Consider the following 57,671-nt stretch of genomic DNA (forward strand, 5'->3'; position numbering starts at 1 on the left):
CGTAGGTCCCGTCCTGAGCGTTGTCGTTGAAGAGATCGGCCCCGTTGTTGAGGTAGATCACGTCCCGACCGTTGTCGCCCCAGACGGTGTCATTGCCGCCGCCGCCCTTGATGGTGTCGTCAGCGCCGCCGCCATGGAGTTCGTCGTGGCCATTCCCCCCGACGATGGAATCCGCACCGTCGCCGCCGTCGACCGTGTCGCGGCCCCCGGCGCCGTTGATCGTGTCATCGCCAGCGCCGCCGTCGATCGAGTCCTTGCCCGCCAGACCCAGCAGCGTGTCGTTGCCGCTTTCGCCGAGGAGCGTGTCGTTCTGGCTCGAGGCCTGCAGGAGGTTGTCGGAGCCGTTGCCGATCATCGTGACTTCGACATTGGCCCAGGACAGGATGTTCTCGATCCCCGACCAGGTGCCCTGGAAGGCGCCGCCACCGATGGAATAGCCCTGGTCCACATCGAGGGTCCGCGGGTTCGTGAGCGTGGAGGTGACCCCGTAGGTCAGGATATCGACGGTGTCGGTGCCTGCGCCGCCGGCGATCGTGCTGTCGCCGACGTAGTTGATCTGGATGAGGTCGTCGCCGTCGCCCCCGTCGAACGAGTCGCCGTCGCCCTGACCGACCAGCGTGTCGTTGCCCGCATTGCCGATCAGCGTGTCGTCGCCCCCGTTGCCGTTGATGGAATCGTTCCCGGCGCCACCATCGATGACGTTGCTGCCCGTGGTGCCGGTGAGCGTGTCGTTTCCGTCCCCGGTGATCAGGTCCTCGAAGTTCACGAAGCTCTCGCCGGTCCAGTCGGTGAGGCCTGTCGCCAGGTTCACGACGTAGCTGAAGTCGTACGTGCTCGTGTCCAGCAGGTCGGTGCCGGCGCCGCCGTCCAGCGTCTCGGCCGCGTTGAGGCCCGCGACGATCGTATCATCGCCGTCGTTGCCGTAGAACTCCCCGCCGGAGTTGTCGGCGATGATCGTGTTGGCGCCCGAGCCGTCCTGATAGATCTCGATGCTGACCAACGTGGCGGAGGCGCCGTTCAGGCCGGTGCCCGTGATGGTTTCCGTCAGGAAATCGAAGGTCGTGCCGCTGTAGGTCGCCGCGGAATGATCCAGCGTATCCGTGCCGGTGCCCCCGTCCACGCTGTCGTAGTATTCACCGTCCAGCGCGTAGATCGTATCGTTCCCGGCGCCGCCGGAGACACTGTCGGTGTGGAAGCCGCCATAGAGCTGGTCATTGCCGGCCCCGCCGATCAGGGTGTCCGCATTGCCGCCGCCAAAGATCGTGTCACTGCCGGATCCACCGTCGAGCACGTTGCTTGCGCTCGATCCGACGATGCTGTCGTCGCCGTTGCCCGCATTGACGTTCTCGATGCCGGAGACGGTCGAGAGGTAGCCGCCGAGGATGGTGTCGATTTCGCCCGCGGCGAGGTCGATATCGTAGTCGTTGTTATAGGAGCTCATCTCCAGCGTATCGGTGCCCCCACCCCCGTTGAAGACTTCGCCGGCGTTGAAACCGCCGTTGCCCGGGTAGATGGTGTCGTTGCCCGCGCCGCCACTGACGGAATCAACGCCATAGCCTCCGATCAGACTGTCGTCGCCGTCGCCGCCATCGATCGTGTCGTTGCCGCTCTGACCATCGATCGTGTCGTTGCCGCCGCCGCCTTCGAGAATGTTGGCGGAGCTGTTGCCGATGATCTCTTCATCGCCGTCGCCGCCGATCGCATTCTCGATGACGGTGCCGGGGGCGATGGCGAGGTTGCCGATGAGGCCCGCGACATTCGAGAAGGCGGGCGCGATATCGCTGCCGTAGGTCACCTCGAGGCTGATCTTGGTGTTGTTGGCATAGCCGGAGAGATCCAGCGTGTCGTTGCCGCCGCCGTCGACGATGGTCACGGCGGTGCTGCCCAGCAGGGTGTCCAGCGAGGCATAGGCCGTGTTGGCATAGCCTTCGACCGGGCCGCTGGTGGTCGGGGTCCAGTCGTACCAGGTGGAGTTGAAGCCCCAGGTGGTGTCACCCGTGGTGGTGCCATCGTCGATGCCGTAGCCCATCCCGTCATAGAGCCGGTCGAGTGCCAGCCAGTCCACGGACATCGGGCTGATCAGGTCCACGCTCCCCAGGAAGGCGCCGCTCGGGGTGGATTCCCCCGGTGCGGTGTAGTTCGCCTGTGCCCAGTAGGACATCATGGTGAACTGGATGGTGTCGTTTTCCCAGTAGGCGTCGTTGTAGGTCGGCGTGCCGCTGCCGGCGTTGTAGAGACCGGAGTGGCCGAGGCCCAGCGTGTGGCCGATCTCGTGCAGGGCCGTCTGGAAGTAGTAATCGCCGATGTTGCCGACGCCGCTCCAGTTCTCGGCGATGTTGACATAGGCGTTGTAGATCTCGCCGCCGCTGCCGAGGCTGAAGTTGGCAAAGGCGCGGCCCGAGGTCTCGTTGCCGAAGGCAAGGTCGACCGTCGCGGAGGAACTGACGGTGGTCTCGACGAAGTTGATGCCGAGGATGTCCTCGTAGATGTTCAGCGCGTGGCGGATCGCGTTCATCTTCGTGGTGGCGTCGGCGCCGTCATCGGTCAGGCCGTCGGCATCGTACCAGTTGCCGGCCACGTTGTAGTAGATGGTGCCGCCCTGGGCCTGGGTGCCGCTGCTGGTCAGGTTCCAGTGCGGGGTCACGGTATCGGCGCCGCCGCCCCAGAACTCGTCCCAGAAGTCGTTGGCGGTGCTGCTGGTGTTGTATTCGTTCAGGTAGGTCGCGATGGTGTTCATCGAGGTCGCGGCCGCGGGGGCCGAGAGGCTGGCGGAGGAGAGGCTGGCCTCGGTGTCGGGAGCGATGTTCGAGGTGCCCGATCCCTCGCCGGAGGCCGTCGTGGTGGTGCCTGCGTCTGCGGTGTCCCCTGCGGCTGCGGTCACGCCGGAGATGGGGCCCGAGATGGGACCGGAGGAGGGTGCGGCATGGGAGGCGCTGCCGCCGAGGGCGGGCATCGCGCTGCTGCTGGAGGCGGTGTTCAGGGACAGCTGAACCGGGGCGGCCTCGCGGGCGTCCTCGCCCGCATCCACCGCGGTGAAGAGATCCGTGGTCTGCGCGGTGCCGGTCTCGTCACCCTCGGCATCCGCGGTGATCAGCCCGCCCGCGTCGGAGCCTTCGGAGGCGTCATCGGAGGCGGTCTCTTCCAGGTCGGGAAGCGTGTCCTCGGCAGAGGTCTCCTCGGCGGTGGTCTCCGCCTCGGCCTCGGTGCCGGGCTCCACGAGCGCGTTCAGGACGGCGCCGGTGCCGGGGGTTACCTTGTCGGTGTTGAGCGTGAAGCTGCCGACCTGCGCCCCCATGTCGAGGCTGTCTGCGCTCCGCCGTCTCGTATCGCTGACATCGAATGCATTGGGGGCAATATTGCTCGCGTTGCTCATTTCAAAGTCCTCTCCGCACGTGCAGCCGTGGCTGCGAAAAAGATTTACAAGAACAATCCAGCCGTCTCCGTCCTTACAAAAAAATCCCCAAGGGGTTCTTAGGGACATTCCTTTCAGAGGGGGGATGGGGCGCGCCGGAAATAAGTGGCGCAGGGACTGCTTCTGGCTCCGGAATTAAGTCACTAACTGAATAGATTAAGAGATGTGTTTTAAATGTATTCGATCAAACGTGTCCGCTTAGAGTTGCGAAAACGTGCCCCATGTTTTGCATATCACACAGAGTTGTCAAGCTGTGTGCAGGCGGTAACCGCCCGGGCGGGGATTGGTTTTTGTCGCACCAAGGGCAGGGTGGTCGCAACGATGCGCCCGACGGGCGCCCGTCCTGCGGGCCTAGTGCCCGTAAAGATTGACCTTTGGTCAACCGGTGCCTCTTCTGCGTGCAGGATGCAGGCGGAAGAGGCCGGGTCTGTCCGGATGCGGGCCCGGGCCTCCATCTCGGCCCGGGACGCTCGAATCGCGACGCCCCCGGGCCCGGGAACGCCCGTCATGCCCCCCGTCATGCTCCCTGTCAGTCCCGCGCGTAGGCGTCCTCGTAGCGCACGATGTCGTCCTCGCCGAGATAGGCCCCGGTCTGCACCTCGATCAGCACCATGGGCACCTTGCCGGGGTTTTCCATCCGGTGCACCGCGCCAAGCGGGATGTAGACCGACTGGTTCTCGCTCACCAGTTTGACCTCGTCGTCGATCGTGACCCGGGCGGTGCCCTCGACCACGATCCAGTGCTCGGCCCGGTGGGTATGGGACTGCAGCGACAGGATGCCGCCCGGCTTGACCGTGATCCGCTTCACCTGGAAGCGGGAGCCCTGCACGAGGCTCTCGAACCAGCCCCAGGGGCGGTAATCGACGGGGAAGGTCTCGGCCTGTTTCGCGCCCCGCGCCTTCAGGGCCGAGACCGCCAGTTTCACGTCCTGCGCCCGGGACATGTCGGCCACCAGGACCGCATCCGCGGTCGCCACGGCGATCACGTCACGCAGGCCGAGGCCCACGAGTTCGATGCCCGGATCCTCGGAGCGCAGCAGCGTGTCGTCGCAATCGATCGCCGTCGCCGCCCCGGAGAGGGCGACGCCGCGCGCATCGGGGGTGCCGCTGCGCCAGATCGCGTCCCAGCCGCCGAGATCAGACCATCCGGACTCGTACGGAATGACGGTCAGGTTGTCCGCCTTCTCCATCACCGCGTAGTCGATCGAGATGTCCGAGGCCCCGGCCCATGCGGCGGGATCGAGCCGGAAGAAGCCGAGATCGGGATGACCGCCGGAGATCGCGGCCTCGACCGGCCCGATCAGCTCGGGGGCATGGGCGCGGAAGGCGGCGATGATCGTCTCTGCGGCAAAGAGGAAGATCCCTGCGTTCCACAGGTGGCTGCCGGAGGCCAGCATGGCCTCGGCCGCGGGGGCATCGGGCTTCTCCACGAAGCGCTTCAGGGCGCGCGGGGTCGGGCCGAAATCCTCCGGGGCCTCGGCCAGTTCGAGATAGCCATAGCCGGTCTCGGGCCGGTCCGGCCGGATCCCGAAGGTGACCAGCTGGCCGGCCTGCGCGGCGGGCACCCCGGCGGCCACCGCCGCGCGGAAGCTTTCGGGATCGTCGACCGCGTGGTCGGAGGGGGCGACCAGCATCAGCGCCTTCGGGTCGGTCTGCGCCAGCCAGAGCGCCGCGGCCAGGACGGCGGGGGCGGTGTTGCGGCCCTCGGGTTCGATCAGCACCCCGGCGGGGTCGATCCCCACCATGGTGAGCTGCTCGCCCACGACGAAGCGGAAGTCGGCATTGGTCAGCACGAGGGGACGGGCGAACTCCGCCCCCGAAAGGCGCAGGGCGGAGGCCTGGAACAGTGTCGTCTCGCCCAGCAGGGGGACGAACTGCTTGGGGAAGCTGCGGCGCGACAGGGGCCAGAGCCGGGTTCCGGAGCCGCCGCAGAGAATGACTGGGGTAATCATGACCGTCCTCACTGGTTCGAACTGCGCCGCCGGGCCGGGCCGCCGGTCGTTACCTGCCGTTATGACGGGTTCTGCGGTCTTGTGGAATCGTTAACCGACGGGGCGGGCAGTTGGATTTTCCTTCAGCCGCCCTGCCTAGGGTCTCGCCGCAGCTATGGAGAGGCCCATGTCTGACAGTTCCCCCCGTCTTGCCCTGCCCTATCTGCAACCGGCCCAGGCCCAGAAACATGTGACCGTGAACACGGCGCTCGCAGGGCTCGACCTGCTGGTGCAGTCCAGCGTGGCCGCGATCGGCAGCGTGACACCGCCCGCGGTTCCCGGCGAGGGCGAGGCCCATGTGCTGGGCAGCGGGGCCACCGGGGCCTGGGCCGGGCAGGACGGCGCGCTGGCGCTCTGGGCCGACGGCGCCTGGAGTTTTCGCGCCCCGCAGCCGGGCTGGCGGGTCTGGGACCTTGCCGAAGGCGCCCTGCGGATCTGGGACGGCACCGGCTGGGTGCATCCCCCCGTCGACCTTTCGGAGATCGAGGCGATCGGCATCGGGACCGCGGCCAGCACGGCGAACCCGCTGTCCGTGGCCGGGCCTGCCAGCCTTTTTACCCACGCCGGTGGCGGCCACCAGCTGAAGATCAACAAGGCCGCCACCGGCGAGACCGCGACCCTGCTGCTGCAGAGCGACTGGACCGGTCATGCGGAGATCGGGCTGGCCGGGACGAATGCGCTGGCGCTGAAGGTCTCGGCTGATGGCAGCGCCTGGACAACGGCGCTGAGCTTCGATCCCGCCACCGGGCTGGCGAGCGGGGCCTGCGTGCAGCAGGCGCCCGAGGACGGCAGCGCCGGGCAGTTGATGCCGGTGGGCGCCTTCGGGCTGGGGGCCACGGCAGTGGCCCTGGATTCGAGCGCCGACATGGCGGACAACCTCAACGCGACGCATTTCTTCGCGAACCCATCGGTGAACAGCGTACCGGCCAATGCGCCGCCGGTCGCGGACATGGCCTGGGCGGGATACCAGGTCCGGATCACGTCGAGCCGCAGCATCCGCCTGGTGGGCAGTGCCAGCGGGGACCACCTGTTCTGGCAGGGCAAGACCAGCGGCACCTGGGAGGACTGGGACCGGCTGTTCACCCAGCGGTCGGTGCTGGGCAGCGTGACGCAGAGCGCGGGCCGCCCGACCGGGGCGCTGATCGAATCCGGCAGCGGCGCGAACGGACGCTACCGTCGGTTTGCCTGCGGCTTCATGGAATGCTGGCACAGCATGACGGCCTCGGCCGCGGCAGCGACGGGCTGGACCTTCCCGGCGGCCTTCGCGGAGCCGCCGGTGGTGACCGGAACCGCGGTGGCAACGGTGCTGGCCGCGGTCGTGCTGGACGCGGCACCGACCACCACCGCGGCCAGCCTCTCGGTGCGGGACGCGGCGGATGCCCGGCGCGCCGACGGGATGTATCTGCGCGCCACGGGGTGCTGGTCGCTGATGAGCTGAAACGCGAGAAGGGGGCGCATGGCGCCCCCTTCCGTGTGGGTCAGGACCGGAGCATGATCAGACGAAGAGGAAATCGTCCGAGGTCATGTTGCCGAGGTAGGTGCCCTGGATCGTGATCGTGTTCACCCCGTCACCGTCCATGTCGTAGATGACGTCCGAGCCGACCTGCGTCGATGCGGCGATGAACTCGGCGAAACTGGTCGCCTCGCCATTGCCGGTCACGAACTGGAGCACGTCGTGATCGGCGTTGTAGGCCGCGGTGGAGAAGCCATCGAGCGTGTCGTTGCCGAAATCGGCGCCGCTGAAGACGAAGACATCCGCCCCGTCGCCGCCGCTCAGCAGGTCGTTGCCGCCCTGGCCTTCCAGCGTGTCCGCCCCGGCGCCGCCGAAGATCCCGTCGTTGAGACCACCGCCGACCAGAAGGTCGTCGCCCTGCTCGCCGTAGAGGCTGTCGAGGCCGCCGCCGCCCAGGACGGTGTCGTCGCCCGCCCCGGCCCAGAGGGTGTCGTTGCCGCCACCGCCATCGAGGGAATCCTGGTCGTCGCCGCCGACGAGGAAGTCGTCGCCGTCGCCCCCCAGCAGCGTGTCGTTGCCGGCATCGCCATAGAGCTCGTCCGCATCGTCGCCGCCATCGAGGCTGTCGTCCCCGGCGCCGCCGCGCAGCGTGTCGAGCCAGGCGCCCCCGTCGAGCACGTCGTCGTCGTCCTGCCCGAGGAGGCTGTCCGCCCCGACCCCGCCGATCAGCACGTCGTTGCCGGTGCCGCCGAAGAGGTCGTCCCCGTCGCCGCCGCCGTTGAGCGTGTCGTTGCCGTCGCCGCCGATCAGCGTGTCGCTGCCGGCCTCGCCGAGGATGCGGTCTGCACCGTCTTCGCCGCCGAGGCTGTCATCGCCGTCGCCGCCCTGCAGGGTGTCGTTGCCGAGACCGCCCCACATGGTGTCGTTGCCGATGTCGCCGAGCAGCGTGTCGCGCCCGGCGCCGCCGAGGACGAAATCGTCGCCCGCGCCGCCATCGAGACTGTCGTCCCCCTCGTCGCCGTAGAGCTCGTCGTTGCCCGCGTCGCCGGTCAGCACGTCGCTGCCGCCGCCACCGCGCAGGGTGTCGAGCCCCTTGTCGCCCACCAGCGTGTCGCTGCCCGCGTCGCCGAAGAGGCTGTCGTTGCCGTCTTCGCCGAGCACGTAGTCGTCGCCCGACTGGCCGTTCAGCGTGTCGTCGCCGATGCCGCCGATCAGCGTGTCCTCGTCGTCGCCGCCGGTCAGGAGGTCGTCGCCGTCCTCGCCGCGGATCAGGTCGTTGCCGGCCTCACCGCCCAGCGTGTCGTTGCCGAGACCGCCCCAGACGCTGTCCTGCCCGTCGCCGGTCCAGATCTCGTCGTTGCCGTCTTCGCCGAGCAGCGAGTCATTGCCCGCGCCGCCGTAGATCTCGTCGTTGCCGAGGCCGCCGAGGACCGTGTCGTCGCCGCCGCCGCCGACCAGAAGGTCGTCGTCGGCATTGCCGTAGAGCTCATCGTCACCGGCATCGCCGTAGAGTTCGTCGTCGCCGGTGCCGCCGATCAGCGTATCGTCATCCGCGCCGCCGACCATCGTGTCGTTGCCATCGCCGCCGTCGAGCGTGTCCTCGCCCTCGTCGCCGAAGAGGCTGTCGGCCCCGGCCTCGCCGATCATGGTGTCGTTGCCCGCACCGCCGACCATCGTGTCGTTGCCGTCGCCGCCCTCGAGCGTGTCCGCGCCGTCCTCGCCGAAGAGACGGTCATCGCCCTCCTCGCCGTAGAGCGTGTCGTCGCCGTCGTTGCCGTTCAGCGTATCGGCGCCGATGCCGCCATAGAGCAGGTCCTCGTCGGCGCCGCCGAGCAGCACGTCCATGCCCGCTTCGCCATGGATCGTGTCGCGCCCGTCGCCGCCCTGGCCGGTGTCGTTGCCGATCCCGAGGGTGATGCTGTCCTCGCCCGCGTCGCCGCTGGCAAGGTCGTCCCCGCCGCCGCCGAGGATCGTGTCGTCGCCGCTCCAGCCATAGATGCTGTCGCCGCCGGTGCCCCCGTCGAGCCAGTCGGTGCCCTGGCCACCCTTCAGGATGTCGTCGCCACCGTTGCCGTAGATCGTGTCGTTGCCGAAGCCGCCGTAGAGCACATCGTCGCCATCGGCCACGTCGCCGAGGGTCGCCAGTGCCGGGATGATGATGTCGTACCAGGAGCCGTTGACCGCCGGGTCGTAGAACTCGGGACGGATCTGCAGGTTCTCGAGGTCGAAGTAGCCCGCGCTGTGGACCGCCGGATCGTAGTCTTCCAGCGTGGTCTCGAACCACTGGGTGATCACCCAGGTGCGGAATTCCTCGAGGGTGAAGCTGGCATCGCCGCGGATCAGGTCGTCGCCGTAGCCGCCGTCGATCCCGTCGTCCCCGCCGCCGCCGACGAGGAAGTCGTCGCCGAAATCGCCGGTCAGCGCGTCGTTGTCCGCGCCCCCGTCGAGCCAGTCGTTGCCGAAACCGCCCATCAGCAGGTCATGGCCGGACTCGCCCCACATCATGTCGTCGCCGCGGTTGCCTTCCGACAGGTCGTCGCCGACGCCGCCGAGCAGGAAGTCGGGCTTGTCGTCGCCGTGGATGTCGTCGTCGCCGCCGAACATCACCATGATGTCGCGCCCGGCGTTGCCCGCCAGCGAGTTGCCCTCGTCGTTGTCGAAGTAGATGTCGTCGCCGAAGCCCAGGGACTGGGCGGTGCCGTCCAGGGTGAACTGCTCCTCCAGCGTCAGGGAGGACATGAACCAGGTGTGGTCATGGGCGTTGGATTCGTCGAAGCTCTCCGAGGTGTCGTCGAGGATCACCACCTGGATTTCCTCGTCCGCCGGTTCATCCGCGATCACCGGCGGCACGCCGACCTCGATGAAGTCGTCCATGAAGGACCCGGTGCCATCGGCGGAGAGACCGTCGAGATCGAAGATGTCCGTGGTCAGGTCGCTGAGCAGGGTGTTCTTCAGGATGATCGTGCCGCGGCCGGTGGTCATCTCCACGTCGTCGCCGTTCTGCACGAAGAGCGAGAAGAGGTAATCGGCCGCGCCGTTGAAGGTGCTGAGGTCCAGCTTGTCCAGCAGCGGGTCGAAATCCATGATGATGTTCGTGCCCGTGCCCGGGGTGGCCACGACGGCGGCCTCGCCGTCCTCCATGTACTGGCCGCTGATGTAGGTGTGGTTGTTGCCGATCACGTAGATGTCCGACACGGCCTCGGTGGCCGCGGCCAGGCCGTCGCCGCTGGCCAGCAGCGAGTTGCCGTAGTCGAAGATCCAGTCGACCTTCTCCTCCCAGCTCGCGGTGCCCTCGTAGGCCCCTTCGAGGCTGTCGAGCGCGAGGACATAGGCATGCAGCGCCACGCTGCGGTCGCCGAAGATGACGTTGTCGCTGCCGCCGGACGAGATGATGTCATGGCCCGCGCCGCCCAGCAGGCGGGTGCCGCCCTCGATCGAGAGCGTATCCTCGTTGGCATCCACGGTCTCGGCCCGCGCCATCGAGCCGTCGACGTAGTCGTTGCCCGCGCCGCCGTCGAGGAAGCCGGTGAAGTCGAAGGCCCAGACCACGTCGTTGCCGTCGCCGCCGTTGATGCCGGTCACGCCCCAGTCGGGGCCGGTGGTCACCGTCAGGTCGGCCACGGTCTGGGTCGGCAGCAGCTTGCTGGTGAAGACGATCACGTCATCATCCGCGCCGCCGTCCATGTAGCGGTCGCGGCCGTGGTTGGCCTCCATGTAGTCGTCGCCCGCGCCGCCGAAGACCACGTCGTCGTACTGGTCGCCGAAGACGTAGTCATCGCCGTCGCCGCCATGCACGAGGTCGTCGCCCCAGTTGCCGCTGACATGGTCCTCGCCCAGGCCGCCGAAGACCTGGTCGTTGCCGTAGAAGCCGCCGACCGTGTCCTCGCCTTCCTCGCCCCAGACGGTGTCGTCGCCGTCCTGGCCGTTGGCATAGTCGCTGCCCTTGCCGGTGAAGATCAGGTCGTTGCCGGTGCCGCCCAGCAGGATCAGGTCGTCGCCGCCGCCCGCGATCAGCGTGTCGTCGCCATCCTCGCCGTTCAGCGTGTCCGAGCCGCGCCCCGCGGTCAGCAGGTCGTTGCCGCTGCCGCCGGCCAGCACGTTGCTGCCCTCGCCGCCGTCCAGCGTGTCGTTGCCCGCGCCGCCGTAGACGGAATCGTCCCCTTCGCCGGCCACGAGGCTGTCGTTCCCGCCGACGGGATCCTCCTCGTCGTCGCCGACCATCAGGTCGTTGCCGTCACCGCCGTCCAGCGTGTCGCTGCCCTCGCCGCCGAACATCGTGTCATTGCCCAGGCCGCCGTTCAGCGTGTCGTTGCCGAGGTTGCCGAACATCGAGTCGTCGCCGGCCTGGCCGATCAGCGTGTCCCGGCCATCGCCGCCCCAGAGCGTGTCGAAGCCCTTGCCGCCGCGCAGCCGGTCGTTGCCGTCGTTGCCCTCTAGGCTGTCGGCACCCTTGCCGCCTTCAAGCTGGTCGTTGCCCTCGTTGCCGAAGGCGGTGTCGTCACCGTCGCCGGCCTCGATCGTGTCGTTGCCGTCGTTGCCCGCGATCAGGTCGTTCTCGGTGTAACCGTCCAGGAAGTCGGCGCCCTCGCCGCCATAGAGCGTGTCGTTGCCGACGCCGCCCTGCAGCGTGTCGTCGCCGAGGTTGCCGATGAGGCTGTCGTCGCCGCCCTGGCCCACCAGCGTGTCGTTGCCCTGGCCGCCGACCAGCGTGTCGAAGCCCTTGCTGCCGCGCAGCCGGTCGTCGCCCGCGCCACCGTCGAGGCTGTCGGCGCCCTTGTCGCCCTCGAGGCTGTCGTTGCCGTCGCCCCCGAAGGCGGTGTCGTCGCCTTCGCCGGTCTCGATCAGGTCATCGCCCAGGTCCCCGACCATCAGGTCGTTGCCCACGAGCCCTTCGAGGTAGTCGTCGCCCGCGCCGCCGTAGAGCGTGTCGTCGTTCCAGCCCCCCAGCAGCGTGTCGTTGTCATCGCCGCCGATGAGGCTGTCATAGCCGCCGCCGCCGACCAGCGTGTCGCTGCCCGCGCCGCCCAGAAGGGTGTCGTTCTGGGTGCCGCCGCGCAGCCGGTCGTTGCCCGCGGCCCCGTCGAGGCTGTCGTCGCCGTCGTCGCCGTCGATCTGGTCGTCGCCCGCACCGCCATAGGCGCTGTCGTTGCCCAGGCCCCCGGTGATGATGTCCACCGACCCGAGGGTATCGTCGCCGTTGTCGCCGATCAGCGTGTCGTCGCCGTCGCCGCCATCCAGCGTGTCGGCCCCGGCGCCACCGGCGAGGCTGTCGTTGCCACCGCCGCCCAGCAGGCTGTCGGTGCCGTCCTCGCCGAACATGCTGTCATTGCCGGCCCCGCCCACGAGGGTGTCGTTGCCCTCGTTCGCATTCATCAGGTCGTCGCCGTCATCGCCCTGCAGCCGGTCGTTGCCGGTGCCGCCGAAGAGGCTGTCATTGCCGTCGCCGCCGAACAGACGGTCGTCGTCGGCCGCCCCGGTCAGCATGTCGTTGCCGGCCCCGCCCGACATCGTGTCGCGCCCGGCCTCGCCATAGAGTTCATCGTCCCCGGCGCCGCCGTCGAGGCTGTCGCTGCCGCCGCCGCCGTTCAGCGTGTCGTTGCCCGCGTCCCCCAGCAGCGTGTCCGCGCCGTCGCCGCCCACCAGCAGGTCGCCCTCGCTGTCGGTGCCGCTGGCCGAGGCACTCTGCAGCAGGTCGTCGCCGGTGCCGCCATAGAGGCTGTCGATCCCGCCGCCGCCGATCAGCGTGTCATCGTCGTTGTTGCCATAGATCTCGTCGTTGCCGCTGCCGCCGTCGAGGCTGTCGTCGCCGTCATCGCCCACCAGCAGGTCATTGCCCGCGCCGCCCAGCAGCGTGTCCGCAAAGGCCCCGATGCCACCGCGCAATTCGTCGTCGCCGTCGCCCCCGTCGAGCAGGTCGCGGCCGTTGCCGCCCTTCAGCGTATCGCTGCCGCCCTGGCCGCTCAGGGTGTCGTCCCCGTCATAGCCTTCCATGAGGTCGTCGCCGGAGGTCCCGTCGAGACTGTCGTCCCCGGCGGTGCCGGGCACGGTGGTGATCGCGTCCACGGGCACAGTGAGGGCCGCTGAGGCCAGCGTGGCGGTGGCGCTGCTGCGCTCTGCTTCACCGATTTCGGAAATGACGTTCGAATCCAGTTCGTCGGCGACAATCGTCGATTGCGTCGGCATACCCATACCCTATGTGTCCATTACGTGGATTTGTTGTCTATCTGTGTGCAAGGCTCGAAGTGCAGCGCCCCATCGTGTTTTGACGCTATTTAGCCACAGAGGTTGACGCTGTGGAAACCATGCTATCCCGGCCCCGGGCCATTCTGACCCGCACATGAGTCCGTTTTGCCACGGTTATCGGGCCAAATTGGGGCCGCAACGGTCATCTGGCGGGCTGTTTCTCTGGCGCAATTGTGGCGAATTCGGACACGGTCCGGCGGGTCCTGTCCGAGGGCGCCAGCCACTGCTTGACCCCCGGGCCGGTTATACGGCACTGATAGGCCGCCTGCCTCGGCCTGGGGCGCCCACTTCCAGAGAGACGCCTCTCGCGACGTTAGCCGGACATGTCAAAGACACTTTATATTCACATCGGCCACTACAAGACCGGTACGACCGCCCTGCAGATTTTCTTCGACGAGGAGACCGAGCTTCTGACCGAAGCCGGGGTCGAGTATCCCCGCGTCCGGTTCTACTACTCGAAGCATTCCGATTTCGCCTTCTCCATCCTGCGCGCCGCAGGGGTCGAGAAGATGATGTACGACTATACCAATCCCACCCCGCCGCAGGAGATGTGGGACGAGCTCTATGCCCACATCCGGGAGAGCACGTTCGACACCACGCTGATCAGCTCCGAGGAATTCATCCGCCTGGGCCAGTTCGACCGGTCGCGCGAGATCCTGAAGCAGATGCTGGCCCGCAAGCCCGATGACCTCGAGATCAAGGTCGTGGCCTACCTGCGGTCGCCCGGGGCGCACCTGCGCTCGTGGTACAACCAGCTGATCAAGATGAACCACCCGGTCCCCGACCTGAACGCCGCGGTCATGGGCGAGATCGAGGAAATCCACTACGACTACCGCCACGCGCTCGAACCCTGGGTCGAGGCGCTGGGGGCGGAGAACGTCATCGTCCGGCCCTACCGGCACGACCGCAAGAACCCGGCCGCGCTGCACCAGGACTTCATGAAGATCTTCGGCGTCGATCTGCCCGCCCGCCGGGTGCGCCACACCACCGATCCCAACCCGCGTCTCGACGACCGGGTGATCGAGCTGGTGCGGATGATGCAGAACTCGAAATTCCCGCGCCCGACGATCAACGCGATCCTCAGCCAGGCCGACCTCTATTTCGCCCAGCAGGACGAACAGGTCGTCCGCAAGCCCGACCAGATGGCCGCAGCCCGCGCGGCGGCCGCCGAGGGGCTCGATTGGTTGGCAGAATTGCCCGGGGGCGCGCCCCATGCAGAACATTTCCGGCGCAATCTGCCGCAGCCGGTCGACCCTGCCGAAGTCGAACTCTACACTATGATCGGCTTCGTCTTTTCAGAACTCATCCTGCTCCGGCAGCGGATCAACCGGATGAACCCGGAAGACATGACCGAACGGGTCAGCCGGCTTGAAAAGCAACTCACGGAGATCAGTGCGAAGATATGAGAATCCTGTTCTACAACTGGGTCGACTACCTGGACGACGAAAAGCGCGGGGGCGGGGTCAGCGTCTATCAGCGCAACCTGATCCGGGAACTGGACGCCGATCCGGAGACCGAATGCTATTTCCTCTGCTCCGGCATTTCCTACGACGTGCTGTCCGACGCGCCCCGCTGGGAGCGCATCAAGCACGGCCCTTCCGAGAACCGCGAGCGCCGCTTCGAGATCGTCAATTCCGGCGTTCTCTCGCCCGCGCACCACGCCTTCGGTGACGAACGCCAGCTCGACGAGCCGGCGACGGAAGAGATTTTCTACGATTTCCTGCGCAAGCACGGGCCCTTCGACGTCGTGCATTTCAACAACATCGAGGGCCTGCCCGCCACGGTGCTGCAACTGCGTGACCACTTCCCCGACACCAAGGTGATCTTCGCCCTGCACAACTACTTCCCGGTCTGCCCGCAGGTGAACCTGTGGTTCCAGGAGAAGGAAAACTGCACCGACTACGACAAGGGTCGGAAATGCGAGGTCTGCCTGCCCCACCGCCATGACCAGCGCGTCGTGCGGCTGGCCAACTCGGTGGCCTACAACCTGAAGAAACGCGGCATCCGTCCCGGCACCCGGACCTTCGACCGGGCCTTCATGCCCGGCATGCGCATGGCCGGCCGGGCGTTGCGCTTCTACGGGCGCCGCTTCGGCAAATCCGGGCCCAAGCTCGCGGATCCGAACGCCGGCAAGCTGCTGCAGCGGGTCGAGATGGGCCATCACAAGTATGTCCGCCACCGGGAGAAGATGGTCGAGGCGATCAACAAGAACTGTGACCGGGTGCTCTGCGTCTCGGACCGGGTCGGCGTGGTCGCGGCCAAGTTCGGCGTCGATCCCGCGCTGCTGACGACCTCCTACATCGGCACGCTGCACGCGGAGAAATTCGCCGAGACCCGCGCCCGGGACACGATCCTGAAGGCCGACGGCACGCTGACCATCGCCTACCTGGGCTACATGCGGCGCGACAAGGGCTTCTTCTTCCTGCTCGACGCGCTCGAGGCCCTGCCGGACGAGATGGCCGAGCGGATCAACCTCGTGATCGCCTCGCGGATGATCGACCAGGCCACGGCGGAACGGATCGCCCGGCTGAGCGACCAGTTCCGCTCGGTGCTCCATGCGGACGGCTACAGCCACGACAACCTCGACGAGCTGCTCTCGGAGGTCGATCTGGGCGTGATCCCGGTGCTCTGGGAAGACAACCTGCCCCAGGTGGCGATCGAGATGCATGCCCGCCACATCCCCCTGCTGACCTCCGACCTGGGCGGCGCGCAGGAGCTGGGCAATTGCAGCGACTTCGTCTTCACCGCCGGCGACCGGCGTGATTTCCAGCGCAAGATCAACCACATCCTCGACGGCGTGACCGATCCGGCAGACTACTGGCGCTCTGCGATGGCGCCCAAGTCGATGGCCGAACACGTGGCCGAGCTGCGCGAGATCTACACCGATGGTGTCACGCCCGCGCAGGGGACCGATCCGGAAGATCAGGATCTCAAGGCCGGCTGAGGAGATCAGCACCATGTCGTCGACGGTCTTCAACATCGCCTCGGCGCGCCATCCGCAGAAGCAGCGGCGCGCCAAGGACTTCTACACCGACCACGAGGCGCTCCTCGTGGACGAGAAGGATGCCTACAGCTTCCTCGACTACATCTTCACGCCGGCGGACAAGAGCTGGGCCTACCTGCCCTCGGGCAAGACGGGCACCAGCTCGACCCTCGCCTTCCTGTTCCACCTGACGACAGGGCACCCGCTCACGGCCCATCTCCAGCAGCTGAACGGGATGAACCCGGATCAGGCGGCCCACGAGCTGCACCGCACCATGGTCTTCTGCTCCCTGCTGGCGCGCGGCGACAAGATCCGGCCCGCACGCTACCTGCAGAGAACCCTGAAGCTCGCCACCGTACGGGACCCGATGGCCCGGGCGATCTCGGGGTTCCGCTACCTCTGCCAGGCGGATGCGCGGGGCATGACCCAGTTCTACACCGACCGGGCGCGGATGTCGGCGCTGACCGGCTTCGACTGGAACCGGCATCCCGATACGCCCGAGGGCTTCGAGCGGTTCCTCGACTACCTCCGGATCGACCTCGTCCACCACGCCGACCGCCCGGTGGATTCCCATTTCCGGCCGCAGGTGCTGAACATCCGCCCCGCCCTGTTCGTGCCCGATCTGATCGGGCGCTGCGAGGATCTGGGCGCCTTCTTCACCGCGATCGCCGACCGGCTTGGCCGGGCGCTGCCCGAGGGCGCGCTGGAGGCCCCGGCCCGCAACCGCGGCACCGGTCCCGAACGGGCGGATCTCGTCTCCCAGCAGGCCCGGCAGCTTGTCGCCGAGATCTTCGCCGCGGACTACGAGGCCTTCGGCTACGACCTGTGAACCGGCCACATGACGCTGGCCGGGGGTGTCCCCCGGCGCTCGTGCCTTGTATCTGGCAACGTTGACCGACATACTCGGGGCAAGCTCATCCTTTCATGCACAAAAGTCGAATTCGCCATGTCCATCCCTTTTCAGGAACCGTCCGTTACATGGCCCTCCATTGATCTCGCTCCGCCCCGGCTGACCCGCTCGTTCCGGCCCCGCCCGTTCCGGAACCGCCCGATCGGGTCCCGTCCGATCACCGGACGCCGGTAGCGCCCTCCTCATTCCCACAGCAACTCAAGAGGATCGCAGTGCACGGTTTGCGCGCCTTCGACATCATCCTGAATTCGGCCGGGTTCGATCCCGCGTGGTATGACGGCCAATACCCCGACGCCCTGCGGATGGGGATGTCCCCGCAGCAGCATTACGAGGCCTTCGGCTACCGACTCGGCCGCGGCCTGTCGGCGGCACAGCCCCGGCTGGAACCGGACACCTCCCTGGCCCGGGCGCTCGCCCGGACGCCGGTGATCTCCTACTGCACGCCGATCATGAACCGGCCCGACGATATCCGCACCACGCTGGCGGCGAACCTCGAGGAGAACCGCCCGCTTCAGGAGCAGGTGGAATTCGTCATCGCCTTCATGGACGAGGATACCGAGACCCACGACTGGCTGCGCGAGACCTTCGCCGAGGACATCGCCTCCGGCTACCTGCGGATGCTCCTCCTGCCGCCGCTCGAGAGCTGGCATTTCGGCAAGGCCAAGAACATGCACCGCCCCTATGCCCGGGGCGCCGTCTACTCCAGTCTCGACGGCGACAACTTCGTCACCCTGGAGGAGACCCGGCAGCTGCTGGAGGTCCACGAGGCGCATCCCGAAGGCTTCGTCTTCCACCATTTCACCGGCAGCTGGGGCGACGGCAGCTCGGGTCGGATCAGCATGCCGATCGCCCTCTACCGGGAATTCGGCTACGACGAGAGCTTCATGCCGCGCCAGTACGACGAGATGGACGTGCTGCTGACCGCGCTCTGCGCGGATCCGGACCTGCCCTTCGTCCGGCTGCGCACCGACAACCACGGCTTCAGCTCCAAGCGCTCGGTGCGCTTCATGGAGGAGGCCGCTGTCGGCAACCCGATCCTGGAACTGGATGCGCCGCGCCACGTGGCGCCGGCCAACCCCAAGGACGAAGGCTACGTCCAGGCCGACCGCTCCATGGCGGCCATGACAAGCTTCAACCAGGGCCTCTGCTTCATGAAGAACGCCCGCACGCCGAAGATGCGGACGACCTACCTCGAACTGGCGATCGCCGGGCGGCACCGGGTGATCGACACCGTCCCCCGCGAGAAGATCCTGGCCACCCTGTTCCACATGCAGGGCGTGCCCGATCCCGCCACGCTGGAGATCGGCCCCGAGGATGTCTGCATCTTCGCCTGCATGAAGAACGACGATCTCTTCCTGCCGGATTTCTATGCGCACCACAAAGCCCTCGGCGTGGCGCATTTCTTCATCGTCGACGACGGTTCGGATGTTCCGATCGGCCAGACCCTGCCCCATGACGACGTCCATGTCTTCCGGCCCAAGGTCGGCAATTTCGTCACCGCCAAGGGCCTCTGGATGGAAGGGCTGATGAAGGCCTACCTCGACGAGGGGCAATGGGCGCTAACCCTCGACGCGGACGAGTTCCTCGACCTGCCCGAGGGCTGCGAGACCCTGCCCGCCCTTGGCCGGCTGCTGGCAGAGCGCGGACAGGACCTGCAGGCCGCCCTTCTGGTCGACCTCGTCCCGCGCCCCGACGTGACCCCGGAAGAACTGGACCGGGTCGAGACCGACTTCCTGTCGATCTTCGACCACCATGTCTACATCGACAGCCCGATCGCCAAGACCTATGCCCAGGCCGGATCGATCAAATGGGCCTTCGGCCCCTATGCCCAGCTCTCCTGGCATCTCGACACGCGCTACCACGGCTTCGGGACCTTCGACGCGCTGCGCAAGATCCCGCTGATCCGCCACCAGGCTGGCCGCCACCTGAACCAGGGCTTCCATACCCTGCATTACACCGATGGCCGCAAGGAACCCGGGCACGAGATCTGGGACACGGACCTGGTGATCACCCTTCGGCACTTCAAGCTGCTGAAACTCTTCTCGACCACGGCGCGGACCCGCATGGCCGCGCAGGTCGCCTCGGCCCAGAATTCGCAATACCATGCCCGAACCACTGCAAATATCGCAAAGATCTTCGGCGATGGGGGGGAAGACAAGCTACACCAGATCTTGGCCTTGCCCAGCCGTCCGCTTGCCGATAGCGTCCTCCGAGGGCTCAAGCCCATGGAGTTTCGACAAAAAACCGACCGGAAAGATCCGCAAGGAACCGTATAAATGCCCCAAGGAAACATTCTCGTATCTTCTGCCCGATCGGGGACGAACTACTTTCTCAGTGTCTACTCCAAGTGCTTCCCCGACGCCTTCGTGGTTAAGGAGATCTTTCGCGAGGGCGGCGACAGCCTGCCCCGCCTCGAAGAACTGCTTGGGGTCGGCAGCCAGCGCATCCTGAAGATGGTGGAAAACAACCCGCTGCGGCTGTGGCGGAACATCAAGGAAGCCTGCGCCGAAGAGGAAATCCCCGCTCTGGCCAAGATCTTCTACTACCACGTGGAGTGGAACGCGCCGCTCTGGGAGAACTTCCGCAAGAACGACCGGGTGATCCACCTGATCCGGCAGAACCCCTTCGACGTCTTCCTCTCGCACAAGGTCGCGCAACAGACCGGCCAGTGGCAGAAATTCGCCCGGGATGGCGAGGCGGCTCCCGTGGAACCGCTGGTTCTGGACCCTGAGGAACTCTCGAAGTTCATCGAGCGTCAGGGCGAGCATATCGAGAAGACCCGCAGCTTCTTCAAGGACGCGAACTTCAGCGAGATCTATTACGAGGACATCGCCAAATCCACCGAGGACTGCGTGGCGGCGATCTCGAAGATCTTCGAGATCGACGGTCCGAAGCAAGAGGTGAAGATTCCGCTCAAGCGTCAGAAGAGCGCCACGAACCAGGAACTCGTCGCGAATTACGACGAGGTTGCGATGTTCGACAAGGCCACGTTCTGACCCCAGGCGCCGCGCATGGCCAACGGCCGTGCCTAGACAATTACGGAAGAGTCCCTTGGAAACTGACAAAATTGCCAAACCCTTCGTCATCTGGACCCTGCAGCGGACCGGCGGCACCAACCTTCACAGCTTCCTGAACCGCAACTCGGCCTTCCAGAAGGTGCAGGACGAGCCCTTCAACGGACGCCGGGAATACGGTCACCTGACCCGGGACTGGAAGGCCTCGAAGGACACCGAGGCCCTCGACAAGGGCATGAAGGACGTCTGCGCCCTGCAGCGCAACATCAAGCATTGCGTCGAACGCGTCCCCATGGCGGTGAGCAAATCCCTGGCCACGGCCTCTGTGGAGGCGGGCTACGTGCACCTGTTCCTCTACCGGGAGAACCCGACCGGCCGGCTGCTCTCGATGGAATACGCGGAGCGCACCCGCTCCTGGGGGCCCAGCCGTACGCTCGAACCCGGGGCCGATGCGGAGGCCTTCGAGGAGCCGCTCGACGTGGCCAAGCTGGTCGCCCATGAGACCGAAGCGAACGACAAGCTGAACAAATGCTGGCGCGCCCTGAAGAAGGCCGGCGCCAAGGCGGCAACGATCTCCTACGAGGAACTCTACGCCGGGGATGAGGACACCGCCCGGACCGCGCTGCAGCGGCTGTTCGACGGCTTCGGCTTTGCCGTGGATGCCGAGAAGCTGACCGAAGCGACGGAGGCGGTGCGCGGCCGCGGGGACCAGCAGACCCGGGACCGTTACGCCAGCTTCAAGGGGATCGAGACCCTGAAGGAAGGAATCTCCGGCATCCCGCCGCTGGTCTTCAGCCGGACCGCCACCTGATCTGATCCTGGTCCCCCCTCTGGGGGGACCGCGGCAAGAGACGACACGCACGCGATGACACGTATCCTCCACTTGCACATGGGCATGCCGAAGTGCGGCTCCAGCTCCCTGCAGGCCTACCTTCGGGCCCACCGTGAGGCCCTGGCCGCAGGCGGCGTCTGCTACCCTGATCTCGCCGGCAAGGCGATCGGGAACCTGACGCCCTTCATCATGACCCTGCACGGGGAACAGAAACAGGCCGTCTTCAAGCACAACAACCCTGACTACGATCCCGACGCGGCCCGCCCCGCGCTCGTGCGTTTTCTGGAGACCTCCGAGGCACCGCTGACGGTGCTCTCCTCCGAGGGCGTGTCGGAAATGGGCAAGCGTGCGAACCTCGACTTCATCTTCGAGAGCTTCGACCGGGTCGTCGGCCATATCTTCTACCGCCCCCGGGTGGACTGGCTGCTGTCCCACTACACCCAGGCCATCAAGGCCGGGCGCTACGACACGCCTCTCGAAGACGTTCTGGAGAACACCACCTTCAAGACCGTGACCAGTCAGAAGATGCGGTTCAGCGGCAGCCTCGCCTTCTGGCAGGGCAAGCTTGGCCGGGACAATGTCGAGGTCCACTTCCTGTCCCGCAGCTTCCCGCCGCCGGAAGAGCAGTTCATGTCCAGCCTGGGCGTCGAGATGGCGCTGCCGGCCTTGGAAAAAGGCGCAGCGAACAGCTCGCCCACGCCCTTCGAGACCTGCGTGCTGGCCTCTGCCAAGCGGACGTCGCAAAAGCAGTTCCTGAAGATCAGCCGCAAGATCCGGCGCATCGCCGCGCCCTTCGATCCCTTCCCGAAGCGCTCCCTGCTCTCCGAGGCGATCCTCGAGCGGATCAACGCGACATTCGCGGAGGATACCGACCGCTTCCTGACGCTGCAGGATCGGATCAGCCGCGCGGATCTCGAACCCGACCTGTCGCAGAAGACGGCACAGGCGATCACCTTCGAGGAGATCCGGGCCCACCCCGCCTATGCAGAGGTACGGGCCGTGCTGGCGAAAAAGAAGATCGAACTGGCCTGATCCGGCCCGGGATCAGGCTCGGATCATGTTGGGTCCGGTCGGAAGACCGGCCCCGCCCACCCTCCGGGTGCGCAGAACCGGCCCTTCCGGGTCACTTGGACTCGGCAGAGGCTTGCGGGGCCTCCGGGTAATTCTCGATAAAGGATTGCGCCGCGAGCTTGGGCCGTTTGATCGTGCCATCGGCAATCTGCTGCAGCAGTTCGTAAGCCAATGCGTGGCGCTTGCGCTCGAACTTCTTGGGCTTCTCGATGGACGCGATACGGCCCAGCTTCTTCGAAACCCGTTTCTTGTTGAGGCCGGTCTTCGGCGCGCCTTCCCCGGCGGGCGTATCGGAGGACGTATTTTGCTCGCTCATAAAGGGACCTTTTCTGAACTAGGAAATGATCTGTTTCTCTTTGAAACGGAGAGGGATGAAGGGCCCATCCCCCATGCCGGGCAGACTGCAGCGAAGCGATTTCGAGTGCAATGCCGTTCCGATCGGGCCCTGCGGAATCCCGCTGCAGCCCCCGGAAACGGCACCCGGGCGCCAGTTCGCCCGGCAGTTCTGCGCCCGCTTTCTTCGGCAGTCTCTTAGGCGCCCCAGTCTCCCGGAGCGCCAGCCCCGCGGCTCAGAACACCTCGAGGCGATCGAGGTCGGCAACCTCGCCGTAGTTGCTCACCACGTCGGCATTGCTGCGCTGCTTCATCCGCTGGAAGCTGGGCCGGATCTTGTCGACCTCCACGATGCCCTTGGGCAGGTCGTACATGTCGGTCACCGCCCGGGCGCAGCGCAGCGGCGAGCGGATGACGTCCTCGAAGACGATCTCGTGGTAATTCGCCCCGGTGAAGAGGTTGCGGAACTGCACGATCTCCTTCCGGCGCGCGGAGATGTAGCGCTCGACATCCTTGCGGTCGACTTCGACCAGGAGGTCATCGGGGGCCGCCTCGTCATGCAGGTTGCGCCACCACTTCCCGGTCTTCTGGGCAATGAGCCGCGACAGGTAGGCCTCGAACAGGTTGCGCCGCACCAGGTGGATCACATGATCTTCCCGGGCCACCGCGCCCCAGAGCGGATTGCCTGTGGGCTTGTGGTAGTAATAGGCCTTGGCGATCACCGGAACACCGCGGTCGGCCACCGCCGCCTTCACCGCGCTCCAGAAGCCGACGGGGTCCTCGTTCGCCTGTTTGCGAACCTCGTCGCGGGGCTGGCCCAGCAGGTCCGACAGGACGTTGAGATTGTCGGTGTCCTTTCGGAAAATCTCGTTCAGGACAAGCGCGTCTTCAAAAACTTTTCTATAAATATCAATAAAGTAGCTGGCACCGAACCGGGCGGAACTGACCAGGACCGTTGCCTGGAGCGCGGCCGCAGACCCGGGCTCATACACAGGCTGTGGAATCATTGAAGCTTCCTCTGTGAATACATCGACGAAGAATGGATATGCCTAGGACATGGCATGATTTTTCCCCTGCTGCAATCGCGGCAGCCTCCCGGTTCCCGCCTCGGTCAGGACTTGCCGATGAGCACGACCCTGCCGGGCATCACCGCCGCATTTCAGGGCAAACAGGGCCCCCGGCGCCGGGGCGCGGGGGGGCGTCGCCCCGCCCGTCAGTCCTCCACGAGGAGATCCCCCTGGGCCTGCAGCGCCTTTTTCAGCGCCCCGAGCCAGAGATCGCGGGCCGTGTCCGCATGACCGAATCGCGGCTGCAGCGCATGGCCCACGGGCGGCCCCTCGCCCTGCGCGGACCAGACCTCGAGGCAGCGATGCCCGGACAGCGGCGCGCGCGCGGGCAGGCGCACCCGCCAGCGGGTGCCCTGCCCCGTCCCCAGCCGGGAGAAACCCTGAAACAGCCAGTTGCCCAGCGTTTCGGCCGAGACCGCCTGGATGAACCGCTGCGCGCTGCGCTTCATTTCGACCAGGTGGCGGTTGCGGTCCTCGGGGAGGGCGGCCAGTTTATAGTAGCAGGCGGCCTCGTTGTAGGAATGCATCGCCCGGATGACCGGATCGGTCTGGACGTAATCCGCCTCCTTCGCATCCAGCGCCGCGATCCGGGCCGGGAAAGGCAGCCGGTGCGGTGCCACGTCAAGTCCCTGCGCCGCGAGGAACCGCAGGATATTCTCCGACGACAGGGCCGTCTCCTCGGTATCGTAGCAGAAATAGGGCAGCCCCGGACGGGCCGAGAGGCAGCCCAGGATCAGGTCGATCTCGTCGAACTGGCGCGGCATGAAACGCTCGTCGTAGCCGACCCGGCGGTACAGCGCGGCCGGCAGGCTCACCCGGCCCGAACTGCCATCCCCCCAGACCCCGGAAAAATGGTGGAACAGGAAGCCGCCGGGATGCTGCTCATGCAGGGCCAGCAGGAGGTCGGTCTCCTCCAGCGTCGGCACGTTGTCCGCATCCAGGCTGGCGTAGACCTGCCCCGACAGGCACGACCTGAAGGCATTCTTGGCGATCCCGAAATGCCAGCCGGACAGCGCGTCGCTGTGCCGGACCCGCAGGAAGCCGCTGCGCAGCGCCTCCGGGAACTGCGCCCGGACCCAGTCGATCACCGCCCGGTCCGCATCGAAGACCATCACCAGGATCTCCACCTGCCCTGCACGCGGGGCCTGTTCCTTCAGGATGTCGGGCAGCGTGGTGCGCAGCAGGTCGAAACGGTCGAGCACCGGGATGCAGTAGGACAGCACCGGCCGCGCCGACAGCGCCGCCTCCAGCCCCTCGAGCTCGGCCGCAAGGGCCGCCCCGGACAGGTCCCCATGGGCCGGACGCCCCAGGTGCCGCCCCAGGGCAAGGTAGTGGTCCGCCGGCGTCAGGCCCGAGGACAGCCCGTCCCGGCCCACGTCCCCATATTGCCGGCAATACCAGACCGGATCGAAACCATAGCCATTCAGCAGGATGTCCGACCGGTCCCCGTCCATGATATTCATCCTTGTCAAACCCCCGGGCGCACCCTAACCGGGATGGAGGCTATAGCTATGCAGAAAGTGCAGACCCAAAGGAAGTCCCCCCTGACGTCATGACCGTAAACGCCGAATTTACAGACGATTTCTTCCTCTCTCTTTGCATTCAGGGTCCCGGGGCGCAGGCCGCGGAGATCACGGTGAACGGGATGGATCTGCCGGTTCTGCCCGGCCCCGGTACCCGGGCGCTGGCGCCGATCCCCGGCTGGCTCTGGCAGAACCATGCGGCGGCGGATGGTCTTGAGATCCACTGGCGGCTCGGCCCGGACGGGGCGGCACAGGCCGCGGAGGGCCGTCTGCTGCTGAGCCCCCAGGCGCTGATCGCGCGGCTGGAGCGCGGGGTGCCCAGCCCCGAGGCGACCCCCGAGACGGCCCCAGAGAAGGCCCCAGAGACGGGTCCTGCCCCGGACAGCTACATGCTCTCTGCCGCGCTGGAGCATCTGCACTACGCCCCGGGCGTGGCCGCCGCCCTCGCCCCCCGGATCCGGCTCTGGTACGCCCGGCAGGGCATGGCGATCGGCCTCGACGTGCCCGAGATCGCCCCGCCGCTGCCCGCGCCGCCGCCGCCGCCACCGCCGCCGAACCCCATCGAGGCCGCCACGACCGCCGCCCTCTGGGCCTTCGGCACCCGGGGCCGCGCCGCCCCCGAGACCCCGCCCCCGGCGCTGCTGCAATCGGTCCTGGCCGATATCCCGCTGGAGGGCCCGTCCCGGACCGATCTCGCCCTGCGCCTGACCCCCTATTTCTGCAGCCGTGACGCGCTGGCCGCGCTCTACGCCCAGCTTCCCCTGCCCGAGGTGACCGAGGCCGACCTCGACTGGACCCGGCCGTGGCAGCTCAGCCTGCAGCTCCCGAAGCTCTACCTGCAGGGCAATTACCGCAAGGTCACCCGGGTCCTGAAGACCTGCGCCAGCCAGCCCGGCGCCTGGAGTTCCACCGCGACGATCGCCTGGCTCATCCGGCAGGTCGCCACCCCCGGTGGCCCCTTCGTCCCCGCGCCCCAGTCCGAGATGCTGATGGAGGCGATCCTCGGGTATTTCGCCGTCACCGGGACCAGGGCCCCCGAGCGGGTCGCCTGCCTCGAGATCCGCCGCGCGGCGCTCGACATGCTGCGCCACCGCGCCCTGTGGCCGGCCGAGATGCAGGAGCAGATGATCGCGCGGATCCTGCATATCTATGCCATGTCCCCCGCCTTCTGGCGCGACTGCGCCGAGCGGCTGCCCGCCGGAGACCTGCCCGACACGCTGCTGACCGCCCGCACCGCCTTCGAGCGCATCCGCCGCGCCGGGGAGGCCCCCCATGCCCCCGCCCTGCCCGCCTTCCGCACCCTCGAACGCCTCGGCGTGCGGGACGCCGCCCGGATCCGGCAGGAGCTGCTCGGCGGGCAGCGCGCGGGCAATCCGCTGCAGTCCCCGGCACAGCTCTTCGCGGAGAGCCCCATGCCGGAGGAGGACATGCTGCGCCAGCTTGCCGCCCCGCGCGGGACGACCGCGGACGGGGCCGGGACAGCCGCCCTCTCCGCCCGCGATACCGCCCTCGCCCGCACCGCGCTCGAGGCGGCCTTCCGCGATCCCTCCCCGCATCGCTACGACGAGCTGCGGCGCCGGCTGACCCGGCAGGCCACGGCCTGCCTGCAGGCGACCGGCGCCCCGGAAGCCCCAGAGGCACCGGAGGCCCCGGAGGCATCGGCACGGCAGGCCGAGCTGCTCGCCGGGCTGGTGCGGCTGTCGGGCTTCAACGAGGGCTGCTTCGGGCTCGGGCTCGGGCTGGCCCTGATCCACGACCTGCTGCGCCAGGACCGCGCCGCCGAGGCCGAAACCCTCCGCGCCGGTCTGGCCCCCGCCATGCGCGCCGTGGTGACCGCGAACCGGGACGAGGCGCTTGTCGGCCTGCCCCTGCTGCGCCGGGCCGCCCTGCGGCTGGCCCGCCTCGCCGAGGACGCCCCCGAAGAGGCCCGCGCCGTGGCCCAAGCCACGCGCGCCCTGCTGCCCAAGGCGCTCTGGTCCGCCAAGAGCGGACAGCCTGCGCCCGGGACAGGGCCAGAAACTGGGCCTGAAACAGGGCCTGAGACGGTCCCAGAGACGGTGCCAGAAACAGCGCCAGAAACAGCGCCGGAAGCGGTACAGATCTCGGTGCAGATCTCGGTGCCCGCGCTCTACGACACGCTGGTGCTGATCCGCGCCGACAGCCCGGGGCCGGCCCGGGCCGCGCTGCAGGCCAGCTGGCTGCCCCGTCTGGCCGCCCTCGGCATTCCCGCGCTGCTGGTCACCCCGGGGACGGAAACCGCCCTGCATGGCGATGTCCTGCAGCTGGCCGGCCCCGGCACGCCCGACGCCCGGCCCCGCCAGACCCTCGCGCTGATGTCCTGGCTGAACGCCCATGCGGATGCCGCCCATTACCTGCTGCTCGAGGCGCAGTGCCTGCTCGACCCCGACGCCTTCTTCCACGGGCTCGCCTATCGCGAGACCGAGTATCACGGCCGCCCCGTCGCCCCGGGACAGCCCGAGGATGACCGGCGCCGCCATGCCGCCAGCGCCCGGACCGAGGACGGGCGCGCGGCCTTTGACCGTGTCGGCGCCGCACAGCCCTACGCGGCCTGCGAGACCGGCTATGCGCTGTCCTCCCGGGCCGTGGCCGCCCTCGCCGCTGCGCCGGAGGCGCCCGAGACCGCCGCGCTCATCGCCGGCGCGCGCACCGAGGACCGGCTGGTCGCGGCCCTGCTGGCCCGGGCGGGCATTGGCCTGCAGGCGGCGGGCTTCCGCAGCGCCGTGACCCCGGAAGCCGCCCGGCCGGGCCTGCCCGCCAACGGGCTGCTGCCCGGCTGGCCCGGCGTGGTGCAGACCGCCGCCCTTGGCCCGGAGGGGACCGACGCGCCCTCCCCGGACCGGCAGCTGCGCCCGGCCCATATCTGGCCCTTCAACAAGCGCCCGCGCCTCGGCCCCGAAACCAACGGGCTGCGCCTGTCCAGCGATCCGGCACGGCTGGCGGAGATCGCCGCCTGCGACGTGGCCGTGGTGGCCATCGTGCGCAACGAGGCTCACCTGCTGCCGCACTTCCTGTCCCATTACCGCCGCATGGGCGTGACCGGGTTCCTCGTGGTCGACAACGGCTCGCAGGACGGATCCGTGGAGCTGCTCCGGGCCCAGCCAGACACCGCCGTCTTCGAGACCACGGCCACCTTCCGGCAGAGTGACCAGGGCACCGACTGGAAGCGGGCCCTGCTTGCGCATTTCCGGATCGGACGCTGGAGCATCGTGGCCGATGCGGACGAGTTCCTGCTCTTCGCGGACGCCCGCCGGGAGGGGCTGCCGCGCTACCTGCGCCGCCTCGCGAACCGGGGATACGACGCGATCTGCGTCCGGATGATGGACATGTACCCCGCCTGCCCGCTGTCGGAGTTCCGCCTGGGCGAGGGGGACCCCTTCAGCCAGGCCGGGCAGACCGACCGCAGCCCCTTCCTCGCCGCCAGCCTCTCGGGCGGGCCCTATTCGGACAGCCCGACCTGGACCAGCGCAGTGCGCCACCGGATCCTGCCCGGCTCGCGCCCCGAACTCTTCGTGGCCCAGAAGGCCGCCGTCCTCGCCTACCAGCCCTGGATGCGCCTCTCCACCAGCCTGCATTACGCCACCGAGGTCCGCACCGCCGCGGACCGGATGCTCTTCGCGCACTTCAAGTACGACGCCCGGTTCCTGTCCCGGATCGCGGAAGAGGCCCGCCGCGGGCAGTACTTCAACAACGCCGAGGAATACCGCAAGTATTACGCCGCCCGGGACCAGATTTCCCGGCTCTACGACCCGGCGATCTCTGTCCCCTGGCAGGACAGCGACGCCGCCCGGGAGCTCCTTGCAACAATGTGATTCCGCATAGGGATTGCCCGTCTTTCGGCGGAGCTCCGAGCATGGAAAATCGACCGGGGGAAAACGCTGGACCCCCTTCGGAGAACTGGCTAAGTCTGAGGCGGAAGGTCGGACCGACCATAATATAATTTCAAAATATGTAGGTTATGTCAGCATCTTCTAGACGCAAAAAACCGACATTGAGCGCCACGGCCCGGAAGCAGAACCTGCAACGGGCACAGGCATTGGCCGCCGAGGCCGCGTTCCAAACTCCCACCTATTTGACGGAGAGGAGACACGCAGCCCTCATGCCCCTGTTCTGCTGGCTCGCAGGGCAGGTGCACCCCGGCACGATCCTCGCCCTCGAGGGCGTGTCGCCCGACGTGCATTTCGGCTTCTGCCAGGCCACGGCGGAGAGCAGCCCCGAGACGCTCTGCATCTTGCTTCAGGACGGGCAGATCCCGGCCGATGTCGCAGCCTTCGGGGCCGCGACCTATGGCGAGCGCTGCTGCCTCCAGCTCACGACGGAGCGCCCCGACGAGGAGATCGACATCCTCTGCATCGCCGGAACCGCCGCCGTTCCCGGGGACCTGCAGCTGTCGGAGCGGGCCGTCGTGCTGCGGACCGGGCTGACCGCCGCCGAAACGGACATCTCCGGGGAAACCGGCCCGCGACTGGTCCTCGCCCTGTCGCCGACCGTCACCGTGACCTTCGTCGGAAGCCTCTGGCAGACCGATGCCGAGGCGCTTCAGGCCGCGCTCGGAACCCCCGGGGCCCCCGGGGTCGACCGGCTGCTCGCCGCACTCGGCCGGGACCTGCTGGCCAGCGCAACCGACGCCCCGACCACCGAACGGGCCACCGAACAGACCGCCGAAGCCGCACCCGCTGTCACCTCGATTTCTGGCCCGATTTCTGGCCCGATGCCCGCAGCGGACGGGGCGCAGTTGGAAGAGCTGATCACGCTCCAGACCCTGCTGCAGGCCAGTGAAACCCGCGAGGACCGCCTCGCCCAGGATCTGACCCAGCTGAAGCGGCAGCTCGCCCTCGCCCGCAAGGCCGGCGCCGCCGCTGCTCCCGGGGTCGAAGCCCCCGCCGCGGCCCAGGGCTCCAAGGCCGATCTCATGGAGCGGATCACCCGGCTCGAAACCGCCGTCGCCAGCAAGGAACGCGCGCGCTTCCTCCTCGAGGAGGAGCTGCGCAGCCTGACGCACGACTTCTACGAGCGGGACTACGCCTTCGACCTGGCCCAGTCCGATGCCGCACGCGCCGGGGAGATGATGCAGCTGTCGGAACATGCCATCACCCTGGACGCGAATGTCCGGGACTATGCCGCGCAGGCCGAGGCACAGGAACAGCGCGCAGCGGAACTCTCGGCCGACCTCGAAGCCGAGCGCCGGTCCCACCTCCGGGAGCGCGCAACCCTCGAGCAGTCCATCGCGGAGATGGAACAGCATCTCCGGCTGGAGCGCCGACTGCAGGCCGAAGCGCTCGCCACTCTGCACCGGCTCACCCTGTGGCCCCGCACAGATCTGGAACTGTCTGACCAATGATCTCTCCCCAAGCCCCCGAGGAGACGGGCCTGTCCCCCGCCCTCTCCGCGCAGCCGCAGTTCCCGGATCTCTGCCGGCCTGAAAAATACGTCTTCATCGTCACCTACGGGATGTCCGGGGACATCCCGCTGCAGGCGCTGCTCAACCGGATCGAGGGCTATTGCATCCGCGGCCGCAACAACAATGCGGTGCACCACATGGTGCGCAGCTGGTGCGCCGCGAAGGCCCATCTGGCGGCGCGGCTGCAGCAGGGCGGAACGGTCAGCTCCGAGGATTTCCGGCGGCTGGACAGGATGGGCCTGCAGCTGGCGGACAGCTTCGTGCGCAACGTGATCGTCCCCCCGGAGGAGACCCGCGTCGCCGGCTTCCGCGAGATCGAGTTTCACCGCAGCAGCAGCTTCTTCGAAGTCGAGCTGGACTTCCTGCACACCTTCTTCCCCAACGCCCGCTTCGTGTTCAACACGCGCGATCACAAGGCGGTCTCGCAACTGGGCTGGTGGCGGGACATGGCCCCGGCCAAGGTGTCGGCCCTCCTGGGGAGCGCCGACCGTCTCTTCGCCGAGTACACCGCCAGCCATCCCGAGCGTGCCCTCCTGCTGCACTACGAGGATTACGCCAAGGACGTGCAGAAGCTGGCCCCGCTCTATGCCTTCCTCGGAGAGAGCTTCGACCCGACTGTCCTCGAGCAGACGCTCGACAAGGCCGGCCGTGACGGCACCCCGCACTGGATGAAAGCATGACCGCCTCCGCAGACATCTCCGTTCCGATCCTCGTCCTCGCCCATCCGGGCCTCGCGGACACCGTCCTCATGACCGGCCTGGAGGACGCCGCCGGCGCCTCTCTGGTGAAGGGCGAGGAGGACATGATCCTGGAATGCGCCCTCGCCTGGCAGGCCGCGGCGCAGAGCCACGACCGGGCTGTCGCCGCCGCCGGCGACACCCTCACGGACACGCTGCATGCCTTCTATGGCGCCGAGCAGATCACGCCGCAGCGCCTCGCCTCCGAGCTGCTCGGCATCCTGCGGGACTTCCGGGGTGCCCCCGACGCGGCGCTGCACCCGGTTCATGTCAGCCTGAAGATCTTCGATGACATGCCCACGCTGCAGACCTATATCGCCTTCCTGCAGGCCGCCCTGCCGGATCTCTGCATCCTCTTCGTGCATGATGAGCGCCCTCGGGCCACGAACCTCTGCGCCGAGCAGATCGGCCATTCCCCCGAGCGGACCCGGGAGCTCCTGAAGCGCCGCGGACAGGCTCTGGAACAGCTCTCCGAGACCTTCGGCGACCGGTTCTGGCTCTATGACCGGGAAGCGGAGAAGGACACGGCCCTGCTCGAGCAGTTCCAGGACCTGCTGCTGACCTCCGGCGTCAGCTGACCCGTCACGCCCGATCTGCCAGGCCCGACCTGTCAGCCTGATCCGTCAGGCCATCAGCGCCTGGTGCCGGGCGATCGCCTCGTCGAGATCGTCGAAATACTGCAGCCGCCCGTCTTCCAGCACGATGCCGGCGTCGCAGAAGGCGCGCACGTCGTTCATGCTGTGGCTGACGAGGATCGCGCTCGCCGCCTTGACCCGCTCGCGGAAGACCGCGTTGCTCTTGCGCTTGAACGAGGCGTCGCCCACCGCCGTCACCTCGTCCACGAGGTAGGTGTCGAAGCGGATCCCCATGGAGGTGCCGAAGGCCAGCCGCGAGCGCATCCCCGAGGAATAGCTGTGCACGGGCATGTAGAAATACTTCCCGATCTCGGCGAAATCCTCGACGAAGGCCACGAGGCTGTCGGTATCGACCCCGTAGATGCGCGCGATGAAGCGCACGTTCTGCGCCCCGGTCAGATCCCGGTGGAAGGAGCCGCCGAAGCCCACCGGCCAGGAGATCGTGCCATCGCTGACGATGCGCCCGCTGTCCGGGCGCATGTTGCCGGCAATCATCTGCAACAGGGTCGATTTCCCGGCCCCGTTGCGCCCCAGCAGCGCCAGCGACTTGCCGGTCGGCAGCGTGAGGTTGAGATTGTCGATCACCACCTTGCGTTCGCCACGCAGCCGGAAGCTCTTGGTGAGGTTTTCGAACCTGATCATCGGGCCCGCGCCTATCTCCGGTCCCGCAGACTGTAGTAGATCAGGGTCAGGATCCCCCAGACCAGGACCAGGAAGGCCGCCAGCAGGCCCAGGATCATCCCGCGCTGCGGGAACTTGGAATCCTGCGGCAGGGTCGGCTGGATGTAGGTCGCGAGGTAGAGGCTCTGACGCGAGGCCTGCGCCCGGGCCGCATCCAGCGCGGTGAGCGCCGCCCGGTAGCTTTCCTCGGCATATTCGCGATCCACCGTCAGCCCCTCGTATTCGGCCATCAGGGTCGGGTAATCGGCCTCGCCGCTGCCGAACTTGTCATTGGCGAAGGAGGCGCGCTCGTCGGCGATCCGGCTCCGGATCGCGTCGATCTGGCGCTGGACCTGGGTCACCCGCGGGTCCTGCGTGCTGGAGGTGGAGCGCAGCAGGTCCAGCTCCACCAGGGCGCTCGCCAGCTGCTGCTGCAGGCTGTTGACCACGCCCATCTGGCCCTGGATGTCCGCCGAGGGATCGACGATCTGGGTCCGGGTCCGGAAGGCGGTCAGGGCGCCGCGGGCGGTCTTCAGCCGCTCGATCGCCTCGGCCAGATCCGCCTCGGCGTAGCGCATGGCATCGGCCCGGGCGTTCTGGTTCATCTCGTTGATCTTCTTCTGGCTCTCGGCGACGATCCCCTGGGCCAGGCTCTGGGCCGTGTCGGCATCCAGCGCGATGACCCGGACCTCGATCAGCCCCGAGGACTGGTCGAAGGAGATCCGCACCGCCTGCTGCCAGTACCAGAGCAGCTCCTCGATGCTGGCGTCGGGCCAGAGCGAGAACAGCGGATCGTCCCCCCAATGCGCCGAGAAGATCGCCCGCAGGTCGAACTGGGCGTCGATGGCCTCGACCATCTCCTGGCTCTGGATGAACTCGTAGAGGATGGCGCTGTTCGAGGAGGAGGAAGAGCCGGTGAACTGGACGATCCCGCCCAGAAGCTCGCTCGCGCCGCCGCTTTCCTCGCTGCGCACGGTGAACCCGGTGATCGAGCCGTAGCGGTCGAGGCTGACGCCGTAGAGATAGGTGGCCGCGGCCGTCAGGGGCACGATGACCACGAGGAAGAAGCTGAGCAGCAGCCCCCAGTGCCGGCGGTGAAAGCTGGCGCGATCGGCCAGCGGCCGCACCTCGACCACCTTGGCGCCGGCGCCCATTCCACCCTGTTGCGGGCCACCCTGCTGCGGCCCCCCCTGCTGCGGACCGTTCTGTCCGGCGGGTTTCTGCTGTGCGCCCGGTTGCGGGCCAGCCTGCGCGGCGGGTTTCGCCTGTGCACCCGGCTGCGGACCGTTCGGCGCGGCGGGCTTCGCCTGCGCGCCCGGTTGCGGGCCAGCCTGCGCGGCGGGTTTCGCCTGTGCACCCGGTTGCGGGCCGTTCTGCACGGCGGGTGTCGCCTGTGCGCCCGGCTGCGGGCCGTTCTGCGCGGCGGGTTTCGCCTGTGCGCCCGGCTGCGGGCCGCTCTGCGCGGCGGGCTTCGCCTGTGCGCCCGGCTGCGGGCCGTTCTGCGCGGCGGGCTTCGCCTGTGCGCCCGGTTGCGGGCCATTCTGCGCGGCGGGCTTCGCCTGCGCACCCGGTTGCGGGCCGCTCTGGGCCACCGCCTTCAGCGGGGCTTGCCCGGTCCCGCCAGCCTTGGCCGCCTTGGCGGCTTTCTTCCATTTCGGCTTGGTTTTTGCAGGCTTGCTCTGCCCGTCGCCTTCCGACCGATCCGCAGGCGCTGCCGATTGGCCGCCCTTGCCGGGGTACGGCACCACCCTGTCTTTTTCGCTCACGATCAGCCCCGCTCGTTCCCGATCAAAATTGAACTCGCTCAAAGATCTCTACATAGTCGCATTGCAAAACACCAGAGCAGCGGAGCCTTACCCTGTCCCTCCCGCCCACCGGAACACCCGACCTGTCCTCTCCGCTCCCCGCGGACGGCCTCAGAACTGTGAAAACCCGCAGCCATGCCACCTTCCGCAGCGTGATTGCGCTGATGCTGCGCGAGATGTCGACCCGCTACGGCAAGACGCCGGGGGGATATCTCTGGGCGATCCTCGAACCGATCGCGGCCATCAGCATCATGGCGCTCGCCTTCTCGATCATGCTGCGCTCCCCCTCGCTGGGCAACAGCTTCATCCTGTTCTACGCCAGCGGTTTCCTGCCGTTCAACATCTACCAGAGCGTCTCGGTCATGTCGGCCCGCTCGATCCTCTTCTCGCGGCCGCTGCTGTTCTATCCCAGCGTGACCTGGATGGATGCGATCCTCGCCCGGTTCCTGCTGAACACGCTCACCGGCTATCTCATCGCCTTCGTGGTCATGTCCGGGGTTCTGGCGCTGTCCGACACCGCTGTCGTGCTCCGGGCCGGTCCGATCCTCTCCGCCATGGTCCTCTCCGCCCTCATGGGGCTGAGCGTCGGCACGATGAACTGCCTGATCATGGGGCTCTATCCCACCTGGGACGTGATCTGGTCGATCGCCACGCGGCCCCTCTTCATCATCTCGGGCATCATCTTCATCTACGAGGACCTGCCGCGCGCGGTGCAGAACATCCTCTGGTTCAATCCGCTGGTCCACATCACCGGCCTGTTCCGGTCCGGGGTCTTCCCGATGTACAGCCCGAACTACATCTCGATCGTCTACGTGATGGGCTGGATCCTGGTCCCGATGGTCGTCGGGATGATCGGCCTGCGCCGCTACCACCGGGACATCCTGAACGGCTGATCCGCGGCACCTCCCGCGGAACAGGGCGCTGAGCGGAGCCCCGCACGGAGCCCCCGCACGGGGCACGGAACGGAGCGCGCGGCCCCGGCTCAGCCGGCAGGCGGCGGGGCCGGCAGGCTGGCGATCAGCGCCGCGTGGTCGGTGCCGGTGCGCCGGCGCAGCCCGTCCACCACGGCGCGGGCCAGCAGGCGCAGGAAGGCCCCCCGGGTGCCGGAATGATGGCGCACCTTCAGCAGCCATTTCGGCAAGATCACCAGCAGCAGCGGCCAGAACAGCAGCGGCCCCGCCGCCATGCGGTAAAGCATCAGCAGGTTGCGGTGGTAGTAATAGACCTTCCACAGCGGGCGGAAGCGCCGGTCCTCGCCCAGCGTGCGGCAGTCATGCTCGAAGCGGACCGCCGGCAGGAAGGCGATCCGCCCGCCCGCCGCGCTGAGCCCGAGGGAATAGATCCCATCCTCGCCGTAGACGAAGAGCGCCCCGTCCGGGTAGCCGAAGCGCGCCACCGCCGCCCGGGAGACGAAGAAGCCCACGAAGGAGGTGATGTCGATCGCCAGCGGCGGGCCGTCATAGGCCGCGGGCGGGATGTGGAACGTGTCCCGGGAGCCGCCCCGGCGCACGGCCCGGCGGAAGATCGCCCCGTGCCAGAACGGGTTGCGCGAGGGGCGGTTCATCTCGCAGATGCGCCCGTCGGGATAATAGACCGCGGCGGCCACCGCATCCCACTGGCCGGGATCGGCCCCGTGGAAGGCCGCCAGCGCCCCCGGTTCGGGGCGTCCGTCGTCATCCATCAGCACGATCCAGTCCGGATCGCGCTGCGCGGTGATCTGGCGCATGCCCAGCTCGAAGCCCCCGGCCCCGCCAAGGTTCTTCGGGCAGGAGATCACCTCAAGCCGGGGATCCGCGCGCCCGGCCAGCCAGGCCCCGGTGCCATCGGTGGAGGCATTGTCCACCACGACGACACCCTCCAGCTCTGCCGGCGGCGAGGCCAGCAGGCGATCCAGGGTGATCTTGAGCTGTTCCAGGCGGTTGAAGGTCACCACGAGGGCGACCAGCCGCCCCGCGCCCGCTGTCAGATCCTCGTCCGGCACGCTGCGCCCGCCCCCTGTTCTGTGTAAGTCCGGTCCCCCTTCCACTGGGGCAATTCCGCGCCACTGTCAAATCAGAGGCGGGCAAATCAGAAGTCGGCACCCCCGGGCCCCGGGACACCGAGGTGCCGCCAAGCCAGGGTCAGAAGATCTCGATATCGCCCGTCAGGTCCCCCGGCCGGTGCAGCCCCTCCAGCAGCAGGGTCTCTTCGCCGAAGTCGAAGAGGATCCCCTCCGCCGTGTCATGGGCGAACCGGGCGATGACCTGCCCCGGGCCGAGGCTGCCGCTCCAGAGCCCGTCGTCGAACCGCAGCACATCCTCCCCGGGGGTGAAATCCCAGATCACGTCCCGGCCGTCGCCCGCGCGGAAGACGAAGGCATCCGCCCCGCCCCCGCCGGTGAGCCGGTCTGCCCCCGGCCCGCCGATGAGCACATCCGCCCCCTCGCCCCCGCGCAGCACGTCGTCGCCGCCCTCGCCGCCGAAGACATCCGCCCCGGCCCCGCCCTCGATCGTGTCGTTGCCCTGCCCGGCCCAGACCGTGTCGCGGCCGAAAACATCACCCTGCGCGTTGTCGTAGAAGATGTCGTTCCCGGTCCCGAGGAAGGCGAGGTCCGCCCCGTTGCCGCCCACCACCGTGTCGTTGCCCGCGCCGGCCTCGATCCGGTCAGCGTGGTTGCCGCCGAACAGCCGGTCGTTGCCGTTGCCGCCATAGAGGTGATCCTCCTCGTCGCCCCCGTCCAGCACGTCATTGCCGTCGCCGCCGAAGAGCGTGTCGTTGCCGCGCCGCCCCAGCAGCAGGTCATCGCCCCATTCGCCGCCGAAGACATCCGCCCCCGCGCCGCCTTCCACCGTGTCGTGGCCCTGCCCGCCCCAGACCGTGTCGGCGCCGAACACCCCGCCCTGTCCGTTGTCGTAGAAGATGTCATTCCCGGTCCCGAGGAAGGCCAGGTCCGCCCCGTTACCCCCCACCACCGTGTCGTGACCGTCGCCGCCCTCAAGCCGGTCCGCGTGGTTGCCCCCCAGCAGGCGGTCGTTCCCGGCTCCGCCCTGGAGGAGGTCCTCGTCATCGCCGCCGTCCAGCACGTCGTTGCCATCGCCGCCGAAGAGACGGTCGTTGCCGCGCCGCCCCAGCAGCAGGTCATCGCCCCATTCGCCGCCGAAGACATCCGCCCCGGCCCCGCCTTCCACCGTGTCGTGGCCCTGCCCGGCCCAGACCGTATCGGCGCCGAAGGGCCCGCCCTGGGCGTTGTCATGGAAGATGTCATGCCCGGTCCCGAGGAAGGCCAGATCCGCCCCGTTGCCACCCCAGACCGCGTCATCGCCCCCGCCCCCCAGCAGAAGGTCGTCCTGATCGCCGCCATAGAGACTGTCGTCGCCCTCGCCGCCGTCCAGCCGGTCGCTGCCGCCGAAGCCCGCCAGCACGTCGCTGGCCCAGAAGCCCGTCAGGCTATCGGCATCGTCGCTGCCCAGGGTCTCGCGCGCGATGGCCATGGGCGGGCGGTCGGGGCCGCGCAGGATCGCCGCGCGCACCGCCGCGGGATCGAGCGCCCGGCCGTCCACGCTGCGCAGGTTGATCACCTCCTGCCCCCAGGACAGCAGCGCCCCGCCGCTGACCGGGGTCACCTCGACCCGTTCGGGATCGTAGAGCATCCAGTACCCCGAGAGGTCGAGCCGGTCCTCGCCGGGGTTGAAGCCCTCGATCCGGTCCCGCGCCCCGTCCTGCACCATGACGAAGACATCCGCCCCCGCGCCGCCGATCAGCGTATCCGCCCCGGCCCCGTCGAGCAGGATGTCGTCCCCCGCCCCGCCGTCGAGCCGGTCATCGCCGCCCCCGCCGGTCAGCACGTCGTCCCCGTCGCCGCCGCGCAGCTGGCCGCCCGCGCCCCCCGTGCTGCGCTGCACCCCGAGATCCCCGACCGGAACCGAGAGCCGGGTCAGCCCCTCCGCGCTTTCCCGCGCGGCGAGGACCTGGATCTCCGCTCCGACCCGCGCCGCGGCGAGGGTGCGGATGTCCGACAGATCGGCACCCGCCTCGGCGGCGAGGCTGTCGAGATGCAGAAGCCGCCCGCCGGGCAGCAGCCGGAACAGGCTGATCCCGTCGTCCGCGCCTGCGGCCAGCACGAAGACATGGCCGTCCGCCGAGACCGTTTCCAGTGTCTGTACATGGGAGAACCGGCTGTTCAGGCTGTCGATCACATGGTCCCGGACCAGCAGGTCGCCCCCCGGGCCGATTTCGATCACGCTGATCGAGGAGGAGCCCCCGCCCGCCAGCAGGAGGTAGTCCCGCCCCATGACCTCGACCGCCTGCAACTCCATGGGATCCGCCACGCCGAGGCCCGAGGCCGCGGCGGCGCTGGAGGTGGCCTCGGGACGCCCGGTCCCGGACAGCCGGTAGCCCACGACGCCCTGCACCCCGGATCCGGCGGTATAGAGCCACGCCTGCCCGTCCACCTCGACGGTCAGCATGGCGGAGACCTCGCCCGTCCCGGCCACGCTGCCCGTGGCCCGGTAGCCCTCGGCGCTGGTGGCCAGCGTGGTGAGCCGCCCGTTGGCGTCGGTGGCAAAGAGATGCCCGTCGCCATCGCAGGCCAGCGCCGTGGCCGCGGTCGGCCCGCCCGCGAGGTCCACCTGCGAGAGCCCCGACATCCGGCCGTCCGACTGCAGCCGGACCCCGGCCATCGCGCCGCCCGCACCCGCCACCGCGAGGAAGGGCGCATCCGGCAGCGCCACCGGCACCAGCGCGTCGCAGCCGAGCGGCACCGAGAGGCCGCGGAAGACCTCGGTGTCGATCAGCTCCGGCGCCCGCCCCTCGGACAGGCGCCAGGCGGAAAGCCCGCCCCCGGGGCCCGTGGAGGCGTAGGCATAGAGACTACCGCCCATGTTAGAGACATATATTTGCGAGATCCCGATATCGAGCGCCTCGCGCCCGGTGGCCGATGTACCGCGCCATAGCAGATGGGTCATCCCCGCCTCCTGTTCCGACAGGGCGGGAATGACAGGCAAAGCGGTGCGGGGCCGGATCGCGATTCAGGCGAAACCGGGGCGTTTGCAGAGAATGCGCGCTATTCCGGACGCCGCGGCCAGAGACGCGGCCCGGGTCGGGCATCAGGCTGGGGCCAGATGGGAGGTCTTACCGGGAGGCCCGGGCGTGCGGTGACGGGGCCGTCCGATCCGGCCGCACGCCTGCATCCCTGGACGCAAAAAGGGCGCCCGGGACAGTCCCGGGCGCCCTGATGTGACCCTGTTTCAGGGGATTTCACCTCAGAGGAAGAAGATATCCGCCTCCAGCCCCACCTTGCTGTCGAGCCCGACAAGGGTGATCGTGTTGCCGCTGCCGAAGTCGAAGACCACATCCGCGCCGCTGTCATCGGCGAACTGGCTCACCACCTGCGCCGCGCTCAGGCCACCGCCCCAGAGCGCATCATCGAGGCCGAGTTCCTCGCCGAGGACGTAGTCGGTGACCGTGTCCGCCTCGATCTGGCCGATGAAGACGAAGCGGTCGCTGCCCGCGCCGCCCGAGAGCGTATCGTTGCCCCCGCCCGCGCGCAGCGTGTCATTGCCGGCGTTGCCCTCGATGTAATCCGCCCCGAAGGCACCGGTCTGGGCGCTGTCGTAGAAGATGTCGTTGTCATCGCCGAGGTAGGCGCTGTCGCGCCCGTCGCCGCCATAGACCGTGTCCGACCCGGAACCGCCCACGAGGACATCGTCCTGCGCGCCGCCGAAGAGCAGGTCATTGCCGCCCTCGCCGATCAGCGTGTCCGACCCGGCATTGCCCGCGATCGTGTCCGAGCCGTTGCCGCCGAAGACCTTGTCCGCGCCATAGGGATCGAACTGGCCGGTGTCGGTGAAGCTGTCGTTGCCGTCCTCGAGATAGACGAGGTCCTGCCCGTTGCCGCCGTTGACCGTGTCGTTGCCGGCCCCGGCCCAGATCGTGTCGTTCTGGTCGCCGCCATAGATCACGTCGTTGCCGAGACGGCCATAGATCAGGTCTGCGCCCGCGCCGCCGTAGAAGGCATCGTTGCCGTTGCCGCCCTGGATCGTGTCGTCGCCGTTGCCGGCATAGACCGTGTCCTGGCCCGCCACGCCGCCCTGGGCATTGTCGAGGAAGAGATCGTTGCCGTTCTCCAGCCAGACCTCGTCAGGGCCGTTGCCGCCGTCCACGGTGTCGTTGCCATCGCCCGCGAAGATCGTGTCGTCCTGGTCACCGCCATAGATCAGGTCATTGCCGAGGCGGCCATAGATCAGATCGAAGCCCGCGCCGCCATAGAAGGCGTCATTGCCGTTGCCACCCTGGATCGTGTCGTTGCCATTGCCGGCATAGACCGTGTCACGGCCCGCGTCGCCGCCCTGGGCATTGTCGAGGAAGAGGTCGTCGCCGTCCTCCAGCCAGACCTCGTCGCGGCCATTGCCACCGTCCACGGTGTCGTTGCCGGCCCCGGCCCAGACCGTATCGTTCTGGTCGCCGCCATAGACGACGTCGTTGCCGAGACGGCTGTAGATCAGGTCGAAGCCCGCGCCACCGTAGAAGGCATCGTTGCCGTTGCCGCCCTGGATCGTGTCGTCGCCGTTGCCGGCATAGACCGTGTCCTGACCGGCCACGCCGGCCTGGCCGTTGTCGATGAAGAGGTCGTTGCCGTCCTCCAGCCAGACCTCGTCACGGCCGTTGCCGCCATCCACGGTGTCATTGCCGGAGCCGCCATAGATCAGGTCGTCCTGCGCCCGGCCATAGAGCAGGTCATTGCCCTCTTCGCCGTAGAGCGTGTCATTGCCGCCTTCGCCCGAGATCGTGTCGTTGCCCTCGCGGCCCTGGATGTAGTTCGCCGCGCCGCTGCCGATGATGTTGTCGGCGTAGTCGGTGCCGCGGATGTCCTCGACGTTCGAAACCGTATGGGTAAAGCCCACGCCGTCCCATGCGCCGGTGATCAGCCCGGTGGTGAGGTTCGCCTGGATCCCGGTGCTGCTGCCGCTGCGGTCATAGCGCACCATGTCCTCGCCGCCGCCGCCGTTCAGCGTGTCGTTGCCGCCGCGCAGGATGAAGGATTCGAAGTCCGCGCCGGAGCCGGTGATGCTGTCGGCGAAGTCGGTGCCGCGCACCTCGAGCGACCCGTCGCCCGCGATGATGTTCACGGTGTCGGTGTCGCCGAAGCCGTCGTTCTGGACCACCCCGGTGGCGAGGTTCACCACGGCACCCTGGGTGGCGCTGTCATACCAGGACCCGCGGAAGTCGAGCCGCACCCGGCTGTTGAGGGTCAGGTTGTAGGTGTCGTCGCCCGCGCCGCCATGGATCCCGGCCCAGGAATTCTCGGCCGCGACATAGGTGATCGTGTCATCGTACTCGGTGCCGTAGAGATCCCAGCCGTCACCATAGGTCGTGGCCCGGGTCACGTCGATCAGCGTGTCGGTGCCCGCGCTGCCCTTGTAGACCGTGCCGGTATTGGCCACCGCGTCGATCTGCGCCGTGATCCCGCTGGAGAGCGCGTCCTCGTAGACCAATGCGTTCCAGTCGCCGTCCGCCAGCACATCCACGTAAGTGATCGTGTCGTCACCGCTGGAGCCATAGACCCGGTCGCCCCCGGCGCCATAGGCCACGGTGCCGGCATTGAGGAAATCATCCCCCTCGTCGCCATGGAGCCGGTCGCTGCCCGCGCCGCCAAGGAGCGTGTCGTTGCCCTCGTCGCCATAGAGCGTGTCATCGCCGTCGAGGCCCTCGATCAGGTCGTCGCCGTCGCGGCCCTCGATGTAATTGTCGTTGCCATCGCCGCGCAGGGTGTCCCCGGCATAGGAGCCGCGGATCTGTTCGATCCCGCTCAGGCTGTCGGTGAAGGCGAGGCCGTTCCAGAAGCCGGTCGCCGTTCCCGCCGCGAGGTCCACCTCGAGGCCCGCGATCTCGCCCCGGTCATAGCGCACCCGGTCGAAGCCCTCGCCGCCGTCGATCGTGTCGTTGCCGCCCATGCCGCGGAAGCTGTCGCGGTACTCGGAGCCGGTCAGGCTGTCGCCGAAGTTGGTGCCCTGAAGCTCGATCCGGCCGGCTTCGCCGGAGATGGTCAGGCCCTCGCTGTTGCCGAAGCCGTCATTGCTGATGGTCTGGGTCGAGAGGTCCACCACCGCCCCGGTGAAGGCGCCGCCGCTGGAGAAGCTCAGCCGCACCGTGCTGCCGCTGTCGCCGAAGACGATGTTGTAGACATCGGCGCCGCGCAGGCCGGAGAGGGTGAACCAGCTGCCGTCCATGGTGGTGATGTTGAAGATGTCGCTGCCGTCGCCACCCCAGATGCCCAGCCCGTCGCCGGTGCCGGCGTCGTAATCCTGGGTCCGGGCCACCTCGATCAGCGTATCGGTGCCGCCGCCGGATTTCTGGATCGTGCCGGTGTTGGCCTGGGCATTGATCGTCGCCGTGATCCAGAACAGGTCGGAGTAGTCGAGCGAGTAGTAGGAGTAATCCGCCGAGCCGGAGAAATCGATCGTGTCGTCCCCGCCCGAGCCATAGATCAGATCCTCGCCGTCATTGGCGCCGGGGTCGATGTAATCGTCGCCCTCGCCGCCCGCCATCGTGTCGCTGAAGTCCGAGCCGAACAGCGTGTTGTTCTGGGTCAACTCGTCGAGGAACATGTCCGGGTTGCCGACCACGGCCGAGGAGGAATCGTAGATGATCTCCTGCTGGTCCAGCAGTTCGGTGAAGGGCTCGGAATTGTCGGCGGCCAGCTCGTCCATCGCAAAGGCGAAGTCCTCCAGCAGCCAGGCCATCCCGGAGACGCGCGCCTGTTCCAGCCCGTCGAAGAAGAAGGAGATCTGCGTCACCGTCCCGGTCAGATCGCCCTCTTCGGGGTTGGTGGGCAGCCCGAAGCCGGTCAGCCGGACCGTCCAGCCGGTTGCGGCATTGAAGAGCACGATCTCGGTGCTGGTGGCGCTGGCGATATCCGGATCGAAATCGCCCGTAACAGGGTCGAAAAGCCCGTCATCGATGAAATTCGTTTCCGGCCCGTAAAAATCTACCCGCATAGCCATACATCTCCCCATGTCAGTTTAATCAATGCGTTCAGGCAATTGCCCCTGATGCCCCTCACCTTAGAGAGCCGTTTCCAACTGGGCTACAGCGGATTTGCGAAACGCCCCTCCCCATTCCGGGGGTGTCCGAAGGGCGGCGTCCGAGGCCCGTTCAGGTCGGGGCAGGGCAGGATACGGGCAGGGTCCGGGCAGGATACGGGGCCCCGCGCCTGCCCTCTTTTCCGCCTCCCGGGCCGGACCGGAGCCGCCCCGAACCGGCCCGTGGGCCGCCCCGCGGGCGATCCCGGTTGTCATGCCCGGGCTTGTGTGGAACAAGATCTCCGACTGAAGAAACAAGGCATAATCATGAACATTCTTCTCGTGGGGGCCGGGCTTTCCGGCGCGGTGATCGGGCGTACCCTGGCCGAAGAGGGACACCAGATCACCATCGTCGATACGCGACCGCATATCGGGGGCAACTGCTACACCGAGCGGGACGCGGAAACCGGCGTGATGGTCCATGTCTACGGGCCGCACATCTTCCACACCGACGATGCCGAGGTCTGGGACTACGTGAACCGGTTCGAGACCTTCATGCCCTACAAGAACCGCGTGAAGACCACGAGCCAGGGCGCCGTCTACTCGCTGCCGGTGAACCTGCACACGATCAACCAGTTCTACGGCAAGACCCTGCGCCCGGACGAGGCCCGCGCCTTCATCGAGGAACAGGCCGACACTTCGATCTCCGAGCCGCAGACCTTCGAGGAACAGGCGCTGCGCTTCGTCGGGCCCGACCTCTATGCCGCCTTCTTCAAGGGCTACACCGAGAAGCAGTGGGGCTGCTCGCCGACCGCGCTGCCGGCCTCGATCCTCAAGCGCCTGCCGGTGCGGTTCAACTACGACGACAACTACTTCTTCCACCAGTTCCAGGGCATGCCCGAGAACGGCTACACGCCGATGATCGAGGCCATCCTCGACCATCCCGCCATCACCGTGAAACTGGAGACCACCTTCGACGCGGCCGAGGCCGCCGACTATGACCACGTCTTCTACTCCGGTCCGCTGGACGGCTACTTCGGCTATGAGCTGGGCCGCCTGGGCTACCGCACGCTGGACTTCGAACGCTTCAGCGACACCGGGGATTACCAGGGCTGCGCGGTGATGAACTACGGCGACCGCGACGTGCCCTTCACCCGGATCACCGAGCACAAGCACTTCTCCCCCTGGGAAGAGCACGAGGGCACCGTCTGCTACCGCGAGTTCTCCCGCGAATGCGGCCCGGACGACATCCCCTACTACCCGATCCGCCTGGTGGACGAGAAGGCGATGCTGGCCGACTACGTGGCCAAGGCCGAGGCCACCGCGGGCGTCACCTTCGTGGGCCGGCTCGGCACCTATCGCTACCTCGACATGGACGTGACGATCCGCGAGGCGCTGGACACGGCCCGGACCTTCCTCGTCCACGTGCGCGAAGGGACGGCAATGCCCGCCTTCGTGAAATCGCCGCTCTGACCCGTCTTCGGGTCCCCGCCGGCTGCCCCTGACGGGTTCCGAAACCGGATCCAAACTGGATCAAAACCGGGGGCACGGCGGGAAACCCGGCAAAAAACGGCCAGGCCTCGGGGTTTTCCGGGGTTTTCCGCAACCGAGGCGGGAAACCCCGGGAACCCGCGTTGCCTCCGCCCCCGGAGGCGGCCAGAACGGTCAGACACAGCAGAGAGCGCAACGGGCCCCCCATGAGACTGACGACAAAGAACACGATCGACGCCCCGGCCGAGATGGTCTTCGACTCGATCCTGAATTTCGCCGGCGCCCGCCGGGACGCGGTCCCGGAAGGGGCCCGCGTCGCGCGGACCGACCGGCTGGAACAGCCCGGCCCCGGGATGACCTGGGAGCTCGTCTTCGACCTGCTGGGACAGCGGCGCGAGATGCACCTGCGCCTGCTCTCCTGCGACCGCCCCGGGCGGATGGAATTCAAGGGCACCTCGCCCGGGCTCGACATCGAGTGCACCGCGCAGCTGTCCAGCCCGGAGGCCGGCCGGACGGTGCTGGCGCTGGTAATCGACATCAAGCCGCAGAACCTCTCGGCGCGGATTCTGGTCCAGTCTCTGAAACTGGCGAAATACCAGGTCTCGCGGCGGATCGAGGACAAGCTCGGCGGGTTCTGCCGGGGCATCGAGGCGCGCGCGAAGCAGGGCACGGGCGCCAACCAGAGCGCCTGAGCGCCGCCCGGCACAGCCTTTCCCGTCCGGTCCCTCCGCTCTGCGGGCCGGACCGCGGTCTTCCGGTTACAGGACCAGCCCGGGCTCCGACCCCATCTCGAGGCCGGGGAAGATCGCCGCCTCCAGGTCCGGGATCGAGAGGCCGAAGAGGCCGCGCATGATCCAGGCCGCATGGGCGCGCACGTCCCGCGTCGGCATCAGGTCACGCCGCACGTAGAGCGCCTCCTCCGCCAGCCCCGGCCAGTCGCCATAGACCTTGCCACCACGCAGGGCCCCGCCCGCCAGCAGCATCGCGCCGCCGGTGCCGTGGTCGGTGCCGCCGGTGCCGTTGGTGGCCGCGGTGCGGCCGAACTCGGTCATGGCGATCACGCCGGTCTTGCCCCAGATCGGCCCCAGCCCCTCCTTGAGCCCGAGGATCACGCTCTCGAGCCGTTCCAGCGGCGCGGCGATCGTGCGCTCCTGGCTGGCATGGGTGTCCCAGCCGTTCAGGGAGAAGGAGGCGATCCGGGCATCGCCGCGCAGTTTCTCGGCGGCGAAGGCGGCGATCTGCGCCACGCCGCTGTTGCGCGCGGCCGCGGCCATCTCCTTCAGCTCCCGGCGCGGGCTGGCCCCGCCCGACATCGCCATATCCCCGGTCATGCCTCCGGCCATATCTCCCGCCATATCTCCGGCCATGTCCCCGACAGAGAGCGCGGCACTGTCCGCCAGCCCCGACAGGACGATGGCCTCGCCGAGGTTGTCGCGGAACAGCGGGTCCTCGTGCATCATCACGTCCATGCGCCGCAGCGCCGAGGCGTCGATCCCCAGCGAGGCGTCGGGCGACCAGTCGGAGACCGGCGCCGTGCCGCGGGTCAGCAGCATGTCGCCCCGGCCGATGGCATAGGTCGTCTCGGCGGTCACGCCGGGCACCTGCTGCAGCATCCGGTTCAGCCAGCCGTCCGAGCGCACCGAGGCGGCCTCGTCCGCGACGCCGGCCTCGAGGATGTCCTGCCCGGTGAAATGGCTGCGCTTGTCCCGGTAAGGGGTCGAGACCGCATGTACGAAGCCCAGTTCCCCCGCCCGCCAGAGCGGCATCAGCCTTGCCAGCCCGGGGTGCAGCGCGAAGTAGCCATCGAGGTCCTTCGGCCCGCCCTCGGTGCCGGGACGCGGGGCACCGGGGCGCAGTTGGGCAAAGGCCGGATCGCCCCAGGGCTGGACCACGTCGAGCCCGTCCATGGCCCCGCGCAGGATGATCACCACCATCCGCGCATCCCAGGGCGCGGCGGCAAAGCTGACCGGCGTCCAGAGCGGGCTGGCCGCGGCGGAACAGCCCAGCAGCAGCGAGCGGGTCAGGAACTTGCGGCGGTCCAGTGTCTTTCCGGCCATGACAGCCTCCTCACATCCGTTGAAACGCCGGGGAGCAGAGCACGAGCGCCACTCCCTCGGTGCGATCGGCCGCCGCCTTGACGGCGAAGTCCAGGGCCTCGTCGACCCGGTCGCCCACGGCAAGCGTCAGCAGCGCGCGCGGATCGGGCAGGTCCTCCATCAGGACAGAGGGCGCGGTCCAGGCCCAGCGGACCCGCGCGGCGAGCCGCTGCGGCGAGACCCAGGCCTCGTCTTCCTCGGGCCAGCCTTCCGGGCCCGGCGGTTCGTCCCAGGGCTGTCCCATGAGCATCAGCGGCGCCCGCAGCAGGTCGCCCTGGATGCCGGGCTGGCGCCCGGCGCGGCTGTCCGGCGGCACGGCGAAGAGCCGCAGCGCGGAGCCGATGAAATCCAGCGGCCGCTTGACGTTGCCCGGCGCGGGATCCCAGGCGGCGGGATGTTCCAGCAGCGCGCCATAGACCGCGTCGAGCTGGCCGCCGGTTTCCTCGAAGCGGGCCGCCACGTGATCGACCAGCGCGGGATCGGGCGTGTCGGCCACGAAATGCACCGCCAGCTTCCGCGCGATGTGGCGCGCCGTGACCGGGTGGGTCGCAAGATCGTCGAGCACCTGCAGCACGTCCTCGAGCCGGGCCTCTCCCGGCCCGCCATAGGACCGGCCCAGCACCGTTTCCGCCCCGGGTTCGGCCAGCGCCGGACGGAACAGGAAGGAGAAATCCGCCCCGATCGAGAGGCCCGCCAGCAGTTCCGCCAGTTCCCGGACATCGGCCTGGGTATAGGGCCCGTCGACGCCCAGCGTGTGCAGTTCCATCAGCTCGCGGGCGAGGTTCTCGTTCAGCCCGCCGCCCTTCTTCTTCTGCGCCATCTGCGAGTTCGGCCCGCGCGAGGTCGTCTGGTCGAGGAAGTGCAGCATCAGGGGCTGGGTCATCACCGCCTTCACCAAGTCGGCGAACCGCCCGGTCAGATGCGGCCGGATCGTGTCCTCGTGGCTGGGCGCCACGGAGAGGTTGAAGACCGCGTTCTTCCCCGAGGCGGCGAAGTGATCGGCCCAGAAGGCAACCAGGCGCTCGCGCAGCCCGTCCTCGGTATGGGCCCGGCGCATCATCTGGTTCCAGAGCCAGAGCCGGTGTTCGCGGCGCAGCTCCTTGATCTCGCGCATGTACATCTCGCGGTAGGCGGCCTGCATCTTATCGCGCCGCGCCTTGTCCTTGACCGGCTTGATCTCGCGGCGCTGCCGGGCGAATTCCGCCTGTTTCGCGCTCAGCATGTCATAGCCCGGTACCGGGAACTGCGCCGCCGCCGCATCCGGCCCGGTCAGCCGCGTCAGCATCTCCTCCACCCCGGAGGGCGGCGCGATCACCGGCGAGCGGCCACAGCCGAAACGGATATCCGCAAGAAGAGGGTCGAAGGCCATGAGCGGGTCCCCGTGTGGTGGCACCGTGATCACTGCGCGGCAGTGTCCACGCGGGAAGGATAATCCGCCCGGGCCGGCTGTCACCTCACATTCCCGGGGGCACCGGGGGCGATCGGCGGGGAACCGCCCCGCCGCCGCCCCCAACGGCCCCCTCGGGTCCGGGCGCCGGTCACCGTCGGCAGCCCCCTGCCGCCGCTCACAGTCCTGTAGCATTGAGGATCGAAACCTCGTAGACAGGAGCGAGCCCTACAAACCCATGATTTTCAAGAAGGCTTCATGATGAGCGATATTGAAGAAACCCTTTCCGAAGACGAGATCTCCAGCGCCCGCGACCTGCAGGCCGCCAGTTTCCAGATCGCCCGCGCGATCTGGAAGATCGAAACCAGCGGCATGGCCAAGGAAGAGAAGCAGGCCGCCTGGACCGAGAACCGGAAGGAGCGGATGCAATACGCCCGCAAGCTGGCCCGCAGGCTGGGCGAGCGCGGCGTGACGCTGAACATCCCCGCGGCGCCGGATGCCGCTGACGACACCGCCGAGTAACCTCGCCGCCTCGGTGCGGGGCGGTCCCTGCCCCGCACCTGACGAGACCTTGCGAAGAGCCCCGGGCCAGGAGGAGAGCCATGACCGAGCTCGTTCTGCATATCGGCGACATGAAGACCGGCACCACGTCGATCCAGAGCGCCCTGCTGGCGCAGGACTGGCAGGGGGCCACGCGCCGTGTCTGCTATCCGACCGCCCCGGGCCAGCCCTACCACCATGCGCTGGTCGAGTTCATCCGCCAGAACAACACCGAGCAGGTCACCCGGAGCTTCGACGAGATCCGCGAGCGGATCGAGACGAGCGACGCCGAGATCGCCGTGATCTCCTCGGAGCTGCTGGAGGAATTTCCCGCCGAGCAGGTGATGGAGGTCTTCGCCCGGCACCTGCCCGATCTCGTCCCGACGATGCGGGTTCTGGCCTATGTCCGCCCCCACGCCGAGCGGGTGATGTCGAGCTGGACCCAGCAGATGAAGCTGGGCTTCTTCTCCGAGGGGGTCGAGGACTTCCTGCCCGGGTTCCTCTCCCGCGGGAAGCTGGCCTATTCCCAGCGCTTCGGCGCCTGGCGCGACATCGTCGGCCCCCGGCTGACCCTGCGCCCGATGATCCGCAGCGCCCTTGCGGGCGGCGACGTGGTGCAGGATTTCATGGCCCAGGTCCTGCCCGGCGACAGCCTGACCTTCCCGCCCCGGCAGGAGATCAACGAGACCCTGAGCATCGCCGATCTGGCCCTGCTGCGCCGCCTGCACCAGCACCCGAAGCGGGTGCTCGACGACCGCACCCGGGATGCCCACATGCGGATGGGCGAATACCTGGCCTATACGCTCTCGGCCCTGCCCCGCAGCGGCAGCCCGCGCCCGGCCCTGTCGCGCGCCGCCTACGAGCGGATCCGCGAGACCTGCACCGAGGACGCCCGGCTGCTGGACGAGACCTTCTTCGACGGCCGCCCGATGCAGGACGCGCTGCTGGCCGCCGAGGCCAAGGTGACGGAAGAGGCGCAGTCGCTCGACCCGGCAGATCACCTCGGACCGGAGGAGCTGCGCCTGTCGGAAGTCTACGCGGTGCTGCTGCACGACCTGGTGAGCGGTGCGCCGGTGCGGATCAACGAGGTCCTGATGCAGCGGATCGACGCCGTCATGCGGGGATCGGGGGACTGATCTCCCGGCCCTGCCGCTTGATTTTCAAAAATCACATTTACTCTCATATTTTCAATTTATTACGCAAAATAAAAGAACGAAAAATCCACTTTCAGTCTGCCACTCCCGCAGTTTCTCCGACACCGCGCCCGTCCCGCTCCCCGGGGTGATCTGCGCGCAGCCCCACCCGGCCCACAGCCGACCGCAGCCCCATGTCCGCAAGGGACATGGCCCACCGGCCGGACAGGTGTCGGGATATTTCAGGATAACATATGCCTCAAAACGACTGTTTTTCACTGTCTTCCATTTATGGAAATCCCCCCGCCCCCCCCTTGCCGCGGCCCCGCTCCCGGGAAAGCTGACAAGGCCCCGGCGGTTTGCTAGATCTTTGTGACACCTCGGAAACCGGACAGACCATGCAGATCGAGACGACGGCCCTTGAGGGGGTCCTGATCCTGACACCGGCGCGATTTGGCGACGCCCGCGGCTTCTTCTCCGAAAGCTGGAACCGGCGCCGCATGGCCGAGGCCGGGATCGACATCGACTTCGTGCAGGACAACCACTCGCTCTCCGAGGCCGCCGGGACCCTGCGCGGGCTGCACTACCAGGCGCCGCCCCACGCCCAGGCCAAGCTGGTGCGCTGCGGGCGCGGGCGGCTCTTCGACGTGGCGGTGGATTTCCGGGCCGGCTCGCCCAGCTTCGGCCAGTGGGTCGGCGTGGAGCTGAGCCATGAGAACGGGCGCCAGCTGCTGATCCCCGCGGGCTTCCTGCACGGCTTCATCACCCGGGAGCCGATGACCGAGGTGATCTACAAGTGCAGCGATCACTATGCGCCGGAGTGCGACGGCGCGGTCCGCTGGGACGATCCCGAGATCGGCATCGACTGGGGCCTGCCCGAGGTGTCCTCCGGGGACGCCCCCGGGACGCCGATCCTCTCGGACAAGGATCGCGCGGCGCCCCTTCTGGCCGCGGCACCCCGGCCGTTTCGCTTCGAAACAGGGTCGATGGAGGGCGCGTCATGAAGCTGCTCGTGACCGGCGGGGCGGGCTTCATCGGCTCCGCCGTGGTGCGCCTCGCCATCGCCCGGGGCCATGCGGTGGTCACGCTTGACGCGCTGACCTATGCCGCCTGCCTCGACAACCTCGCCCCCGTGGCGCAGAGCCCGCGCCACCAGTTCGAACATGCCGACATCCGCGATGCGGCCGCGCTGACCCGGATCTTCGCCGACCACGCCCCCGACGCGGTGATGCATCTTGCCGCCGAGAGCCATGTCGACCGCTCGATCGACGGTCCGGGGGCCTTCATAGAGACGAATGTCACCGGCACCTACACCCTGCTGCAGGCTGCCCGGGCCTATTGGGAGGCGCAGGGCCGCCCGGACAGCTTCCGTTTCCACCATATCTCCACCGACGAGGTCTTCGGCACCCTCGGGGCCGAGGGGCTCTTCACGGAGGAGACACCCTATGCCCCCAATTCCCCCTATTCAGCGTCGAAGGCGGCCTCGGACCACCTCGTCCGGGCCTGGCACGAGACCTATGGCCTGCCGGTGGTCCTGACCAACTGCTCGAACAACTACGGCCCCTACCACTTCCCCGAGAAGCTGATCCCCGTGGTGATCCTGAACGCCCTCGCCGGAGAACAGATCCCGATCTATGGCACCGGCGAAAACGTCCGGGATTGGCTCTATGTGGAGGATCACGCCGAGGCGCTGCTGCTGGTGCTGCAGGCGGGTGCCACCGGGCGCAGCTACAACATCGGCGGCGAGGCCGAGGCCCGCAACATCGACCTCGTGCGCAAAATCTGCGCCATCCTCGACCGGCTCCATCCCGGAAACAGACCCTATGCCGAGCAGATCGCCTTCGTGCGCGACCGGCCCGGCCATGACCTGCGCTATGCCATAGACCCGTCCCGGATCCGCCGGGAACTGGGCTGGCGGCCCTCGGTGACCCTCGACGAGGGGCTGGAGCGGACGGTGCGCTGGTATCTCGACAACCCGGACTGGTGGCGCGCCCTGCAGCAGCGCGACGGCGTCGGCCGGAGGCTGGGCACGGGATGAGACTGCTGGTCTTCGGTCAGGGCGGTCAGCTCGCCACCGAGCTGGCCCGGCAGGCGCCCGGGGCGCAGCTGCTGGGGCGGGACCGGGCCGACCTCTCGGACCCGGAGGCCTGCGCCGCCGCGATCGCCGCCGCCGTGGCCGGGGACAGCCCGCCCCAGGCCGTCATCAACGCCGCCGCCTGGACTGCCGTGGATGCCGCCGAAGCCGAGGAGAAAGCCGCCCATGTGGTCAACGCCGCCGCCCCCGGCGCCATGGCCCGGGCCTGCGCGGCGCGAGGGCTGCCCTTCCTCCATGTCTCCACCGATTATGTCTTCGACGGATCCGGCACCCTGCCCCGGCGCGAAACAGACCCTGTTGCGCCGCTGAACGCCTATGGCCGCAGCAAGCTGGCCGGCGAGGCGGCGGTGCGGGCCGCCGGGGGGGCCCATGTGATCCTGCGCACCTCCTGGGTCTTCTCGGCCCATGGCAGCAACTTCGTGAAGACCATGCTGCGCCTGTCGGAAAGCCGGGACGCGCTGCAGGTGGTCGACGACCAGATCGGCGGCCCCACCCCGGCGGCAGCGATCGCCGCGGCGCTGCTGACCATGGCGCAGGCCATGGCCGAGGGCCAGACGAGGGCACAGACGGGCACTCAAACGGCCCCCCGGCCCGGCGGCACCTATCATTTCGCGGGCCAGCCCGCGGTCAGCTGGGCAGATTTCGCCCGGGCGATCTTTGCCACCGCCGGGCGCGCGGTGACGGTGACCGGCATCCCGACCCGCGACTGGCCGACCCCGGCCGCGCGGCCGCTCAACTCCCGGCTCGACTGCAGCCGGCTGGAACGGGACTTCGGGATCGCGGCACCGGACTGGCAAGCCGGGCTGGAAGAGGTCATCAGGGAGGCAGGCACATGACACGACGCAAGGGGATCATCCTCGCCGGGGGCTCCGGCACCCGGCTCTACCCGATCACGCAGGGGCTCTCGAAGCAGCTGCTGCCGGTCTACGACAAGCCGATGATCTACTACCCGCTTTCGGTCCTCATGCTGGCGGGCATCCGCGAGATCGCGGTGATCACCACGCCGCAGGATCAGGACCAGTTCCGCCGGGCGCTTGGCAGCGGGGCGCAATGGGGGCTGCGGCTGGACTACATCGTGCAGCCCTCCCCCGACGGGCTGGCGCAGGCCTATACCCTGGCCGAGGACTTCCTCGCCGGGGCGCCCTCGGCGATGGTCCTGGGCGACAACATCTTCTTCGGCCACGGGCTGCCCGAGCAACTGGCCGCCGCCGATGCCCGCCCCGAGGGCGGCACGGTCTTCGGCTACCGCGTCGCGGATCCGGAGCGCTATGGCGTGGTGGACTTCGGCCCCGACGGCACCGCCCGCGCCATCGTCGAGAAACCCGCCGTCCCGCCCTCGCGCTACGCGGTGACCGGGCTCTACTTCCTCGACGGCACGGCGCCGGAGCGCGCCCGCAAGGTCACCCCCTCCGGGCGCGGAGAGCTGGAGATCGTCTCTCTGCTGGAGATGTACCTGCAGGAGGGGCTGCTGGACGTGCGCCAGATGGGCCGGGGCTATGCCTGGCTCGACACCGGGACCCACGCGAGCCTGCTCGATGCCGGGAACTTCGTCCGCACGCTGAGCGAACGGCAGGGCCAGCAGGTCGGCTGCCCCGAGGAGATCGCCCATGCCGCGGGCTGGATCGATGACACCAGCCTGCTGGCCCGGGCGGAGATGTTCGGCAAGAACGGCTACGGCGCCTACCTGCGGGGCCTACTGCGGGAGCGCTGAGGGGATGTTTCGCGCGCGAAACATCCCCTCCCTATAGTCTCTATATACTGGTTTAGAGCCTGTTTTATCCGTGCCCGCGTGAGGCGGGCGCGGACCGCGGGGCCTCAGCCCCGGCGCAGCCAGTCTTCCAGCCGCGCCCGGAAGGCCGCATCAACCCCGGGCCCCGAGAGCCGCAGGGTCCCGTCGGCCTCGGCCTCCAGATGCACGGTGTCCTGCTCGGCCGCCCGCGGCGCGCGATCCTGCGCCTTGCCCCGCGCAGGCGTGCTGGCCTGCGTCCCCGCGGACTTGCCCCCGGAGGTCGCAGGTTGCCGCCCCTCGGTCATCAGCCGCTCCACCAGCGCCAGTTCCGCCGCCGGATCCGTGGGCGGGGCCGCGTCGAGCGCGGCGGCGATCCGCCCCGCCAGCGCCGGATCCGTCTCCAGCGCCTTGGCCAGGCTCAGACCGGCCCGTTCGCCGAGCGCCTCGGGGAACCGCAGCTGCCCGTCGAGCGCCCGGACGATGGTGACGAAGCTGCCGATCTTTGACCGCTTCGCCCGGGAGGCCGCGGCGAAGAGCCCCCGCAGCGCGGCCTGCACCGTCTCGAAGACGCCCTGGTCCGCCGCCTTGGCGGCGATGCGCGCGCGCTCGTAGTAGCTCAGCCCGACGCGGATCTCGTTCTCCTCGACCATGGCGACATAGGCCTCGGCCGAGACCTCGGGCCGGCGCAGCAGCGCCAGCACCCGGGCGAAGCGGGGCTCGCCGGTCTCTTCGTGCAGCCGCCGCAGGGCCCGGCAGCGCCGCCAGCCCGAGATCAGCCCGTAGCGCCCCTCGCCCAGGTCCACGACTTCGACGGGCGTCTGCTGGCCGCGGGCGCGCAGGCTCTCCATCAGGGCCTGCATCTCCTCCTCGTCCAGCGCCACCCGGTCGCGCACGAGATAGCCGCTCTCCACCGCGTCGAGCGGCAGTTCCAGCACCATGCGCCCCTCGGCGCGGGCGCGCTCCAGCGTCTCTGCCAGCTCACCCAGGGCCGCATGGGCCGAGGCCGAGCCCGCCATATCCGCCACCGGCGGCCGGGGCCGGGCAGGGGTGTCGGGCAGCGCGCCCGCACCGCCGCCGGCGGGAAAGATCGCCCGGGCCTCCGAGGCGGTCGCCGGCGGAGCAGAGGAGAGGTGATCGGGATTGGCCGGGGTCAGCCGTCTGCGCTTGGCCATGGGTCAGTCTCCTTTCCGCTGCGGGGCGAGGGTGTTTCGCGCGCGAAACACGGCCTCTCCGGGGGCCTCGGGCCCGGCAGTCACGGGGCGGGGATTCGCGGTTCCGGTGCTCACAGGACGGGGGCTCATTCCGCTGCCTCCCGCGCGGCCAGTTCGTCCCGCCGCCAGGCCCCGAGGAGGAGCCGCTTGAAGGCGGCATAGGTCTCGTCGAAGGTCTCGCGACCACGGGCGTAGGTCTCGCGGTTGAAGTCGCGGTAATCGGCCTCGTAGATGCCCTGAACCTGTTCGCCCGCCTGCCCGATCAGCGCGGTGAAATCCTGCCGGTGCGGGCTGAGCGTCTGGCCGAGGTAGCTTTGCATCAGGGCGGCCAGTTCCGCCTGCTGCATGCCGTCATAGCGGGTGATGACCGCACGCACCGCATCCCATTCGAAGCTCAGCTCGGCCCGGCCAAGCGCCCGGGCGGCCATGTTCTCCGCCTCCTCGATCGAGGCGAAGGTGGAATGCAGCATGTCGAAGAACCGCCCCGTGGAATCGAATTCGAGGAAGGAGGCCCCGAGCGGCACGAGGACGATGTCCGCCGCGGCCAGCCCGTTGATCGTCAGGTAGCCGAGGGCAGGGGGCGTATCCACGAAGATGATGTCGTAGGCGTCGAGCAGCCCGTCCGCCTCCAGCCCCTCGCCGAGCGCATCCCACAGCTTCCAGCCCCGGCCCTGGATCCGCCAGACGGGGATCTGGAACTCGGCCCAGTAGAGGTTCAGCTGGGCGCCGATCAGGTCGATATTGGGCCAGTGGGTCGGCTGGACGAGGTCGGAGGCCTTCGCCTTGAGCGCCTCGGTCAGCGTGTCGTCGAGCGGCTGCGGCGCCTCGCCCCGGTCCAGCCGGCGCTGGTTCTCGCCGCGCAGGTGCTGGGCGTAGTGCCGGGCCAGCAGCGGGAAGACGGTCTGCCATTCATCGGCGACCTTGCCGCCGAAGATCGAGGTCATCGACCCCTGGCTGTCGAGGTCGACCACCAGCACCCGGTAGCCGTCGAGGGCGGCGGACATGGCGAGATGGGCCGCGGTCGAGGTCTTGCCGACCCCGCCCTTGAAGTTCGCCACGGCGACGATCTTGGCGGGCTGGCCCTCGGGGCGCCAGGGCAGGTAGTTCTTGGCCTTGGAGCCCTCGGCCGCGAAATGGGCCCGCAGGCGGAGCACCTCGTCGAGGGTGAACCACTTGGCCCCGCCCTCGGTCTCCGAGCGGCCCTGGGGCAGGTCGGGGTTCTGTTTCAGCACCCGGCGGAAATGGCCCTGGGCCACGGGGATCAGGTAGCGGGTGATCTCCCAGGTGGAGAAGAGCCGCAGGCTGCGCCGGCCGTCCTCTTCCAGCCCGCGCCCGGCGAGGTCCTGGCGGCCCCGGTCACAGGCCTGGGCGATGGCGCCGAAGCCCGCGGTGTCCGTCGGCGTGCCGAGCGCCTCGAGCGCGGCATCGGGATCGATGTTGAAATAGGGGGGCGTTCCGCCTGTCCGGTCCGTCTTCATGCTGCCCTCGATGTTCGCTGTTTTTGGTATCATACCTAAAAAGGCAGCACATGGAAGCATTGCCGATACACGCCTTTATTTCTCTTCAAATTCAAGAGCTTTCCGGGCGTGTTCCGATGCGGTGCTGCGCAGCTTTTCGACAGCCGCGATCTTTTTGCCTGTTATATTCGGTTAGTTTATTCGTTACGGGATCGGGGGTGACCTTTCAGGCCCTTGGGATTCAAGGGGAATTCGTGCAATCCCGGGGGCGTGCCGACTCTGAAACCACGCTGGGGTGACTCTGATCCCACGAGCAGGCGATTCCGATCCGCCGAAGCCGCGCTGGACGGGTCCTGTGGATAAATCTAAGTTGGGTGTCACTGAAACGCCGTTGGGCGGATTCGGGGCGAGAGCGGCAAACGACCGGTTCAAGAGGGGAAGACCCCCGACCGGCAGGACAGGGCAGGCGGATCATGGCTCAGGCCAGCGACAGGGGCGCGGGAGCGCGCGGGCTTCTGCCCGAGCGACATCCGACCGCCGATTTCTTCGTCTGCGATATCTTCGACGCCACCCCCAAGGACGACCTGGGCAGCATGGAGCATCCGCTCTTCTCGCTCTCCACCCGGCCGGACCGGCGCATCCTGACCTACGCCCACAACGGGGTCACCGTGGAGGTCACCCCCAGCGTGAAGGGCCGGGCGACGATCCACGACAAGGACATCCTGATCTACTGCGTGAGCCAGCTCATGGCGGCGCTCAATGCGGGGCGCGAGGTCGGGCGCACGCTGCAGATCCGCGCCCACGACCTGCTGGTGGCCACCAACCGCGATACCAGCGGCGACAGCTACACCCGGCTGCGCGGCGCCTTCGAGCGGCTGGCGGGCACGCGGATCACCACCAACCTCGAGACCGGCGGGCTGGAGACCACGAGCGGCTTCGGCCTGATCGAGAGCTGGGAGATCGTGCGCCGCTCGCGGGGCGGGCGGATGGTCTCGGTCATGGTGACGCTGAGCGACTGGCTCTACCGCGCGGTGCTGGCGAAATCGGTCCTGACGCTGAGCCGGGATTACTTCCGCCTGCGCAAGCCGCTGGAGCGGCGGATCTACGAGTTGGCGCGCAAGCACTGCGGCCGCCAGCCGGACTGGACGATCTCGGTTCCGGTGCTACACAAGAAGGCAGGCTCGGCCGCGCCGGTCCGGGTGTTCCGCGCCGCCCTGCGCCGGATGATCGAGGAGGCGAACCTGCCCGATTACAGCATGACGGAAGAGCCCGGCGACCTGATCCGCTTTGCCCGCCGCACCGCCGCCCCGACGGCGGCCCAGGGCGGGCCGGTCCTGTCGCAGGAGGCGCTCGACGAGGCCCGGCGGCTGGCACCGGGGCGCGACGTCTATGCGCTGGAGGCGGAATGGCGCGGCTTCTGGGACAGCACCGGGCGGGTGCGGCTCT

Annotated in this window: 37 protein-coding genes (1 of these 37 running past the window's edge); 22 read left to right on the plus strand and 15 right to left on the minus strand. The window is 68.3% G+C overall.

Annotated features, from left to right (window positions below):
* Both LCM32_RS20545 and LCM32_RS20550 read right to left on the minus strand, forming a co-directional pair.
* Window positions 1–3,373, minus strand: a 3,373-nt coding sequence (locus LCM32_RS20545; RefSeq protein WP_224822955.1) for a M10 family metallopeptidase C-terminal domain-containing protein, incomplete at its 3' end; no start/stop codon positions are given.
* Between the two features lie 568 nt (window positions 3,374–3,941).
* The gene (locus tag LCM32_RS20550; protein ID WP_224822956.1) at window positions 3,942–5,363 is read right to left on the minus strand and encodes a mannose-1-phosphate guanylyltransferase/mannose-6-phosphate isomerase; all 1,422 of its coding nucleotides are present in this window, start codon (window positions 5,361–5,363) and stop codon (window positions 3,942–3,944) included.
* Window positions 5,364–5,529: 166 nt separating this feature from the next.
* Here LCM32_RS20550 and LCM32_RS20555 point away from each other — a divergent pair, with 166 nt between their 5' ends.
* Window positions 5,530–6,840 (plus strand): DUF2793 domain-containing protein, encoded by a 1,311-nt coding sequence (locus tag LCM32_RS20555; protein WP_224822957.1) that lies wholly within the window; start codon window positions 5,530–5,532, stop codon window positions 6,838–6,840.
* Between the two features lie 57 nt (window positions 6,841–6,897).
* On the opposite strand, the gene LCM32_RS20560 is transcribed toward LCM32_RS20555, so the two are convergent.
* Window positions 6,898–13,044, minus strand: a complete 6,147-nt coding sequence (locus tag LCM32_RS20560) for a calcium-binding protein (protein ID WP_224822958.1) — start codon at window positions 13,042–13,044, stop codon at window positions 6,898–6,900.
* 377 nt (window positions 13,045–13,421) lie between these two features.
* On the opposite strand from LCM32_RS20560, the gene LCM32_RS20565 reads away from it, so the two are divergent.
* The 7 genes from LCM32_RS20565 to LCM32_RS20595 all read left to right on the plus strand — a co-directional run bounded on the left by LCM32_RS20565 (window position 13,422) and on the right by LCM32_RS20595 (window position 21,869).
* A complete protein-coding gene (locus LCM32_RS20565) occupies window positions 13,422–14,504 on the plus strand; it encodes a sulfotransferase family protein (protein WP_224822959.1) in 1,083 nt (360 codons plus the stop codon).
* A complete protein-coding gene (locus LCM32_RS20570; RefSeq protein ID WP_224822960.1) occupies window positions 14,501–16,042 on the plus strand; it encodes a glycosyltransferase in 1,542 nt (513 codons plus the stop codon). Before LCM32_RS20565 ends, LCM32_RS20570 begins: the two co-directional genes overlap by 4 nt.
* Before the next feature lie 13 nt (window positions 16,043–16,055).
* Window positions 16,056–16,910: a sulfotransferase family 2 domain-containing protein gene (locus LCM32_RS20575; RefSeq protein WP_224822961.1), complete on the plus strand. Its 855-nt coding sequence runs from the start codon at window positions 16,056–16,058 to the stop codon at window positions 16,908–16,910.
* A 293-nt stretch (window positions 16,911–17,203) separates the two neighbouring features.
* Window positions 17,204–19,267, plus strand: a complete 2,064-nt coding sequence (locus LCM32_RS20580; protein ID WP_224822962.1) for a glycosyltransferase family 2 protein — start codon at window positions 17,204–17,206, stop codon at window positions 19,265–19,267.
* Window positions 19,268–19,987 (plus strand): hypothetical protein, encoded by a 720-nt coding sequence (locus LCM32_RS20585; RefSeq protein WP_224822963.1) that lies wholly within the window; start codon window positions 19,268–19,270, stop codon window positions 19,985–19,987. It abuts the gene before it with no gap.
* A gap of 55 nt (window positions 19,988–20,042) precedes the next feature.
* Window positions 20,043–20,816: a hypothetical protein gene (locus tag LCM32_RS20590; protein WP_224822964.1), complete on the plus strand. Its 774-nt coding sequence runs from the start codon at window positions 20,043–20,045 to the stop codon at window positions 20,814–20,816.
* A 54-nt stretch (window positions 20,817–20,870) separates the two neighbouring features.
* Window positions 20,871–21,869, plus strand: a complete 999-nt coding sequence (locus LCM32_RS20595; RefSeq protein WP_224822965.1) for a hypothetical protein — start codon at window positions 20,871–20,873, stop codon at window positions 21,867–21,869.
* Window positions 21,870–21,960: 91 nt separating this feature from the next.
* On the opposite strand, the gene LCM32_RS20600 is transcribed toward LCM32_RS20595, so the two are convergent.
* The 3 genes from LCM32_RS20600 to LCM32_RS20610 all read right to left on the minus strand — a co-directional run bounded on the left by LCM32_RS20600 (window position 21,961) and on the right by LCM32_RS20610 (window position 24,762).
* On the minus strand, window positions 21,961–22,224 hold the full coding sequence (locus LCM32_RS20600; protein ID WP_224822966.1) for a hypothetical protein: 264 nt from the start codon (window positions 22,222–22,224) through the stop codon (window positions 21,961–21,963).
* A gap of 253 nt (window positions 22,225–22,477) precedes the next feature.
* Window positions 22,478–23,248, minus strand: a complete 771-nt coding sequence (locus LCM32_RS20605) for a hypothetical protein (RefSeq protein ID WP_224822967.1) — start codon at window positions 23,246–23,248, stop codon at window positions 22,478–22,480.
* A 206-nt stretch (window positions 23,249–23,454) separates the two neighbouring features.
* Entirely contained in the window at window positions 23,455–24,762 is a 1,308-nt protein-coding gene (locus LCM32_RS20610; RefSeq protein WP_224822968.1) for a hypothetical protein, read from the minus strand.
* A 98-nt stretch (window positions 24,763–24,860) separates the two neighbouring features.
* On the opposite strand from LCM32_RS20610, the gene LCM32_RS20615 reads away from it, so the two are divergent.
* The 4 genes from LCM32_RS20615 (at window position 24,861) to LCM32_RS20630 (ending at window position 31,565) form a co-directional block, all read left to right on the plus strand.
* Entirely contained in the window at window positions 24,861–28,661 is a 3,801-nt protein-coding gene (locus LCM32_RS20615) for a glycosyltransferase family 2 protein (RefSeq protein WP_224822969.1), read from the plus strand.
* A gap of 287 nt (window positions 28,662–28,948) precedes the next feature.
* Window positions 28,949–30,190 (plus strand): hypothetical protein, encoded by a 1,242-nt coding sequence (locus LCM32_RS20620; protein ID WP_224822970.1) that lies wholly within the window; start codon window positions 28,949–28,951, stop codon window positions 30,188–30,190.
* Window positions 30,187–30,930, plus strand: a complete 744-nt coding sequence (locus tag LCM32_RS20625) for a sulfotransferase (protein WP_224822971.1) — start codon at window positions 30,187–30,189, stop codon at window positions 30,928–30,930. Before LCM32_RS20620 ends, LCM32_RS20625 begins: the two co-directional genes overlap by 4 nt.
* A complete protein-coding gene (locus LCM32_RS20630; RefSeq protein ID WP_224822972.1) occupies window positions 30,927–31,565 on the plus strand; it encodes a hypothetical protein in 639 nt (212 codons plus the stop codon). Before LCM32_RS20625 ends, LCM32_RS20630 begins: the two co-directional genes overlap by 4 nt.
* A 45-nt stretch (window positions 31,566–31,610) precedes the next feature.
* Here the strand turns inward: LCM32_RS20630 and LCM32_RS20635 are convergent, their stop codons facing one another.
* Window positions 31,611–32,264, minus strand: a complete 654-nt coding sequence (locus LCM32_RS20635; RefSeq protein ID WP_224822973.1) for an ABC transporter ATP-binding protein — start codon at window positions 32,262–32,264, stop codon at window positions 31,611–31,613.
* A gap of 11 nt (window positions 32,265–32,275) precedes the next feature.
* The gene (locus LCM32_RS20640) at window positions 32,276–34,048 is read right to left on the minus strand and encodes a sugar transporter (protein ID WP_224822974.1); all 1,773 of its coding nucleotides are present in this window, start codon (window positions 34,046–34,048) and stop codon (window positions 32,276–32,278) included.
* Window positions 34,049–34,206: 158 nt separating this feature from the next.
* On the opposite strand from LCM32_RS20640, the gene LCM32_RS20645 reads away from it, so the two are divergent.
* Complete coding sequence (locus LCM32_RS20645; protein WP_224822975.1) at window positions 34,207–34,980, plus strand: ABC transporter permease; 774 nt, start codon at window positions 34,207–34,209, stop codon at window positions 34,978–34,980.
* A gap of 89 nt (window positions 34,981–35,069) precedes the next feature.
* Here the strand turns inward: LCM32_RS20645 and LCM32_RS20650 are convergent, their stop codons facing one another.
* The 3 genes from LCM32_RS20650 to LCM32_RS20665 all read right to left on the minus strand — a co-directional run bounded on the left by LCM32_RS20650 (window position 35,070) and on the right by LCM32_RS20665 (window position 43,068).
* The gene (locus tag LCM32_RS20650) at window positions 35,070–36,068 is read right to left on the minus strand and encodes a glycosyltransferase (RefSeq protein ID WP_224822976.1); all 999 of its coding nucleotides are present in this window, start codon (window positions 36,066–36,068) and stop codon (window positions 35,070–35,072) included.
* A 139-nt stretch (window positions 36,069–36,207) separates the two neighbouring features.
* Window positions 36,208–39,030, minus strand: a complete 2,823-nt coding sequence (locus tag LCM32_RS22045; RefSeq protein ID WP_263618264.1) for a calcium-binding protein — start codon at window positions 39,028–39,030, stop codon at window positions 36,208–36,210.
* Window positions 39,031–39,327: 297 nt separating this feature from the next.
* Window positions 39,328–43,068: a calcium-binding protein gene (locus LCM32_RS20665; RefSeq protein ID WP_224822977.1), complete on the minus strand. Its 3,741-nt coding sequence runs from the start codon at window positions 43,066–43,068 to the stop codon at window positions 39,328–39,330.
* Window positions 43,069–43,413: 345 nt separating this feature from the next.
* On the opposite strand from LCM32_RS20665, the gene glf reads away from it, so the two are divergent.
* Together glf and LCM32_RS20675 are read left to right on the plus strand one after the other, a co-directional pair.
* Window positions 43,414–44,559, plus strand: coding sequence for a UDP-galactopyranose mutase (glf, locus tag LCM32_RS20670; protein WP_224822978.1), 1,146 nt, complete (start codon window positions 43,414–43,416; stop codon window positions 44,557–44,559).
* 224 nt (window positions 44,560–44,783) lie between these two features.
* Entirely contained in the window at window positions 44,784–45,269 is a 486-nt protein-coding gene (locus LCM32_RS20675; RefSeq protein WP_224822979.1) for an SRPBCC family protein, read from the plus strand.
* Window positions 45,270–45,335: 66 nt separating this feature from the next.
* Here the strand turns inward: LCM32_RS20675 and LCM32_RS20680 are convergent, their stop codons facing one another.
* On the minus strand, window positions 45,336–46,634 hold the full coding sequence (locus LCM32_RS20680) for a DUF1501 domain-containing protein (RefSeq protein ID WP_224822980.1): 1,299 nt from the start codon (window positions 46,632–46,634) through the stop codon (window positions 45,336–45,338).
* Between the two features lie 10 nt (window positions 46,635–46,644).
* Window positions 46,645–48,042 (minus strand): DUF1800 domain-containing protein, encoded by a 1,398-nt coding sequence (locus LCM32_RS20685; RefSeq protein WP_224822981.1) that lies wholly within the window; start codon window positions 48,040–48,042, stop codon window positions 46,645–46,647.
* Window positions 48,043–48,321: 279 nt separating this feature from the next.
* Here LCM32_RS20685 and LCM32_RS20690 point away from each other — a divergent pair, with 279 nt between their 5' ends.
* From LCM32_RS20690 to rfbA, 6 genes are all read left to right on the plus strand, one after another.
* Entirely contained in the window at window positions 48,322–48,582 is a 261-nt protein-coding gene (locus tag LCM32_RS20690) for a hypothetical protein (RefSeq protein ID WP_224822982.1), read from the plus strand.
* A gap of 80 nt (window positions 48,583–48,662) precedes the next feature.
* Window positions 48,663–49,736 carry a hypothetical protein gene (locus tag LCM32_RS20695; protein ID WP_224822983.1) on the plus strand — a complete coding sequence of 358 codons (1,074 nt, stop codon included), beginning with the start codon at window positions 48,663–48,665 and terminating at the stop codon, window positions 49,734–49,736.
* A gap of 395 nt (window positions 49,737–50,131) precedes the next feature.
* The gene (gene rfbC, locus LCM32_RS20700) at window positions 50,132–50,737 is read left to right on the plus strand and encodes a dTDP-4-dehydrorhamnose 3,5-epimerase (protein WP_224822984.1); all 606 of its coding nucleotides are present in this window, start codon (window positions 50,132–50,134) and stop codon (window positions 50,735–50,737) included.
* A complete protein-coding gene (rfbB, locus tag LCM32_RS20705) occupies window positions 50,734–51,771 on the plus strand; it encodes a dTDP-glucose 4,6-dehydratase (RefSeq protein WP_224822985.1) in 1,038 nt (345 codons plus the stop codon). The genes rfbC and rfbB overlap by 4 nt, the downstream gene beginning before the upstream one ends.
* Window positions 51,768–52,664 carry a dTDP-4-dehydrorhamnose reductase gene (rfbD, locus tag LCM32_RS20710; RefSeq protein ID WP_224822986.1) on the plus strand — a complete coding sequence of 299 codons (897 nt, stop codon included), beginning with the start codon at window positions 51,768–51,770 and terminating at the stop codon, window positions 52,662–52,664. The genes rfbB and rfbD overlap by 4 nt, the downstream gene beginning before the upstream one ends.
* On the plus strand, window positions 52,661–53,539 hold the full coding sequence (gene rfbA, locus LCM32_RS20715; RefSeq protein WP_224822987.1) for a glucose-1-phosphate thymidylyltransferase RfbA: 879 nt from the start codon (window positions 52,661–52,663) through the stop codon (window positions 53,537–53,539). Before rfbD ends, rfbA begins: the two co-directional genes overlap by 4 nt.
* 104 nt (window positions 53,540–53,643) lie before the next feature.
* Here the strand turns inward: rfbA and LCM32_RS20720 are convergent, their stop codons facing one another.
* Both LCM32_RS20720 and LCM32_RS20725 read right to left on the minus strand, forming a co-directional pair.
* A complete protein-coding gene (locus LCM32_RS20720) occupies window positions 53,644–54,729 on the minus strand; it encodes a ParB/RepB/Spo0J family partition protein (RefSeq protein ID WP_224822988.1) in 1,086 nt (361 codons plus the stop codon).
* 125 nt (window positions 54,730–54,854) lie between these two features.
* Entirely contained in the window at window positions 54,855–56,246 is a 1,392-nt protein-coding gene (locus tag LCM32_RS20725; RefSeq protein WP_224822989.1) for an AAA family ATPase, read from the minus strand.
* Window positions 56,247–56,698: 452 nt separating this feature from the next.
* On the opposite strand from LCM32_RS20725, the gene LCM32_RS20730 reads away from it, so the two are divergent.
* Window positions 56,699–57,671, plus strand: partial view of a replication initiator protein A gene (locus LCM32_RS20730; RefSeq protein WP_224822990.1) — the 5' portion only. Its footprint extends 56 nt past the window's final position; 973 of the gene's 1,029 nt are visible here — the first part of the coding sequence; its start codon is at window positions 56,699–56,701; its stop codon lies beyond the right edge, outside the window.

Source organism: Pseudooceanicola nanhaiensis (assembly GCF_020171315.1).
Lineage (GTDB): Bacteria > Pseudomonadota > Alphaproteobacteria > Rhodobacterales > Rhodobacteraceae > Pseudooceanicola > Pseudooceanicola nanhaiensis_A.

What these genes read in the sequence shown, in the direction of transcription:
- LCM32_RS20550 (WP_224822956.1), bottom strand. Translation starts at nt 5,363, where the DNA reads ATGATTACCCCAGTCATTCTCTGCGGCGGCTCCGGAACCCGGCTCTGG.
- LCM32_RS20555 (WP_224822957.1), top strand. Translation starts at nt 5,530, where the DNA reads ATGTCTGACAGTTCCCCCCGTCTTGCCCTGCCCTATCTGCAACCGGCC.
- LCM32_RS20560 (WP_224822958.1), bottom strand. Translation starts at nt 13,044, where the DNA reads ATGGGTATGCCGACGCAATCGACGATTGTCGCCGACGAACTGGATTCG.
- LCM32_RS20565 (WP_224822959.1), top strand. Translation starts at nt 13,422, where the DNA reads ATGTCAAAGACACTTTATATTCACATCGGCCACTACAAGACCGGTACG.
- LCM32_RS20570 (WP_224822960.1), top strand. Translation starts at nt 14,501, where the DNA reads ATGAGAATCCTGTTCTACAACTGGGTCGACTACCTGGACGACGAAAAG.
- LCM32_RS20575 (WP_224822961.1), top strand. Translation starts at nt 16,056, where the DNA reads ATGTCGTCGACGGTCTTCAACATCGCCTCGGCGCGCCATCCGCAGAAG.
- LCM32_RS20585 (WP_224822963.1), top strand. Translation starts at nt 19,268, where the DNA reads ATGCCCCAAGGAAACATTCTCGTATCTTCTGCCCGATCGGGGACGAAC.
- LCM32_RS20595 (WP_224822965.1), top strand. Translation starts at nt 20,871, where the DNA reads ATGACACGTATCCTCCACTTGCACATGGGCATGCCGAAGTGCGGCTCC.
- LCM32_RS20600 (WP_224822966.1), bottom strand. Translation starts at nt 22,224, where the DNA reads ATGAGCGAGCAAAATACGTCCTCCGATACGCCCGCCGGGGAAGGCGCG.
- LCM32_RS20605 (WP_224822967.1), bottom strand. Translation starts at nt 23,248, where the DNA reads ATGATTCCACAGCCTGTGTATGAGCCCGGGTCTGCGGCCGCGCTCCAG.
- LCM32_RS20610 (WP_224822968.1), bottom strand. Translation starts at nt 24,762, where the DNA reads ATGGACGGGGACCGGTCGGACATCCTGCTGAATGGCTATGGTTTCGAT.
- LCM32_RS20615 (WP_224822969.1), top strand. Translation starts at nt 24,861, where the DNA reads ATGACCGTAAACGCCGAATTTACAGACGATTTCTTCCTCTCTCTTTGC.
- LCM32_RS20620 (WP_224822970.1), top strand. Translation starts at nt 28,949, where the DNA reads ATGCCCCTGTTCTGCTGGCTCGCAGGGCAGGTGCACCCCGGCACGATC.
- LCM32_RS20625 (WP_224822971.1), top strand. Translation starts at nt 30,187, where the DNA reads ATGATCTCTCCCCAAGCCCCCGAGGAGACGGGCCTGTCCCCCGCCCTC.
- LCM32_RS20630 (WP_224822972.1), top strand. Translation starts at nt 30,927, where the DNA reads ATGACCGCCTCCGCAGACATCTCCGTTCCGATCCTCGTCCTCGCCCAT.
- LCM32_RS20635 (WP_224822973.1), bottom strand. Translation starts at nt 32,264, where the DNA reads ATGATCAGGTTCGAAAACCTCACCAAGAGCTTCCGGCTGCGTGGCGAA.
- LCM32_RS22045 (WP_263618264.1), bottom strand. Translation starts at nt 39,030, where the DNA reads ATGACCCATCTGCTATGGCGCGGTACATCGGCCACCGGGCGCGAGGCG.
- LCM32_RS20665 (WP_224822977.1), bottom strand. Translation starts at nt 43,068, where the DNA reads ATGGCTATGCGGGTAGATTTTTACGGGCCGGAAACGAATTTCATCGAT.
- glf (WP_224822978.1), top strand. Translation starts at nt 43,414, where the DNA reads ATGAACATTCTTCTCGTGGGGGCCGGGCTTTCCGGCGCGGTGATCGGG.
- LCM32_RS20675 (WP_224822979.1), top strand. Translation starts at nt 44,784, where the DNA reads ATGAGACTGACGACAAAGAACACGATCGACGCCCCGGCCGAGATGGTC.
- LCM32_RS20680 (WP_224822980.1), bottom strand. Translation starts at nt 46,634, where the DNA reads ATGGCCGGAAAGACACTGGACCGCCGCAAGTTCCTGACCCGCTCGCTG.
- LCM32_RS20685 (WP_224822981.1), bottom strand. Translation starts at nt 48,042, where the DNA reads ATGGCCTTCGACCCTCTTCTTGCGGATATCCGTTTCGGCTGTGGCCGC.
- LCM32_RS20690 (WP_224822982.1), top strand. Translation starts at nt 48,322, where the DNA reads ATGAGCGATATTGAAGAAACCCTTTCCGAAGACGAGATCTCCAGCGCC.
- LCM32_RS20695 (WP_224822983.1), top strand. Translation starts at nt 48,663, where the DNA reads ATGACCGAGCTCGTTCTGCATATCGGCGACATGAAGACCGGCACCACG.
- rfbC (WP_224822984.1), top strand. Translation starts at nt 50,132, where the DNA reads ATGCAGATCGAGACGACGGCCCTTGAGGGGGTCCTGATCCTGACACCG.
- rfbB (WP_224822985.1), top strand. Translation starts at nt 50,734, where the DNA reads ATGAAGCTGCTCGTGACCGGCGGGGCGGGCTTCATCGGCTCCGCCGTG.
- rfbD (WP_224822986.1), top strand. Translation starts at nt 51,768, where the DNA reads ATGAGACTGCTGGTCTTCGGTCAGGGCGGTCAGCTCGCCACCGAGCTG.
- rfbA (WP_224822987.1), top strand. Translation starts at nt 52,661, where the DNA reads ATGACACGACGCAAGGGGATCATCCTCGCCGGGGGCTCCGGCACCCGG.
- LCM32_RS20720 (WP_224822988.1), bottom strand. Translation starts at nt 54,729, where the DNA reads ATGGCCAAGCGCAGACGGCTGACCCCGGCCAATCCCGATCACCTCTCC.
- LCM32_RS20725 (WP_224822989.1), bottom strand. Translation starts at nt 56,246, where the DNA reads ATGAAGACGGACCGGACAGGCGGAACGCCCCCCTATTTCAACATCGAT.